Consider the following 52247-nt stretch of genomic DNA (forward strand, 5'->3'; position numbering starts at 1 on the left):
GTTGGGGGCGTCCAGCGGTACGGCCCGGTTGACCGCGACGTGGATGCCCCAGAGCGGGTTGGGGCTGCTCACCGACCAGTCGCTGCCGGCCACCAGCCGGGCTCCGGCCCGCTGCAGGTCCCCGAACGGGTACTGCCAGGCGGCGCGTTCGGAGCCCAGGAACGGGATGGTGAGCTCGTCCATCTGCGGCTCGTGCGCGGCCCACAGCGCCTGGATGTTGGCACCTGCGCCGAGCTCGGCGAACCGGGCCAGGTCGTCGGGGTGGATCACCTGAAGGTGCGCCAGGTGGTGGCGGTTGTCCCCCACGCCGTTGGCCGCCCGGGCGGCCGCCAGCGCGTCCAGGGCCTGGCGGACGGCGCGGTCGCCGAGCGCGTGGAAGTGCACCTGGAACCCGGCGGCGTCCAGTGCGCAGACCGCCTCGGTGAGCAACTCCGGGCCGACGAAGGTGAGTCCGGAGTTCTGGGTGGGGCAGCCGCAGGCGTCCAGGTAGGGCTCCAGCATGCTGGCGGTGAAGTTCTCCGCGATGCCGTCCTGCATGATCTTCACGGTGGTGGCGGCGAACCGCCCGACCTGTCCGCCGCGTCGGCGCTCCTCCAGATCGGGCAGCTGCTCCAGGCCGCGTTCGCGGTCCCACCAGAGCGCGCCCACCACCCGGGCCTTCAGCGAGCCGTCGGCCGCCGCACGCAGGTAGACCTGGTAGTTGTCGGGGTTGCCGGGGAAGGCGCCGATCATGGCGTCCTGCCAGCTGGTCACCCCGAGCGAGAACAGGTGTTCCTGGGCGACCAGCAGACCGGCCTGCGCCTCCTCCGCCGTCGCGACCGGTACGTGGTCGGCGACCAGGTCCATCGCCCCCTCCTGCAGGGTGCCGGCCGGGCTGCCGTCCGCCTCCCGCTCGATCCGGCCGTCCGCCGGGTCGGGGGTGTCGCGGTCGACGCCCGCCAGCCGCAGGGCCGCCGAGTTCACCCAGGCGCCGTGCCCGTCCCGGTTGGTGAGCAGCACCGGCCGGTCCGGCACCACGGCGTCGAGCATCGCCCGGGTCGGGACGCCGCCGGGGAAGACGTCCATCGACCAGCCGCCGCCGCAGATCCACTGCGCCTCGGGGTGGGCCTCGGCGTACTCCGCGACCACTGCCAGGTAGCCGTCCACCGAGCGCTCGGCGGACAGGTCGCAGCGCAGCATCTGAACGCCGGCCACCGCCGGGTGCACGTGGGCGTCCTGGAATCCGGGGACCAGCAGACCGCCCGCGAGGTCGACCACCTCGGTGTCCCGGTCCACCAGCAGCCGGACCGACGTCTCGTCGGCGACCGAGATGATCCGGCCGTTGGCGACCGCCACGGCGGCCTCGACCGGCGCGGGGCCGGTGGCGGTGAAAACCCGGCCACCGACGAAGACGGTGTCTGCCCGCTGCCCTGGTGTGTCCTGTGTGCCCTGTGTCGTCAACGGAACTCCCCCTCGGCGGGCGGGCCCGCACGTCGTGTTGTTGAGGAGGAGTGAACGGCAGCGCAACACTGTTGTCAACGGTGTTGCGCTAACTGGTCGGCAGATCGATACACTGAGGTCACTATGTCGAAGCCACCCGTGACTCCAGCCCGCAGCAAGCGCGTTGGCGCTCAGCTGACACCCGAGGCGATCATCGATGCGAGCCTGCGGATCGCCGCCCGTGGCAGCGCCGACGCCTTCACGGTCCGACGACTCGGCGAAGAGCTGGGCACCGATCCGACCGCGATCTACCGACACTACCGGGACAAGGACGAGCTGCTGCTCTCCGTCGCCGACCGGACCCTGGGCGAGGTGCTCGACAGCATCCCGGCCGGCCTCGACTGGAAGGGGCGGCTACGGGCGCTGGCGGACGGCTCGCTCGCGGTCGCCCTCAAGTACCCGGCCGTTAGCTCAGCGATGGCCAGCAGGACCACCAGACGCACCAACGAGTTCCGGGTCGTCGAGCTGATCCTCGGAGCCGTCCGCGAGGCGGGCCTCGACGGCGTCGAGGCGGCCGTCCACTACCGGATGGTCGGCGACTCGCTGCTGGCCTACGTCGGCCAGCGGGCTGCCTACCTGCTCTTCGACCCGGAGGTCAGGGCCGGTGACGAGTCGTCCTGGAGTCGGGAGTACCGGCTGGTCGACGCCGAGGGATTCCCGAACATCGCCCGACTGGGCCGGGAGTTGGCCGAGGTGACGCACGACCAGATCTTCCATGCCAGGGTCGAGGCCCTGATCACCGCGATCGAGCAGCGGGCCGAGGCCGTTCGCGGGGCGTGACGCCGGGGGTGGGTACGGGTGCCGGTTCTGCACGAGAGCGCGCAACACCGTTGACAACGGTGCTGCGCGAGCGCTTCACTCCCCATCAACTCGAAAAACGCGTCGGGCGCCATGCCGCCGCGCGAGCCTCTCCGAACTGTCTCCGCCTGCGGTCCCCCACTTGATGCCGCAGGGAAGCCACCCTCCCGAGAAGAGGCACCACATGAACCGCGTACCCTCCGGCCTGCCCTCGACCCGCTCCGGATCCCCCGCCGGAGACCGGGCCGGGCTGCCCGATCCGCTGCGGGCGGTCTTCGCCACCCTCGGCGAGGCCCGGCGCCGCCGGATGCCCGTCGCCGAGGTCGCCGGAGAACGAGCCGCGCAGGCCGAGCGTGCCGAGCAGCAGCTGAGCCGTCGTCAGCTCCTGGGCACCGCCGGCGCGCTCGCCGCCGCCTCCGTACCCGCCGGGATGCTCGCCCCCTCCCGGGCCGCCGCTGCCACCGCACCCCGGGTGGTGGTGGTCGGGGCCGGCCTGGCGGGGCTGCGCTGCGCCCATCAGCTGTGGAACCGGGCCAAGCCGGTCGCCGCCACGGTCTACGAGGCCGACACCACCCACCTCGGCGGCCGCTGCTGGTCGCTGCGCGGCTTCTTCGAGGGCGGCCAGGTCAGCGAGCACGGCGGCTCGTTCATCAGCTCCACCGACAAGGCCGTGCTCAACCTGGCCAACAGCCTCGGCCTGCAACGCGAGTACGCGAACGGCGGCGAGCTGGACACCGGCGACTACGCCGGGTGGGTCAACGACTCGCTCTACAACGGCAGCCAGCAGCAGGACGACTGGATCGCGACTGCCTTCGACGCGTTCAGCGCCTCCTACCGGGCCATCGGCACACCGCGCTACGACAACTACACCGCCGAGGCGCGCCGGCTCGACCAACTCTCCTGCCTGGACTACCTCGCCGAGATCGGCCTGCCCGCGAACTCCCGGCTCGGCCAGCTGATCCAGGCCCTCCAGCTGCAGACCGGCGGCGAGCCCGGGCAGTCCTCGGCCCTGAACATGATCGGCTTCCTCGGCGGGTCGAGCATCTTCGCCGGCGGCCGCGGCTTCGACGAGAAGTACCACCTGGTGGGCGGCAACGACCAGTTGGTGACCGGAATGGTCGGCCAGCTGCCGGCTGGGGCGGTCAAGCAGGGGTACGAGCTGATCGCCCTGGCCCGGAACGGCGACGGCAGCTACACCTGCACCTTCGACCACTGCGGCAGCACCGTCTCGGTCCCGGCCGACCACGTGGTGCTGGCGCTGCCGTTCAGCACCCTGCGCAAGGTCGATCTGTCCCGGGCTCAGCTGTCCCCGCTGAAACTGACCGCGATCCGGGAGCAAGGGATGGGCCAGAACGCCAAGTTGGTCACCCAGCTCACCCGGAAGACCTGGCCCGCCCTCGGGTACAACGGCATCTCCAACACCGGCCCGCTCGGCTACCAGACCGCCTGGGACGGCTCGGTGCAGCTCGGCGAGGCGGGCGCACCGGCCCTGCTGGTCAACTTCCCCGGCGGCGACGGTGCCCGCGACCGGCTCACCGGCGCGGCCCACGGCCCGGCGCCGGCCGCCGACGTGAACGCCTTCCTCGCCCAGATCGAACACGTCCACCCCGGCACCACGGCCGCGTACAACGGCCGGGCGTACGAGGACCACTGGTCGCTCGACCCGTGGCACCTTGGCGCGTACCACTACTACAAGGTCGGCCAGTACACCGCGTTCGCGGGTTACGAGGCCGTCCAGGAGGGCCGGATCCACTTCGCCGGCGAACACACCGACGTGGACAACGCCACCCTCAACGCCGCACTGGTCTCCGGCGCCCGGACGGCCGCCGAGATCACCGCGCAGCTCTGACCGTTGGGGGCGCAGGCCGAATTCAGTTGCTCCGGGGGAGAGTGCTCCCCCTACAGTGGCGGCCATGCGCCCTCAACTGAGCGCCGCCGTCAGTGCGGTGTGGTTCCACGTGTCCTCAACCGATCGAAGAACCGTCCGGCAGACAGCCGTTGGGGAGATCCGGTGACCGGGAGCCGACGTCCGTTCCGGGCGCTGCTGACCGCGATCAGCCTCGCCCAGGCCGGCACGGCGGTGTCGGTGATCGCCCTGCCCTGGTTCGTCCTGGTGACCACGGGCAGCGCCACCAGCACCGGCCTCACCGCCTTCTGCGAACTCGTCCCGTACGTTCTCTGCAAGGGCCTCACCGGCCCGGTGGTCGACCGGCTCGGGGCCCGGCTGATCTCCTGGACCGCCGATGCGGTCAGTGCCCTGGCAGTCGGACTGGTCCCGCTGCTGCACGCGCTCGACCTGCTGCCGCTCTGGGCCCTGCTCCTGCTGGTGGCCCTGGTCGGGACGGTGCGCGGCCCCGGCGACCTGTCCAAGGACGTCCTGCTCCCCGAGACCGCCGAGCTCGGCGGGGTGCCGCTGGAGCGGGCGACCGGTCTGCTCGGCGTGGTGAACCGCCTGGCCTCGACGGTCGGCCCGGTCGGCGGCGGCGCGGCGGTCGCCGTGGCCGGGCCGATGACCGCACTGCTGCTCAACGCGGCGGCTTTCCTGGGGGGTTCACTGATCATCGGCGGGCTGCTGCCGACCGGGGTCGGCCGGCCCGCCCCGGGGCGAGCCACTGGTGATCACCGTCACCGCGCTGTTCGCCGCCACCAACCTGCTGGATGCCGCCCTCTCGAGCGTCCTGCTGCCGGTCTGGGCCCGGGAGTCCGGCCACGGGCCGTCCGCGATCGGGTTGGTGGCCGGCGCCATGGGTGTCACGGCGCTGGGCGGCAGCCTGCTGGCGGCCGTGTACGCAGCCCGGCTGCCCCGAAGGCCCGTATTCCTGACGGGCTTTCTGATCGCCGGTGCGCCCCGCTTCCTGGTCCTCGCCCTGGACCTTCCGCTGTGGCTGGTGACCGCCGTGTTCGCGGCATCGGGCTTCGGCGCGGGCTTCGTGAACCCGATCATCGGTGCGGTGCTGCTGGAACGGATACCGCGCCCGCTGCTCGGCCGGGTCCGGGCGATCAGGGACTCCGTGGTCTGGGCGGGCATCCCGGTGGGCGGCCTGCTCGGCGGTCTCGCGGCGAGCGCGGCCGGGCCCACTCTCGTCCTGACCGTCGCCGGCCTCGGCTACCTACTGGTCACCCTCTTCGCCGTACTGCGGCCCGAGTGGCGGCAGTTGGATCGCCCGGGCACCGCGCTGCGCCGCCGAACCAGCCCACTGCTGACCCGTGGCTGCCGTCCGGACCTCCCGTCCGACCGGGGTGCGACGTACGTTCCCCGGCTGCCGTGCTGACATCCGACCGTTGCTACCGAGGGGTAGCCAACGACCGACTCCAGGGCTGACAGTGGGTCACTGAACGCGTACATTCACCTGCTTGCACCGCCTCGTACCCTAACCCTCAAGGGAGAGACCGTGAGAAACGCCAGGTCAGGCACGATCAGAAGGGCCCTCACCCGGACCCTCTGCGTCGCGGCCCTACTGTCCGGGCTGCCCACCGGACTGAACGCGGCGGCCGCCGCCCCGGCCACCGCGACACCTCAGACCGGTGCGCAGCTCGCCGCCTCCTGGACCGGACCGCTCAGCACCCGGGGCCGCTGGATCGTGGACGCGAACGGCAACCGCTTCAAGCTGAAGTCCGGTAACTGGGAGGGCGCCCAGGGCACTTGGCAGGGCAGCGGGGACATCGGTGATCCCGCGAATCACATGCACGGGGAGGACGCGCACAACATGCCGCTGGGGCTGGACCGGGTCCCGATGGCGAAGATCCTGGCCGACTTCCACGGGCTCGGCATCAACAGCATCAGGCTCCCCTTCTCCAACGCCCTCCTCCACGACACCACCCCCGTGCCGGACGCGGCCGTCGCGGCCAACCCCCAGCTGCGCGGGTCCACCGGGCTCCAGGTGTTCGACGCGGTGGTCGCCGCGCTGACCGCCGACGGATTCGCTGTGATCCTCAACAACCACACCACGACGGCCCGTTGGTGCTGCGGTCTGGACGGCAACGAGCGCTGGAACAGCGGGCAGTCCACCGAGCAGTGGATCGCCGACTGGGTCTTCGTGGCCGAGCGCTACCGGGCGAACAAGCGGGTGGTCGGCGCCGACCTCCGTAACGAGATCCGCCGGGACGTCTGGGACGACCCCAACTGGGGCTGGGGCGACTCGCACGACGCGAACGCGGCCTTCGAGGCCGCCGGGAACCGGATCCTGCAGGCCGCACCTGACCTGCTGGTCGTGATGGAGGGCATCAACTGGTACGGCATCCCGCTCGACGGGCTGCCGCACGGCCGGCCGGTGCTCGCCCCCGTCCGCACGCTCTCCAACACCCTGATCAACTCGGGCAAGTTGGTGTACGCGGCGCACTTCTACGCCTACACCGGCCCGGCCAACAGTGGTGCGGGCAGCGGGCTCGGGGCCACCAGCGACCCCCGCTACCAGGACTTCACCGCCGCCGAGCTCGCCCAGGTGGCGGACCGGGAGGCGCTGTTCGTCACCCAGTCCGGGCAGCACTTCACCGCCCCCGTGTGGATCAGCGAGTTCGGCGCCGGCGGGCGTGGCTCGAACGACGCCAAGGAGCAGGCCTGGCTCCGCAACTTCACGGACATCCTGGTGGCCAATGACACCGACTTCGCGATCTGGCCGCTGGTCGGCTGGACCAAGGACGGTGCGCCGCTGGACAGTTGGTCCCTGCTCTCCTACGCCCCTGACGGCTCCCGGCTGAGCATCGACGATCCCGGTGACTGGCGGGTGACGGACTGGCGCAGGCTGGTCGGAGCTCCGGGCCTGACCGGGCCGGTGGCCCGGGTCGACCACTGGAACATGCTCAACCTCGACCACGGCGACTACGTCGTCTCGTCCCGGATGCTCGCCCTGCCCGACTGGGACTCGGGCGCCCGCAAGGGCAACTGCCCGGACGGCCAACGCCTGACCGGCCTCGGCCGCAGCGACAGCCGGGGCCTGTGCACCGACTCGGCCCAGCCCGGGCTCACCAACGCGCCCTACCTGCGCGTCACCGACGAGCGCTATGTGACCGGGGACGACTGGGCATCCGGGTACAACAAACTGCAGTGCCCGGACGGGCAACTTGCGGTCGGCTACAGCGTCCGGGGCAGCGCGATGGCGTCCCTGCTCTGCGCCCAGGCGAACGCTCCGCTGCCCGCATCGGGCCGGAACGTGTGGTTCGACCACGGTGACAACCGTCCGGCCAACGGCGGCTCGACCGCCAGTGACTGGGCCCCCGGCTACTACAAGGGCCAGTGCACCGACCGGGAGTACGTCGCGGGCGTCGCCTTCACCTGGAAGTGGAACCACGGCGGGGTGCCCGACGCCCTGCTCTGCCGACCGCTGAGCTGAACCGTCGGCGCCGGGCCGCAGGTCGGAAGGCCTGCGGCCCGGCGCCGGACGGTACGGGTCAGCGCCCAGCCTCCGCGAGGGCTTCGATGGCGGGGACGAGCGCGGCCGGGGTGGGCAGGGCGTCGTTCTCGGCCCGCAGGCGGACGGCGGCCTCACGGAGCTCCGGGTCGCCGACCAGGCGCGCGAGCAGCGCGGTGTCGACGTCGCCGGAGCTCGAGCGCAGGGCGGCACCGGTCGCGGCGAGGATGTCGGCGACGACGAAGTTGTCGGCGCCCTGGGGAAGCAGCAGTTGGGGAATCCCCGCCTGGAGGCCGGTGAGCGTACTGCCGGAGCCACCGTGGTGGACCACCGCGTCGCAGACCCGCAGCAACTCGGCCAGCGGGACCCACGGCAGCGGGCGGACGTTGGCCGGAAGCGTGCCGAGGTGGGTGAGGTCGGCGCCGCCGACGGCGAGCAGGAACTCGGCGTCCACGGAGGCGGCGGCCTCGATCAGCCGGGTGATGGCGTGCACGCCGTCCACCTCGGTGACCACGGTGCCCAGGGTGACGGCGACTCGCGGCCGGCTGCCGCGGCGCAACAGGTCGGCGGGGACCACGCCGCCGCCGTTGTAGGGGAGATAGCGCATCCGCAGACCGCCCGGGTCGCCGCCGAGCGAGGCCGGGACGACGTTCAGCGGGGTGGTCTCGGCCGGGCCGGCCACGCCGTGTGCCTCGTAGACGTCGGTGAAGTGATCGGCCAGCCGCGCCGCCATCTCGAGGCCGGAGGTGAAGCCGAAGTTCTGCAGCGCCGCCGGGATCTTGAGCTTGGCCGCGACCAACTGGGCCGAGGCCAAGCAGGAGTCATGGATCAGCAGGTCGGCCTCCCACTCCCCGGCGGTCGCCAGCAGCCCGTCCACGGTGGCCCGGGAGGCGTGCGCGAAGGCGGCGGCCGCCACCTCGAGGATCTGGTCCTGGGTCAGATCCGGCCTGGCATACCTCGGTTGCTCACCACTGGCGGCCTCGAACGACTCCCGGAGCGACCGGCCGTCGCCGATCTCGACTATCGGGAAGCCGGCCTCCCGAAGCTGGTCGAGCGGCTTCGGGCTGGCGAACAGGACCTCGTGCCCGGCAGCCCGCAGGGCCTGTGCCGTCGGCACCATCGGGAACAGGTGGCTGGGCGCGGCCGGGCCGGTGAAGAGAATGCGCACGGTTGTCTCCTGGTCGTTGACGGATTGCACGGGCAGGGCCCGTCACTCCGCCAACTGATGGAGAGTCAGTTCGCGTTCCCGGCACGATCGACATTCGGACGTTCTCGCACGGGCCTTGCCAACAAGGGCTCGGTGTGATCCCGGTGCATCGGAACGGCCGTGTGGTCGGTGGGCCCGGCCGGCTTCGTCAGCCCCGGTCGCCCAGGTCCAGGCGGTCGGCCAGGCCGGCCTTGGCGAAGGCGGCTGCCAGTTCGTCACCACCCTCGGTGAAGTGGGCCCAGCTGTCGTAGTGGACCGGAACCACCCGGCGGGCGCCGAGGATCCTGGCGGCCTCGGCGGCCTGGACGCTGTCGAGGACGAGGACCGCGCCGTCGAAGAGCACGGGGAACCGGGGAGCCCCGGCGAAGAGGATCGCGGTGTCCACCGGGCCGAAGCGTTCGGCGATCTGCTCGACCGCGTCGAGCGAGGCGTTGTCACCGCTGACGTAGACCGTGGGCAGGCCCTCCCCGGTCAGGACGAAGCCGACGACCTGGCCGGTGACCGGCTCGACCTCCTCACGTACCCCGGGGCCGTGGATGGCGGGCACGGCCGTCACGGTGACCGTGCCGCCGCCGGGGCGGTCGAGCTCGACCGACTCCCAGTCGGCCAGCCCCCTGGCCGTGCCCCCCAGCCGCTCCCCGCCGCCGGGCGTGGTGAGGGTGAGCGGGACCTCGGCGAGCAGGGCCCGGCCGGAGGTGTCGAGGTTGTCGGGGTGCTCGTCATGGGAGAGCAGGACCACGTCTATGCGGCCGAGACCGGCCGGTCCGGCGGCAGCGGGCGCCGTCTTGGTCAGCAGGGCGCCCGGCCGCTGGTAGTCGCCGGGGGCGTCGAAGGTCGGATCGGTCAGGAACCGCAGGCCGCCGTAGTCGAAGAGGGCGGTCGGGCCGCCGAAGACGCGGACGGGGATCTGCTCAATAGTCGTGCTGGTACTGGTCATTCAGACACCTCACGGATGAGAAGCGGTCTATCCGTGATGAACGTTAGCGGGTTCTCACGGAAGAGCGCAAGACGTACCATGAGAGTCATGAGCGAGACCCAGACCGGCGAATCCGTGTTGCCGCCCGCGCCAGGAGCGGCGGACTACCTCGCCCTCGACTTCGTCAACAGCGCCATCGCGCTGCCCGGCGGGCAGTTCATCGACCTCCTCGGCACCCCCGAGGCCGCGAATCACTGGCTCACCGAACGCGACCTGGCGCCGGCCGACGCCGGGGTACGGGAGATGTGCGCGACGCAACTGCGCTCGATGCGCGAACACATCAGGGCCCTGTTCGCCGCCCGGACGGCCGGGCTGCCCGCCCTGCCCACCGCTCTGTCAGCCGTCAACGCCGCGCTGACCAGGGCCCCCACGGCCGCCCTGCTGTACTGGGACGAGACGAACGGCCCCTACCGGGCGGCACCGTGCCCCACCACCGAGATCCTCGACCACGCCCTCGCGACCCTCGCGGCCAACGCGGCCGACCTCCTCACCAGCCCCGACGCCGACCGCCTCACCGCCTGCGGCTCCACCCCCTGCACCCGCTACCTGCTGCGCCACGGCCGCGGCCACTGGTGCTCCACCCGCTGCGGCGACCGGGTCCGCGCCGCCCGCGCCTACGCCCGCCGCACCCAGCCGCCGAGTTGAGCGATCTGCCGGCCCCCTCTCGACAGCGTCCGTACCTCCGAAGGAGGAGGGTGGATCACCTCAGCGGCTGACTCGGGGTCAGTGGTCCGCTGCCTACGCTGGCGGCGTGTACCGACTCCATGCATGGTTCCTCCACCGTCCCGCCGCCGTCGACGGTGCCTGGGCGATGTGCCTGTTGCTGCTGGGCGGGTGGGCGGCGACCGAACTGCCCGGGCCGTTCGGCCGGCCGCACCTCGGCTGTCTGGCCGTCGGGGTGGTGTTCGCGGCTCTGATGCTGCTGCGCCGCCGGCATCCGGACCTGGTCGTACTGGCCGGGATCGCGGTGGGCATCGGGGAGTTGCTCGCCGGGGCCGAACCTGGCCTGCTGCAGGTCGGCTGTCTGGTACTGGCCCGCTGGGCCGCCTGCTTCGGCTCACCCCAGGTGTCCCGGGCCGCATTGGTGAGTGTGCTGGCGGTCGGGCCGCTGGCCACTGCGCGGGGAGTCGCCGACGGCAGCCTGGGCGACTTCTCGGTCTGGCAGTTGGCGCGCATCTCGGTGGCGTACTCGGTCCCCTTTGTGGCGTGCTGGGTCTGGGGGCTCTGGGCACGAGCCCGGCGTACCGAGCTGGCCGAGCTGGCGGACCGGGCCGCGACGGCCCGCACCGAACTGGTCCGCGAGGCCGTACGCGCCAGGATGGCCCAGGAGTTGCACGACGTGATCACGCACGATCTGACGGCGATGACCGTCCAGGCCGGCGGGGCCGAACACGTGCTGCCGGTGAACCCCCGGCTGGCCGGGGACGCCGTGCGTGGCATCAGCCCCCAGGGGCGCCGACTCCTGGCCGAACTCGCCCGCCTGAAGCGGGTACTGACACCCTGACCGCCGCTTTTACCGCTTCACGATCACGTCGTGTTCGCCGAGGCGGGGCCGGGTGTCTCCGTCCGGAAGGCTCTGGTGCCCTACCCGATCTCCACCACCCGGGCCCAGTCCGGTGGCGTGTCCGGTACGTAGTCGGGGTCGTCCTCGTCCCAGGAGCCGGCCGGCCGCGCGCGCGGGAACAGGCCCACCACCGTGCGACACGGTGGCCGACTGCTCGGCCAGGGTGTCTGACCGTCGGTCAGGACCACGATGACGTCTGGCCGCTGGCCCGTCCGCAGTGCCCTGGTGAAGCCCGCCCGGAGGTCCGTGCCGCCACCGCCCACCAGTGGGATCCCCTCGGCCCGGCACAGCTGGTGCACGATCCCGGACGCCGCGTCGCAGGGCAGCACGCTCACCAGGTCGCGCCGGCCGCAGAGGGCCTGGGAGATCGCGGCCACCTCCCGCAGCGCGCTGCCCAGTTCGGCGTCACTGACCGACCCGGAGGTGTCGATGATCACGGCGACCCGGGGCGGGCGGCGGCGCAGGCTCGGCAGGACCACGCCGGGCACTCCGGCCGAGCGGCGCGACGGGCGGCCGTAGGTGTAGTCCTCGCCCGCACCGGAGCCGGAGGCTGCGGAGCGGACCGCCGCTCCGAGCAACTCCCGCCACGGCTGCGGCGCTTGGAACGCCTCCTCCGCCCAGCGCTGCCACCCCTGCGATGCGCTGCCGGGCCGGCCGGTGATGCCCTGCGCCACCCGGAACCGGACCGCGTCGCGCTCCTGCGGGCTGAGGCCGTGCGCGCCGTCCGGTCCCAGCTCCCAGTCCCGGTCGAGTCCGTCGGCCCCGCTGCCGCAGTCCAGCCAGGCCAGGCTCTGGGTGTGCGGCCCGAGCCGGAACTGCCGCAGGTAGTCCTCCATCAGCTCCCCTGCGGACAGCCCCAAGTCCCTGGGCTGAAGGGCGCCTTCGGGCTGGACAAGACCGTCGCCGAACACGTCGTCGTTGATCTCGCAGTCCGCCGCGATGTTCATCCGCAGCCGCTCCCCCGGGCCGGTCAGCCCACGTTCACGGGCGACCCGGTCGCTGCGCCCGTGATGGTCGCGGAGCAGGTGGGACACCTCGTGCACCCAGACCCCGGCCAGCTCCTCCTCCGGCGTCCGGGCCACGAAGGCCGGGGAGACGTAGCACCGCCAGTACCGGTCCACGGCCATCGTCGGCACCCGGCGCGACTCCACCACGTGCAGCGCGAACAGCGCCGTCGCCAGGTACGGCCGGGCCCGGGCGGCGTGCAGCCGGGCGGCGAACAGCCGGTCCCGGTCCAGTACTTCCGGTGCAGCCGACGCTCCCGGTACGGTCATCGGCCCGCCTTCGCGCCGACCGCGACCCGGGCGGCGACCTGGTCGGCCCGTCGGGACAGCGAGACCACCCCGGCGAGCCGCTCAATGGCCGCCGGTACGTCCCAGTCCTCGCGGCGCAGAGCAGCCAGCGTGTTCGCCGGGACCACCACCAGATCCGGTGCCCCGGTCTCCAACGCCCGTACCAACAGCGCCCAGGCGGCGTCCCAGCGGTCCCGCTCCGGGCGGTTGCGGACCGCCGCCACCACTCCGTCGAGCACCGCCTGCCGCAGGTCCCCCCGCTCGGGCAGCACGGCACCGGCGGGATCGGCGAGCAGCTCTTCGGGGTCGGGGAGGTCCATCCGGTCCAGGCTCGCCAGCAGTTCCAGCCCCGGGCCGTCCCCCACCGTGCCACGGACCAGGAGGGAGAGGACCTCCCTGGACGAGCCGGCCGCCGTCGCGAAGGCGACCAGGGACAGCGCCATGTCCCAGCTTCGGGGCGACGGCCAGGGGCCGCCCCGACGGGTCTCGTTGGACGGCAGCCGGTGCACCAGCCCGGGACGGGCGGCGAGCAGACCGCAGACCGCACGCCGGGCGAACTCCACGGCAGCCGCCAGCCGTTCGGGATCGAGGCGGGGCAGCGTCGCCCGGGGCCAGGTGCCACCCAGGCCACGGACCACGACCTCGTGGTCGTGGGTCCACTGCAGGTGGACGAAGCGGTTGGCCAGCGGCGGGCTCAGCTCCCAGCCGTCGGCCGCCGAGGCACGCGGGTTGGCGGCGGCCACGATCCTCACCCCGGGCGGCAGTTGCAGGGCCCCGATCCGCCGCTCGAGCACCAGGCGGAGCAGGGCCGCCTGGACGGCCGGCGGCGCGGTGGAGAGTTCGTCCAGGAAGAGCAGGCCCCGGCCGGCCCGCACCAACCGGACGGCCCAGTCCGGCGGGGCCATCGGGACGCCCTGTTCGGCCGGGTTGTCGCCGACGATGGGCAGCCCGGAGAAGTCCGACGGTTCGTGGACGCTGGCGATCACCGTGGTCAGCGGCAGGTCCAGGGTCTCCGCCAGTTGGGTGAGAGCCGCGGTCTTGCCGATCCCCGGCTCGCCCCAGAGCAGCACCGGCAGATCGGCGGCCACCGTCAGGGTCAGGGCCTCCAGTTGGACGTCGGGGCGCGGCTCGGTGGTGGAGTCCCGGAGCAGGGCCAACAGCTCTCCGGCGATGTCGAGTTGGGATACCTGGGGATACGAGGGCATGTCTGATCACCTGTTGTCTGTAGAGAAGGAGTGGAGGGGGCGAAGCCCCGAGCGTCAGTGGGTCAGCGCGTGCCGCGAACGCGAGCGGCGCCCGGCGGTGCGGCGACGGTCCGACCGGCCGCGCAGCGGACCGGTGCCGGGCCCGACCAGGCCCGCCCGGAATAGTCCGTAGGTGACCCGGCGCAGCGCGGCGGTCTCCAGTTCGTCCCGCAGGTCGCCGCTGCGCAGCAGTGCCTCGGGGCCGAGCAGCCCTTCGACGACGGCCAGCGCACCGGCGGTGTCGCCGTGGTCCAGCCGCTCGCGGACGCCGACCAGGCAGTCCGGGTGACGGTGCGCCACGTCGATCGCCTGCAGGCAGGGCAGCGGGGTGCCGGACAGCGTGGCCAGCAGTTCCTCACGGCGGATCTCGGCCGGGTCGTGGTCCAGTGCGGCCAGCACTCCGTCGACCAGGCCGATCCGGTGCCGGGCTCCCCGGCACTCCACCAGCTGCGGCTGCCCGGCCCGGTCCGGCCGGTGGGACGGACCGGTCAGCGAGTGGTCGGGGACCAGCGCCGAGGCGACCAGCGGGTGCAGCCGGTCGGCCTCGATCAGCCCGGCGCGCAGCAGGTCGAGGTCGGGCAGCACCCAGGTCGCCGCATCGGGCAGGACGGGCAGCGGGTGGGCGCCGCGATCCGGGGCCGCCGGAGCGATCCGCAGAGCGGGCGGCCCGGGGCCGTCCCGGCCTGCGGCGAGCTCCAGGACCAGCCGATGTCGGGCGCCGAGCCGTACGCCGACGGCACCGGCGGTCCGGCCCTCGGCGCGGAGCAGGATGGCCGCTTCGGCCGCCCACCGGTCGACGGCACACCGGTACTCGGGCGGCACCAGACCCGTGAGATCCAGGACGTCCGCCGGCATTCCGTCGGCCCCGGACCGGACCCGCAGCTCATCGGCCCTGCGCGCGTCCCAGAGGTGACGGTGCAGGTCGAGGCGGAAGCGCCGGTGGGGATGGGGATGCGGCGGACCGCAGGCGGCCGCCTCGGAGTGGGAGCCGTCCCACAGCGCGAGGCTGATCCGCTGTCCCGCGTCCGCCCAGGCAGGCGGTGTCCGGGCGACCAGATGCACCGGGCGGTCCCCGTCGCACCCCTCGGTCTCGTACCGGGCCAGCTCGATGGTCAGGCCCGGGCGCAACAGCCCGTCCGGTGCGATCCTCGGCAGGTGCCACCGCAGTAGGTCGGGCGCCAGATGGCGAAGATCGGCCCGGACTCGGGCCACCAACTCCTGCCCGTGGGTGCGCGACAGGTGGCGCAGGCCGAAGTCGATGTCGACGCCGGCGGCGGCACACGCCCCGGCCCAGTCGCCGGCACGGCGGCGGGCGGTCGCAGTTTCGATCATGGAGGCCGGCACGGCGAACTCGCGCACGCGCAGCCAGCGGGAAAGTCGGGAATCCCCATTCGCGGTCCAAGTGAGCATCAGCACTCACCTTGCGCGGATGGGACCCCCGATCTGTGAACGGAGTGAGTAGTCATCGCCGTTGACCCTAGCGCCCCTCCCGCCGATCTGCCAGGTCCTTTTTCCGGCAGCGCCGGGCGGGCGCCAAAGCGCCACTTCTCGGCCATTCCTGACGATCCATCACGTCGCTACCCCGCCGGGCCGGACCTGTTCACAGGTCCACCACCCCGCGTTGCGGAAACGGCCTCAACAACCATTGTGGCGACACATGTTCGAAGGTAGAGTCCCGGATCGCCGAGCACGAATGAGGGCTCGCGAAGCATTACCTGGGGCGGGCATGTCAAATAATCGCAGCGTCAGCGGGGTCGCTTCCGACCTTTTTGACGCGTTCAGGCAAACTACTCTTCGCTACCCGGATCGTCCGGCGCTCATCCACCATGGAAGCGCCGTGAGTTATCACCGGCTCAACGAGCTGGTGAACACAGTTGCCGCACGCTTGGGAGCCAATCCCGGCGTGGTCGCCGTACTGGCGGCGCACACACCGGAAACGGTCGTCGGGCTGCTCGGCGTGCTGGCGGCCGGGGGCGCCTACTGTCCCGTCGATCCGGCATTCCCACCATCACGCCAGGAGGCGATGCTGTCGGCGGTCGACTGTCGCACCGTGCTCGGCGCCGATCCCGGAATGGCCGACCAACTCGGGTTGAAATACCTGGAGTTAGATCATCTGGGGGCTGATCCGGCAGAGTCGGACCAGTCGGCCGAAATTACCGGCCCCCCGGCCCCCGACACTCCGGCCTACACCCTCTTCACCTCGGGCTCGACCGGGCAGCCGAAGCCCGTCGTCACCCCGCGCCGGGCCATCTCCGCCACCGTCCACTCGCTGCGCGAGCTGTTCGGTCTGACGCCCGAGGACCGGGTCCTGCAGTTCGCCTCACTGAACTGGGACACCTGTTTCGAGGAGATCCTGCCGACCCTCACCGCAGGAGCCACCCTCGTCCTCGACGCCGAAGCGCACTCGGGATCGTTCCCCCGCTTCCTGCGGATGGTCGAACGGGAGCAGATCACCGTCCTCGACCTGCCGACCGCCTTCTGGCACGAGCTGGTGCTCCACCTCGCCGAGGACCGGCTCGCCCTCCCCGCCTGCCTCCGCCTGCTGGTGATCGGCGGCGAGGCCGCGAACCCGGCCCGGCTGGACGACTGGAGCCGCCTGGACACCGGACGGATCCGGCTGCTCAACACCTACGGCTGTACCGAGACCACCCTGATCACTCATGCCGTCGACCTGCACGGCCCCGAGGCACCCTCGCCGGGCTGGGACTGGAGCAGCGGCACCCGGGCGCCGATCGGGCGACCCCTCCCGCACGTCGTCCAACAGATCAGCGAACAGGGTGAGTTGCTGATCGGCGGGCCCGCGCTCGCGCTGGGCTACCTCGGGCTGCCCGAGGCCACCGAAGCCAGGTTCACCGTCCTCGACGGCGAGCGCCGGTTCCGTACCGGCGACCGGGTGAGCAGCTCACCGGACGGCGTGCTCACCCACCAGGGCCGGCTCGACCACGAGATCAAGGTGCGCGGCATCCGGGTCGACCCGGCGGAGGTCGAGGCCCACATCGCGAGCCACCCGGGAGTGCACGCGGTGGCCGTGGTGGGGACCACGCTGGCCGGCCGGTCCGCACTGGTCGCCTACCTGGTGCCACGAACCACCGCGACTGCCGGGACCCTGGACGCCGACGTCCGGTCCTACCTGCACGGGCGGGTGCCCGGCCATCTGGTGCCGAGCCGGATCACCGTGGTCCCCCAACTCGTCTTCACCGCAAGCGGAAAGGTCGACCGCGCAGGCTCGCACCTGCGGCACGCAACTCACTGACACAGCCCACTGACAGGTCAAAGGAGACCTTCGATGAGCGTTGACACCACCACTTCAGCCGACTCCGGCGGCACCCCCGGCAACCCCGGGAGCGACGTCGAGAGCGTGGTGGCGATCTTCCGTCGCGTACTGGAGAGCACCGAGGTCACGCCCGACTCCGACTTCTTCCTGCTCGGCGGCGACTCGCTGATCGCGACCCGGGTGCTGAGCGCGATCGCCCGGAGCCACGGCGTTGAGCTGTCCTTCGACGACTTCGTGCTGGCGCCCACCCCGCAGGGCCTCGCCGAGCAGATCGCGACCGCCCGGTGAGACACGACCGCGCGGGCGCCACCAGCGCCGTCGTGGTCGGGGCCGGGCTGGCCGGGCTGACGGCGGCGACCGGACTCGCGGCCCACGGGATCGAGGTCACCGTGCTGGAGGCCCGCGACCGGGTCGGCGGCCGCACCCACGGCCGCCAGGTCGGGTCGGGCTCCTGGATCGATGCGGGCGCCGCCTATCTCGGCGATCGGCACACCGAACTGAACGCCTTGATCGCGGAGTTGGGCCTCAAGACCACCCCGACCACGATGCAGGGCGCCAGCCGCTTCGCGCTCGGCGCCGAACACGCCACCCGGGACGGGCGGTTCCCGCCGCTCAACGCCGTGGCACTCGGCGACCTGTTCGAGCTGCTGGACGAACTCGCCACCGCCGTACGGCCCGAGGCCCCGTGGCTCACCCCCGACGCTGAGCGGCTGGACGCCCTGACCGCCGCCGAGTGGGCGGAGCAGCACCTGACCCACCCGGACGCCCGGCTGTTCTTCCCACTGTTCCTGGGCGAGATGATGGCCGCCGACCCGGCCGACGTCTCCGTCCTGCACCTGGCGTTCTACCTGCGCTCGGGTGGCGGACTCCGGTACCTCAACGCCTTCGAGGGTGGTGCCCAGCAGGACCGGATCGCCGGTGGCGCCCACCAGGCGTGCGAGCTGCTGGCCGGGCGGCTGGGTGACCGGGTGCGGCTCGGCGAGCCGGTCCTGGCGGTCCGTCAGGACGAGGACGGGGTCACCGTCCGTACGCCGCAGGGCGATCACCGGGCGGATGTGGTGGTGATGGCGCTGCCGCCGCTGCTGGCCGACGCCGTCGACTACCGGCCCGCCCTACCGGTCCGCCGGGCGAGCGAGCGGACCGCCCGTGGCTGCGCGGTCAAGGTGAACCTGGTCTACCCCGGGCCGCTCTGGCGCGAGCACGGGCTCTCCGGCTGGTCGGTGAACGCCGAGGGCCCGCTGCTGTCCACCGTGGACGACTCGCCGCCCGAGGGCGGGGTCGGCGTGCTGACCGGCTTCGTCACAGGGGGCGAGGCGCACCGGTACGCGGCGCTGACCGCGCAGCAGCAGCGGTCGGCGGCGGTCGAGCAGGCCGCCCGGCTGTTCCCGATGCTGCCGGAGCCGATCGGGTTCCACCTCACCGACTGGGTCAACGAGCAGTACAGCCAGGGCTGTTACGCCGCGTTGCTCGGGCCCGGCGACTGGCTCCGGCTCGGCCCGACGCTGACCACGCCGCACCACCGGGTGCACTGGGCCGGCACCGAGACCAGCACCGAGTACTTCGGTCTGATGGAGGGCGCGATCCGCTCCGGCCACCGCGTGGTCGCGGAGATCCTCGCCCGCTGAGAGCCGTCCTCACCCGAACCACCATGTTCCGCTGAGAACCAGACCCCTTCGACCAGTTCACCCGGCAGCCGTTCCACAAGAGCGCGCGCCGGGCGACTCGCACCGGGAGACCGCCATGAGCGATCAGAGTTCCATCGCACCCCTCGCCGCCCGGCAGCAGCTGATGACCGAGCCCACCCTCGGTGCCGGCAACTTCCTGGACCACGCCATCGCGGTCAACCCCAACCGCGCGGTCCCGTTCGCCTACAGCCACCACATCGACCATCGCGGCGCCGTCGTGCTGCGCGGCCACAGCCTGCTCGACCTCGCCGCCCTGCGGGACCGCTACGCCAAGTGGTACTGGGCGAACGGCGTGCGCCCCGGCGAGCCGGTCGGGGTGGTCGTCGGTGAGGGCCTGGAGCCCCTGCTGCACTTCTTCGCGCTGACCGCGCTGGGCGCCGTTCCCGCCCTGATCAACGACGCCATGCGGCACGACGTGATGGTCCGTTACCTCGACCACGTGGGCGTGGTCGGCATCGTCGCGGACGACCCCACCCGGCTCGCCGCCGCCTACCGCGAGGACCCGCGCTCGCGCCCGCGCTTCATCGCCATGGCGGCCGAGATCCAGGCCTTCGACGACGGGTCGGCCCAGCTCCCCGAGGTCTACCCGTACCGGCACGCGGCCGAGGACGTGGTCGCTCTGATCCACTCCTCCGGCACCACCGGCACGCCGAAGTCCACCATGCTGGCGCACCGTCAGTTCTGGGACGGCAAGCAGCCGCGGATGGTGCGCTTCCCCGCCGAGTCGTACGACCGGCTGATGTCGCTGATGCCGCACACCCACGCGGGCGGTCTGAGCTACTTCCTCACCGCCACCCTGCTCGGTCTGCCGACCGTGGTGATGTCCGACTGGCGGCGGGCGGTGGTGGAGCCGGTGATGCGGGCCTTCCAGCCGACCATGGTCGCCTCCTTCCCGCGCACCTTCGTCGAGTTGGCCACCGGCGAGCTGCCGGTCGAGGGCGCGGCCAAGGTGCACTCCTGGTTCAACACCGGGGACAGTGCGCACTACGGGCACATCCGCCGGCTGGTCCGGCTCGGCGAGCGGCCGGCCGGGCTGATCAAGCCCTGGCTGCTGCCGCAGCAGCAGGACGGGCAACCCGCCCTGCCCGGCTCGCAGTTCATCGACGGCCTGGGCTCCTCCGAGATGGGCATGGCACTGTTCGGCCAGGTCACCACACCGGAGAGCACCCGCAACGACCGCTGCGTCGGCAAGCCGCTCGAAGTGGTGCTGAAGGCCGCCGTGCTGAACGAGGACGGCGAGGAGGTCCCGGACGGCACGGTCGGCATGCTCGGCGTGGTCACCCCGTCCAGAACCCCCGGGTACTGGAACAACCCCAAGCTCACCGGCACCTTCGAGCTGGCCGGCTACTGGCTCACCGGCGACCTGGCCCGGCGCGACGCCGAGGGCAGTTTCTACCACCTCGACCGCACGGTGGACGTGATCGACACCGCAGGCGGCCCGGTCTACAGCCTGCCCATCGAGGAGGTGCTGCTGGCCGACTGCGCCGAGCTGGTGCAGGACTGCTCGGTGATCGGTCTGCCGGGCGCAGCCGGCCAGGGCCAACTGCCGTTCGCCGTCGTCCGCTTGCAGGCCGAGGCCGCCCAGTGCACCGCCGAGGAGGTCCAGGACGCGGCCAACAAGGCACTGGCCGGGGCCGGGCTCACCGGACTGGCCGGGGTGAGCATCGCCCGGACGCCGGCCGACTTCCCGCTCGGGCCCACCGGCAAGGTGCTCAAGCGCGAACTGCGGACCCGTTTCGCCACGCTCCTCACCGGCCGGTAGATCCGGATGGGTCTCCAGACGATCCGGCAGCCGTACCAGTACGTACGGACCGCGCTGGCCGAGCCGGACTGGCGCAGGCTGCCGGGCTGGCGCCACGTCACGGCGCAGCAGTGGCGGGACGCCCAGTGGCAGCGGGCGCACTGCGTGAAGAACCCCCGGCAGCTGCGGGCTGTCGTCGGCGAGCTGCTCACCGACCGGTTCTACGAGGAACTGGCCGCCGACCAGGCCGAGTTCGCCATGATGTCGATGCTGCTGCCGCCGCAGATGCTCAACACCATGGCGCCGTACGCGCCGACCGACCCGGTGTCGTTCACCGAGGCGTTCTTCGCCGACCCGGTCCGCCGCTACATGCTGCCCGTGCGCGCGGACCGGCAGGCCCGGTGGCCGAGTCACCCCAAGGCCGAACGGGACTCGCTGCACGAGGCCGAGATGTGGGTGGTGGAAGGCCTGACGCACCGTTACCCCACCAAGGTGCTGGCCGAGTTGGTCTCCACCTGCCCGCAGTACTGCGGGCACTGCACCCGGATGGACCTGGTCGGCAACTCCACGCCCCAGGTCACCAAGACCAGACTGGTGCTCCGGCCGGCCGACCGGCAGGAGCAGATCCTCGACTACCTCAAGCGCACCCCCGTCGTGCGCGACGTGGTGGTCTCCGGCGGCGACCTCGCCAACGTGCCCTGGCCCCAACTCGAGTCGTTCCTCATGCAGTTGCTGGAGCTCGGATCGGTGCGCGACATCCGGCTCGCCAGCAAGGCGGTGGTCGGCCTGCCGCAGCACTGGCTGCAGCCGCAGGTGCTCGACGGGCTGGGCCGGGTGGCGAGGGTCGCGGCCCGGCGGTCGGTCAACCTGGCCGTGCACACCCATGCCAACCACATCCAGTCGGTCACCCCGCTGGTCGCCGAGGCCGCCCGGGCCCTGCTGGACGTTGGCGTCCGGGACGTGCGCAACCAGGGCGTGCTGATGCGCGGCGTCAACGCCACCCCCGAGGACCTGCTCGACCTCTGCTTCGCCCTCCAGGGCGAGGCGAACATCCTGCCCTACTACTTCTACCTGTGCGACATGATCCCCAACTCCGAGCACTGGCGCACCTCGATGCACGAGGCCCAGCGGCTGCAGGAGGCGATCATGGGCTACCTGCCCGGCTACGCCACACCCCGGATCGTCTGCGACGTACCGGACGTCGGAAAGCGCTGGGTGCACCAGGCGGTGGCGTACGACCGGCTCCGCGGTATCTCGTACTGGACGAAGAACTACCGCACCGAACTCGAGGTCCGGCAGGCCGAGGACGCCGGCCTGGACGCACCGCTGGACCGGCGCCACCCCTACTACGACCCGCTGGACACCCTCCCGGAGCCCGGCCGCCGCTGGTGGTCCGAGCAGCCCGGCGGGCCCGTGCTCCCGATTCTCCGGAAGGACCCTCAGTGAACCCCACCCCTGAGCACGACACCTCCGAGCACGACACCGGCCCGCTGCGCCGGATGTGCTGGATCTTCCCCGACCGGGAGTCGACCCGGACGGGCGCCATGTGGAAGCACTACTTCTGGGACCTCTACGAGGAGGTCGCCGAGCAGCAGGGCATGCGCTGGACCAGGCACTCCCCCGACGCGATCACCGTGGACGGCACGGTACGCGGCGCACCCCGGGTCTACGTGGACGACGAACCGGTCAGCCCGCACGACACGTTGTTCGTCACCGCGCTCTACTCGCTGCCCTACCAGTCGATGGACATCTTCAACCAGTACGCGCTGTACGCGGTGCTGGAGGAGGCCGGTTTCTACCTGCCCTTCCCGCCGAAGATGTCGCTGATCGGCAACGACAAACTGGCCACCCTGCTGCACCTGAACGGCTCCCCGGTGCCCCCGATCCCGTCGATCCGGATCGGCACCGGCCGGGACGTCGGCAAGCACCTCTACGAGGTGGCGCTGGCGAACATGACCTACCCGGCCATCGTCAAACCGGCCGGCTGGTGCGGGGGCGGCGGGATCAACCTGGCCCGCAGCTCCGAGGACATCCGGGGCCTGGCCAGCCTGGCCCAGGGCGGCGACACCACGCTGGTGGTGCAGCCCTACCTCGGCGACGGCACGGTGGACTACCGGGTCTACGTCATCGACGGCCGGCCGTACGCCGTGCTGAAGCGGACGCCGGAGGCCGGCTCGCCGGTGGCCAACGCCAGCCGGGGCGGCACCATGGAGTTCGCCGAGATCCCGGCCGAACTGGGCGAGGCCACCGCGTACTTCGCCGAGCGGCTGCCGATGCCGTTCTTCTGCGTCGACTTCCTGTACGACGGTGAGCGGTTCTGGTTCTCCGAGCTCGAACCCGACGGGGTGATCGCCCCGGACCTCGACGATCCGCACCGTACGATCCAACGGGGCATCACCCGTGCCCGGTTCGCCGCCTACCGAGACGCCCACGCGAAGTGGTCGGCCAACCGCACTGCAGAGGACCCGAAATGACCGAGGTGTTCTCACTGATGCCGGAGGCGGCCGAGCCGCAGCTGCGCGTCGCCCGCCAGTCGCTCGAACTGCTCCGGACCGTACCCGAGTTGGCACCGCGCTATGCCGACCTCGGCCGGCTGCGCACGCTCGGCGACCTGGCCGCGCTGCCACCGATGATGAAGGACGACCTGAACGTCGCCCTGGCGCACCTGGAGCCCAAGGCCGAGACCGGCGCCACCTGGCTGTTCCAGAGCGGCGGCAGTACCGGCGCGCCCAAGGTCGGCTACGCCCCGACCGGTTTCTACATGGCCGGGGTGTACGCCCGGTGGCGGCCGCTGGAGCGCGACGACGTCTTCGTCAACGCCTGGGGTGCGGGCCGGATGTGGGGCGCGCACTTCCTCGCCGCCGCGCTGGCCGACCTGTCCGGCTGCCAGGTGCTCGCCGTGGGCTCGGTCACCAAGGACGAGTACGCCGACTGGCTGGCCTTCTTCGCGGCACGCAGGGTGACCGCGATCGGCGGGACGCCGAGCGTGCTGCGCCTGTGGTTCGCCAACGCCCGGGCCGCCGGGGTGAAGCTCCCCGCCCTGCGCAAGGTGCTCTGGCTGGGCGAGGCCTGGCAGCCCCAACTGGACGAGGACATGGCCGCGGTGGCGCCGGACGCGCGCCGCTGGGGCATGTTCGGCAGCACCGAGACCTGGGTGGTCGGCACCAACACCCCGGACTGCCCGGAGGACACCTTCCACACCCTGCCCGAGCAGCTGGTGCACGTCGGCCCGGACGGACTGCTGGACTTCACCACCCTCAACCCGGAGATGCTCAACCCAGTGCTGCGCTACCAGACGGGCGACGCCGGGGAGTTGACGGCCTGCCCGTGCGGCCGTCCGGGCCGGGCGATGCGGGTGCTCGGCCGCCGGGACAGCGTGGTGCAGGTGCGCGGCCTGGGGCTGCACGTGGACGAGATCATCGGGCGGGTGGAACAGGAGCCGGGCGTGACCCGGGCTCAGATCCTGCTCACCCAGCAGCAGGGCCGGGCCACCGGCGTGGATCTCCTGCTGCTGACCGGCGGGGGCGCGGCTCCGGACGTCGAGCGGATCCGCGCCGAGCTGCTCTCCGCGACCTTCACGCTGAGCACCGCCTTCCAGCACGACCCGGAGTCCTTCCGGGTCCGCGCGGTGGACGCGCTGATCAGCAACGACCGGACCGGCAAGACCGCCAACCTCGTTCTCCGGGAGGACTCTTGAAGCCGCACCTGCCGGTCTCGCTGGGACGCGGGTTCAACCTGTACTGGTTCGGACAGACCATCAGCACGGTCGGCGACCGGATCACCGTCTTCGTGGTCCCGACCGTGATGATCTTCGTGCTGCACGCGAGCGCCCTCCAAGTCGGCATCGTGGCGATGGCCCAGTACCTGGGCATCCCGCTGCTCGGGCCCGTCGCCGGTGTCCTGGTGGACCGGTGGGACAAGCGCTGGACGATGCTGGGCTGCGACTTCGTCCGGCTGCTCGCGGTGGCGGTCATCCCGCTGGCGTACTGGCTGGACTGGCTGTCCACGCCGCTGCTGTTCGGCTGCGTCGCGGTGATCAGCGGCGCGACGATCTTCTTCACCGTCGGCTACCTGGTCGCCGTCCCCGCCGTGGTGGAGAAGGAGCACCTGGTCCGCGCCTACTCCCGGCTGGAGGGCAGCCGTTCGGTCTCCGAGGTAGCGGGGCCTTCGATCGCGGCCGGTCTCTACAGTGCGCTCGGCGTGGCCGCCCTGCTGGTCGACGCGGCCAGCTACCTGGTCTCGGCGCTGTGCTTCCGCTCGATGCCGTCCTGGGGCGAGAAGACCGTCGCGTCCGGCTCGGTCTGGCAGCGGCTGACGATCGGCTTCCGGCTGAACTGGTCGGACCCGGTGCTGCGGCGGGTGGTGCTGGCCGCGGTCACGCTGAACTGTGGCGGACCGATCTTCGTCACCGTGCTCCCGGTGCTCGCGTACCGGGGCCTCGGCGCCTCGGTCGCCGTCTTCGGCGCGGCCATGTCGGTCGCGGCGGTGGGCGCGCTGACCGGGGCCGTGGTGGCCCCGAAGATCAGTGAACGGCTGGGCACCGGACGGACCTTGGCCTGGGCACTGCTGCTGCACTGTCTGGTCGGCCTCGGTGTGCTCGCTGCACCAGCATTTTCGACCGGGCCGGTGATCGCCGTGACGATGGGCTGCTACGGCTTCTTCATGTCGTGCATCAACGTCTGCAGCGCGCCGATCCGGCAGTCCCGGATGTCCGCCCAGCACCAGGGCGCGATGCACGCGGCCTTCCGCACCTTCACCTGGGGCGTGATCCCGCTGGCCGCGCTGGTCGGCGGCGTGGCCGTCACGCTGCTCACCGGCCCGCTGGGCATCCTCGACGCGGCCCGGGTCACGATGGCGGGCGGCACCCTGCTGGCGGCCTGCTCGTTCCTGCCCGCGATCAGGGTCCAACCACTGCTCGACGCGGCCGCCCGGGAGCAGGACCAGGCGGCCGAGACCGCCCCGGCCCTGGCGGACAACGCGTCATGACGGCCGAACACGGGATCGTACTGATCACCGGGACCTCCTCGGGCATCGGCCTCGCCACCGCCGTCGCGGCGGCGCGGGCCGGCTTCACCACGGTGGCGACCATGCGTGAACCCGGCCGGGCCCAGGCCCTGTTGGACGCGGCCGGGCGCGCGGGCGTCAGGGTGGACGTCCGTCGCCTGGACGTCACCGACGCCGACTCCGTCGCCGCCTGCATCGACGGCGTGGAGCAGACGTACGGGCGGCTGGATGCGGTGGTCAACAACGCCGGGATCTCCAACTTCGACCCCACCATGGAGATGTCCACCATGGCGGCGCTGCGGGCCAACCTGGACGTGAACTTCTTCGGCGTGGTCGAGGTGAGCCGGGCCGCGATGCCGCTGCTGCGGGTCGGCCACGGGCGGCTGGTGACCATCGGCAGTGTGCACGGGGTCGTCGGCCAGCCGTTCAACGAGGCCTACTGCGCAGCGAAGTTCGCCGTCGAGGGGTTCATGGAGAGTCTGGCGCCGGTCGCCGAGGCGCACGGGGTACGGGTGTCCGTGGTGGTGCCGGGCTTCGTCCGGGACACCTCGTTCGGGATCTTCCCGGACATCAACCGCAAGACCGTGCAGGCCGCTTCGGGGCCGTACGCGTCCACCTTCGCGGACTACGTCGCCTGGATCGGCAGCCAGGGCTGGGCGGCTGCCGGGCAGTTGTCCCAGGAGGTGGCGGATGTGGTCGTGCAGACCCTGCTCGCCGAGCGGCCGCCGTTCCGGGTCCCGGCCAACGAGTGGGCCGCCGAGTACCTGGACCACAAGGTCGCCGACCAGGACGGCTCGACCGTGCAGGCACTGGCCCGCACCTGGATCGGCCGACCCGAAGTCCGTTAGTCACCAAGCCCGTTGGACAGGACAGGAGAGACAGTGCCCGCGAAATCGCTGCAACAACTGGTCGACCACGCCCGGACCCACTCGCCGTTCTACGCGGAGGCGTACCGCGACGTACCGCAGGTGGTCTCGCACATCACCCAGCTCCCCATCATCGACCAGACCGCCTTCTGGGAGGCGAACTGCTGGCCGGAGAACCGCCTGCTGACCGGGCCGCTGACCGACGCGGGGGTCTACAAGAGCGGCGGCACCACCGGTGTCCCGAAGCTCTCGGTCTGGTCCCGCGAGGAGCACGCCGACTCGGTGACCGCGTTCGGCGAAGGCATTGTCCGGGCCGGTCTGAAGCCGGGTCACCGGGTGGCCAACCTGTTCTGGGCCGGTGAACTCTACGGCGGGTTCCTGTACATCGAGAGCTCCCTGCACCACGCGCCGGTGGACAACGTCCGGCTGCCGGTCGGCGCCGCCGCGTCCAGTGAGTACATCGTCGACCTGATCACCGGCTTCGGGGTGAACGTGCTGGCCGGCGTGCCGATGAAGCTGGCCGCCGTGGCCGAGTACCTGATCGAGCGCGGCCAGGTGATCGACTCCGTCGAACTGCTGCTGTTCGGCGGCGACTTGCTCTTCACCGATCTGCGGCCGATGCTGTCCCGGGCGTTCCCCAAGGCGGCCGTCGCCTCGATCGGTTACGCCTCGATCGACGCGGGCCTGGTCGGCCGGCCGGTGCCGGGCGAGGACGTCCGGGTGCACGAGGCGTTCCCCGACCGCACCTTGGTCGAGCTCGTCGACGACGTGACCGGTGAACCGATCACCACCCCGGGCGTGCCGGGGCGGCTGCTGGTCACCAACCTGTTCCGCACCCTGATGCCGGTCCTGCGCTACCCGGCGGGCGACCGCGCCGAGTGGGTCGACCCCGAGCGGCAGCGATTCCGGCTGCTCGGGCGGTCGATGGAGGGCGGCCGGGTCGGGATGGTCGCGATGCCGATCGAGGACGTCCGCACGGTGCTGGTCGACAACGACCCGGAGCACTTCATGGTCGGCATGCAGATGGTGCACCGCCGTTGGGACGGCCGGGACGGTCTGATCCTCCGGCTGGGATACGTCAAAGAGCCGCCCGCCGAGCTGAGTCAGCAGCTGGTCGACGCCGTCTACGCCGCCCGCCCGGTCTTCCCGGCCGAGGTGGCGGCCGGGGCCATCCACCACCTCGGGATCGAGTGGGTGCCGACCTCCGAACTGGTCACCAACCCGCGCACCGGCAAGCTCCAGCAGGTCCTGGACGAGCGCCCGCCCGCGTGACCATTGGCCCCTCGCCCTGCCGGCAGGGCGAGGGGCCCGGTCAGTCGCCGAGCGGCTTGCCGGCCAGGATCACGCTCTGCCCACGGAACTCCGCGACGGCCTTCCCGGCAGTCTTCCCCCCGGCCTGACGGACGGTCACGTCGTAAATGCCGGTGCGCCCGGACCGCACCCGCTCCACCGCCTCCGCCACCAGCTCGTCGCCGACGGCGGCCGGGGCCAGGAAGGTGACCTGCGCCGCCTGCGCCACGGTGACCGGGCCGTAGCTGTTGCAGGCGTACGAGAACGCCGCGTCGGCCAGCAGGAACAGGTAGCCCCCGTGCGCCATCCCATGGCCGTTCACCATGCTCGCGGTCACCCGCATCCGCATCAGCGCCCGGCCGGCGGACACCTCGTCGAGGGCTATCCCCAGCGTCTGGCAGGTCTGGTCGCGCTCGTACAGCGCGGCGATTCTTGGATGGCCCGCAACGGCCGGTCCGACAAGTGCTCCCATGGTGTGCTGCCTTCCCCCTGAACGGCCCGGCAACCGCGACTACGGCTGTTCGACCGCGAGTGCCTTCTTGTGGACGGTGGAGCTGCGGCGGACCGTCATCCCGACCCGCTGGTAGAGCGTCAGGGCGCCGGTGGCGGAGTGCGTCCAGAGTGTGCAGCCGGTCCTGCCCTGCCGGTGGAACTCCCGGAAGGTGTGCTGGAGCAGCAGGCGGGCGATCCCCCGGTTGCGCTGGTCGCTCCGTACCGCGACCCGCTCGATGTACCCTTCGTCGGCATCCGGCACGTCCAAGGCCAGGACCGCGCCCACCAGTTGGCCGTCCGCGAAGGCCAGCGAGGACATCTCCGGCGCGAAGGTGCTGCGTTCGACCGCGAGCAGCGCCCACTCCTCGTACGACCTGCGCCTGGACTGCCACTCGTCGAAGGCGTCCTCGGTCAGCAGGTACGCCGGGTGCTCGTCGCCCGGCCGGAACGGCCGCACCGTGATGCCCGGCGCCGGCTCGGGGAGCACCGGTTCGGTCGGCAGCTCGATCCCCAGCAGCCAGGAGGTGACCATCGGCCGGTACCCGTGTTCCCGTACCAGCGCCACGGCCGCCAGGTCGTCGTCCGGGACGGTCTGCGCCACCCACTCCGTACCCACCTGGCGGGCCCGCGCCTCGACCCAGGCGAGCAGCGAGCCCCCGATGCCCAGGCCCCGGTGGGCGGGGTGCACGTCGACCTCGGAGCGGCGGTCCACCCAGGCCCGGCCGACCAGTTCGCCCGTGGGCGCGTGGACCAGCACGGTGTCCAGCGCCGGGACCAGACCGGGGCGGGCCAGGTCGGCGGCGACCGTGTCGAGGTCGGTCTCGGCCGCTCCGTACAGCGCCTCCTCGCAGACCACCACCAGCTGATGGATCGCCGGGAGATCGGCCGCCGTGGCGGCGCGGGTGCGGTATCCGGCGGGCAGGCCCTGCGGCGAGTGATCTGACATGCAGTGCACCCTCCGCCATCGCGGCCTCCACTGTCCATTCGATTGGCCGGGCCGGTGGCGGCACCCGGCAACCCGCCCCGCACCAGGCGTCCCATTCGCCTGCGACGGCGGGTGCCGGGTGGCAGCATGGGGCGGGTCGCACGTGCACATCTGATCGGGGCCCAGATGTTGACTGAATCGTCCGTGTTGTCGGTGGCGGCGGGGCCGCAGCAGCATGCTGCGCACCCGGCCGGGCCGGATCTCCTGCCGGGCACGAGCACCCTCACCGGCGGGACCGCGTACGGGGTGCTCGGCGCCGATGTCCACGTGTCCGCCGAGGGTGTCCCGCTGTACCTGCCGGCCCACTGGCGCCCGGCGGCCCGGCCCGACGACGCCTGGCTGGGTGGGCAGCCGAGCCGGCTGCTGGACGCCAGGTCCGCCGTGGTCGGATTCACCGGCCGGGAGCGGGAGTTGGCCGAGCTGCGGCAGTGGTGCACGGCCGGGCCCCCGGCGGCGGCCCGCTGGCTGCACGCCCCGGGCGGGCAGGGGAAGACTCGGATCGCGGAGCGACTGGCCGGTGAGCTGGCGGAGTCGGGATGGCGGGTACTGACCGCCGCCGAGGGCCCGGCCGCCGTCCTGCCGCCACCGGGCCGGACGGATCTGCGGCCGGCCGGCGCCGTCGGCCTGCTGCTGCTGGTCGACCGGGCGGACCACTGGGCGCCGAGCCGGCTCGCCCTGCTGCTCGGCAATGCGCTGCTGCACCAGGACGGCCTGCCGGCCAGGGTGCTGCTGCTGGCGCGCGGTGCCGACGCCCCACCCGTGCTCCGGGCCGCCTTCGCGGACAGCTCGCGGCAGACCCTGGCACCGCTCCCGCCTGCGGACCGGGTCACCGTGTTCCGGGCGGCCCGGGCCGCCTTCGCCGAGCGGTACGGCGTCCGGCAGCCCGTCGATCCGATGCAGCTGGACCACCCCGACTTCGGGCTGACCCTGGCCGTCCAGATGGCCGCGCTGGTGGCCGTGGACGCGTACGCCACCGGCCGCCGGGCGCCCGCCGATCCGGCCGGGCTCTCCGTCTACCTGCTCGACCGCGAGCACTTCAACTGGGCCCGGCTGCACCGGGAGCTCAGACCCGGGCGGTTCAGCTCCCCGCCCTGGGTGATGAACCGCACCGTCTTCGCCGCCACCCTGATCGGCCCTCAACCAGCGGACACCGGCGCCGAGTTACTCGAGTCGCTGGGTCTGGAACATCCGACCGCCGCGCTGCTCGCCGACCACGCGGCCTGCTACCCGTCGTCCAGCCCCGGCACCGTCCTGCACGCACTGGCCCCGGACCGTCTCGCCGAGGACTTCCTCGCCCTCACCCTGCCCGGCCACCCGGCCGACCATCCCGCCCAGCCGTGGGCTCCGGCCACCGCGGTGGCGCTGACCCGGGGCGGGTGGCGGCCCGGCCGGTCCGTCACCGTGCTGGCTGCGGCGGCGGCCCGCTGGCCGCATGTCGGCCCGAACTGCCTGTTCCCGCTGCTCACCGCAGACCCCGGTCTGGCGGTCGCGGCGGGCAGCCCCGGCCTCGCCGCGCTGGCCGAACTCCCTGACATCGAGCCGGAGTTACTGGAGCAGATCCTCGCCGAGCTACCGTTCCCGACGCCGGCCGACCTGATCCCGGGCCGGGCCGCCGTGACGGTGCGTCTGCTGGCCCACCGCCTGGCCCGCACCGACGACCTCACCGCGCACGCCCGGCTCCACGCGGAGCACGCCGACCACCTGGGCGAGCTGGGCCGGGACCCGGAGGCGGTGGAGGCCGCGCGGCGGAGCGTGGAACTGCTCGGGCACCTGGTGGCCGCCGCACCGGCCCGGTACGAGTACCGGTTGGCACGGGCGCTCGCCGCGCTGGCGGACCGGCTCGGCCTGGCCGGGCGGGCCGACGAGGCCGTCACCGTCCAGGCCCAGGCGGTCGAACTGCTGCGGCAGCGGGCCGACTTCGAACCCGGACTGGCCGCTGCACTGGCGGCCCACGCCAACCACCTGGAACGGGCCGGACGTTGGGGCGAGGCGCACCGGGCGAACCGGCAGGCGGTCCAGCACTACCGCCGCCTCGCGGAGCAGGACCCCGCGCACCGGGCCGGGCTGGCGGCCGCACTGACCGACGCGGCCGGGCTGTCGCTGCGCGGCATCGGCGAGGCGGACGACCTGGACCCGGCCCGGGAGGCGGTGGCGCACTGGCGGGACCTGGCGGCCGAGGACCCGGCTACTCACCGGGCCGACCTGGCTCGCGCACTGCTCGGCCTGCGCAACGACCTGTCCAGGGCCGGGCGTTGGGGCGAGGCGGTGCGCGCGGGCCAGGAGCTGGTGGCGCTGTACCAGACGGCGGCCGAGCCCGCCCCCGAGGCCCACGCCACGGCCCTTGCCGAACTCCGCAGACTGCTCACCGAGGCCGGCCAAGCCGCCGAGGCTGTGCAGGCCGGGGCGGCGGCGGTGGCACTCTGGCAGCGACTCGCCCAGAACGCGCCGGAGACCCACCGGGCGGCCCTGCTCCGCGCGCTGGACGGGCAGCGGCAGGCGCTCCGGGCAGCCGACCGGACGCCACCGGTCCCGGCCCCCGCCACGGGCGGGCTCTGGACCCCGCCACCCGTGCCGGTCGAGGTCCGCGCCGCCGAGCTCGCCCGGCAGCAGGACTGGCCCGCGTACTGGGAACTCACCTGCGCCGCACCGGTGGTGGACGCCGTCGCGCTGGCGTCCCGGCTGCCGTCGGCCGACTGGAGCCCGCCGGACCCCGCCGACCGGGAGCTGCTGCACCGGCTGACCGCGCTCGACGCCCACCGGGCTGCGGCCGCCGCCGCCCGCGCGGTCGCGCCGGCCACCGTCCGGCTCCCCGCCGGGTTGCAGCTGCTCGACGCCGACCACGTCTCGTTCGCCCACGGGAGCCCCGCGCTCGCGCTGGCCACGCCCGGCCACGGCACCAAGCAGGAGGTGATCGAGACCCTCGACCTGGTCGGCGACGGCCGGGCCGCCCTGCACCACGGCGCGGCCGGGCCGCCGCCCGCCGGGTCGGCGGGGACGACCCGCACTTCGAGCTGGTCCGGCACTCGGCCGCCGGTCCGCAGCTGCTGGCGGCCGGCACGGCGGTGGCCGCCGCCCGGCTGGTGCCCACCCGCACCGGGTACGTGGCGGGGCTCCGCCTCACCCCCGGGGCGCTGGTGGACGACGGTGCACTGGTGGACGGCTGGGCACTGGTGGAGGGTGGGCACTCGCAGCTGCGCCAGGTCGGCCTGGAGCCGTGGGGGCTGGCCAACGCCGAGCTGCTCGCGGTGGCGCCGGACGGCGACCGTCTGGTGCTCTCCGACGGCCGTCGGCTGGTCCTCGCCGACACCGGCCTGCGGACGGTGCTCGGCACGGCCACCGTCCCCGAGGAGCCGGGCCGCCTCCTCGACCTGACCTTCGCCGGTGCCGGCCGCCTGCTCGGCTCGGGCCGCCAAGGCGGCCTGACACTCTGGGAGTTGGACGGTGCCGTACCCCGGCCGACCGTCCGGCGGGACACCCCCCGACTGCGCAACCTGTTCGCCGTACCGGCCTGGCAGGTGGTCGGCGGGCTGGCCCCGAGCGAGGGCCGGGTGCACTTCTACGACCAGCTCAGCCTGGCCCCGGTGCCCGTACCGCCCCATCTGGCCACGGCGGCCGAGTGGCCCCGGGTGCTCCGCTGCTCGCCGGACGGCCGGTTCGTCGCGTACGCCGGCCGGCCGGTGTCGGGCCCCCGGGGCGGCTCCGGCCTGCTGCACGATCTGCACCACCCGGGTGCGCTGCTGCACCGGCCACCGGGCACCCTGTCCCGCACCGAGTCGGCGGTGCTGGCCGGCCACCGCGCCGACGCCACCCTCCCCGACGAGCCAGACGTACGCGAACTGCTGTTTCTGGCACGAATGTTGCTTCTCCGCGCCGCCGAGCGGGCGCACTGACCGGCAGGCCGCACCGGTGCATTCAACAGGTCCACATCTCCACTCTCCCGGCTGGCCATACGAACGCCAACCAACCTGGAGAGACATAGGGCAGCACCGATCGCCACGCTCGACCCAAGCCCTGGGAGAACCCCGTCATGGCCCTTGGTACCGCTCTCAGCTCCCCCACCGTGACCCGACCCACCGTCACCCGACCCGCCTCCCCCCGACCGGCCGGCACCACCGCCGCCCCGGCCTACTCGGTCTCGCTGGCCACCGACGAGGCGGACGTCCGCGCCGCCCAGCGGCTGCGGCACGACGTCTTCGCCGGCGGCATGGGTGCGCTCCTGGACACCCCGGTGCCCGGCCTGGACATCGACCCGTTCGACCAGTTCTGCGACCACCTGCTGGTGCGCGACAACGAGACCGGCGAGGTGGTCGGCACCTACCGGCTGCTCCGCCCGGAGGCGGCGGCCCGGGCCGGGCGGCTCTACTCCGAGACCGAGTTCGACCTGAGCAACCTGGCGGCCGTCCGACCCGGCCTGGTCGAGGTGGGCCGGTCCTGCATCGACATCAGGCACCGGGACAACGGCGCCGTGATCAACCTGATGTGGGGCGGCATCGCCCGCTACCTGGTCGACACCGGCAACACCTGGGTGGCCGGCTGCTGCTCCGTCCCGCTCGCCGACGGCGGTGCCACCGCGGCCGGGGTCTGGGACGCCATGACCGCCCGCTACCTGGCCCCGGCCGAGTACCGGGTCACCCCGCACCGCCCCTGGGACCCGACCGGCGTGGCCCGGCCCCAGCGGACCACCGTCCCGGCGCTGCTCCGCGGCTACCTGCGCCTCGGCGCCTGGGTCTGCGGCGAGCCCGCGTACGACCCGGACTTCGGGGTGGCCGACCTGTACGTGCTGCTCTCGCTGGAGCGGACCGACCCGCGCTACCTGCGGCACTTCCTGTCGGCCGGAACGGGCGCGTGAGCACGCCATGAGCAGCTGGCTCCCCACCGCTCCCTGTACGCCGGAGAGTTGTCTCGCCGATCCCGGGCCGACGGTGCCCGCACCGCTGCGCCTGCTGCGCGGGATCGGCTGTGTCGGTGCCCTGCTGACCGGGATCGCCGTGGTCGTGCTGACCCGGGGCTGGGACCGCGCGCCCCGACTGCGGGACGGCCTGCTCCGGTTCTGGACCAGGTCGGTCCTGGCCGGGATGGGCGTCCGGCTGCGGGTGGTCGGGTCGCCCGCCCCGGGCGCCGTGCTGCGGGTGGCCAACCACATCTCGTGGCTGGACATCGTGCTGTTCACCGCCGTCCGGCCGGGGCCGATGCTGGCCAAGACCGAGGTCAGGTCCTGGCCGGTGCTCGGATCGCTCACCGGGCGCGGCGGGACGGTCTTCATCGACCGCGAGAGCCTGCGCCAACTGCCCGGCACAGTAGGCGAGATGGCCGTCGTATTGCGGTCCGGGCGCCCGGTGACGGCCTTCCCCGAGGGCAGCACCTGGTGCGGTGCGGCGGGCGGTCGGTTCCGCCCAGCGGCGTTCCAGGCGGCGATCGACGCGGCGGTCCCCGTCCAGCCCGTGACGGTCCGCTACCGGCTGGCCGACGGCCGGCTCTGCACCGCCCCTGGCTATGTCGGCGACGACGAACTGCTGCCGTCCATCCGCCGGGTGCTGGGCACCCGGGGCCTGGTCGCCGAACTCACCTTCCACTCCCCGATGCCCACCGACAACGGCACCGACCGCCGCCTACTGGCCCGCCGGGCCCAGGCCGCCATCGGCCCCCACCTCGGCGCCGCCCACCAGGTCGACCGCCCGCACGTCCCCGGCCGGCAGCGCCAGCAGGTCGCCGGCGCGGCCGCCTGGCGCTGATCCGCGGTCGGCTCCGACTCGCCTAGCCGAACCGGCCGTTCACGTAGTCCGCCGTCCGCTGGTCGGCCGGAGCGCCGAACAGCCGGTCGGTGGGGCCCGCCTCGATGATCCGGCCCGGGGTGTCGTGGCTGGCCAGGAAGAACGCGCAGGACTGCGAAACCCGCTGCGCCTGCTGCATGTTGTGCGTGACGATCACGATGGTGAGCCGGCCCCGCAGCTCGGCGATGGTCTCCTCGACCCGCCGGGTCGAGGTCGGGTCCAGCGCGGAGCAGGGCTCGTCCATCAGCAGGACGTCCGGCGAGACGGCCAGCGAGCGGGCGATGCAGAGCCGCTGCTGCTGCCCGCCGGAGAGCGAACCACCGGGCGAGCGCAGTCGGTTGCTGACCTCCTGCCAGAGTCCGGCGGCCTGCAGGCTGCTCTCCACCAGGTGGTCCCGGTGCTCGCGGTCGGTCTTGACCCCGGCCAGCTTGAGCCCGCTGGCGACGTTGTCGTAGATGCTCATCGCCGGGAACGGGTTGGGCCGTTGGAAGACCATGCCGATCCGCCGCCGGACGTCGGCCGGGCGCCGCCCGGCGGCGTAGATGTCGGTGCCCGCGAGCAGCACCTCACCGGCCAGCCCCGAGCCGCGGACCATCTCGTGCATCCGGTTGAGGATCCGCAGGTAGGTGGACTTGCCGCAGCCGGACGGGCCGATCAGGGCAGTCACCTGACCGGCCGTCATGCTCAGCGAGACCCGGTCCAGCACCTTGCGGTCGCCGAACCAGGCCGAGACGCCCCGGGTCTCGATGCCGTACAGCGAGTCTTCGGTCCTGGGCAGTACGGCGGTGTCGACGGCGTCGGTCATCCCGGTGGTCCTTCGGTAGAGGTTCGGCGCTTCAGTACAGGTTGGGCAGCAGGGCGGCGGCGTTCTCGTAGCAGCTCCAGAGCAGCATCCCGAGCACCGGGGCCGCGCACAGGTAGGCCGCCCAGCGGTGCCAGAGCCGGACCGCCAGGGTGGACAGCGTGACGCCCGCGAGCAGGGCCAGCCCCCAGAGCTGGAGCGCGGGCAGGGCGGCCCGGTCGGCGGCCAGCGCCTTGTCGGTGGGCCGGAGCGCCCCCCGGGTACCGGAGTTGGGCTGGGTGTCGCCGAGCAGCCGGGCACCGACCAGCACGGTCGAGGAGGAGATCCAGTCCGAGTCGCCGGTGACCAGCACCAGCCGGTCCTTGGCCTGGTCGGTGAGCGGGTGGCCGGCGTCGCCGTGCTCGTTGACGACGTAACTGGCCCGGCCCTGACCGGTGGTCACCTCGATCCGGTCACCGTCCCGGAGTTCACCGATCCGGGCGAACGGGGCGCCGAAGCTGAACCGGCGGCCGAACAGCACGCTGACGCCGTGCTGTCCCGGCAGGACGGTGTCCCGCCGGTGGCCGGGGCCGCGCATCAGGTCCCGGCCGGTGGTGCCCTCGACCACCACGGTCTCGTACAGACCCAGCGCCGGGATGTCCAGCATCGCCATCGGCGCACCGTCGGTGGTGGGACCGGTGGGCGCGACCGCCTTGGCGAACTGGTCGCGCAGCGTCTTGTACGCGGCGGCCTGCGAGTGCTGCTCCTGCAACCCCGACAGCGCGGGCAGGTAGACGGCGAAGCCCAGCACCAGACCGGCCAGCGAGCTGGTCGCCCAGCCCGCCTGCACCACCCGGCGGCGGGCCGCCGACACGGGCGGGCGGGTGGCACGCGGGGGCGGAGCCGGCTCCGTGGTGCCGACCGGCCGGTCCAGCGTCGGGGCGCTCATCGGGCCACTCCCCGGTTGCGGCGGCGGGCGGCCAGCCGGCCGCCGAGCAGCGGCGGTATCGCGACCACGGCGAGCAGTTCGAGCGCGGTGAGGGTGCTGAGCAGCCACTCGTCCTTGCGGTTGCCGACCTCCACCGTGCTCGCCGTCAGGTTGCCCGAGCCACCGCCCGAGCCACCTGCGCCGACCACCTGTCCGGTCTGCGGGTCGATCACCGGCGGGGCCGCGTCCGGGTCGCCCCCGGTACCGCCGGCGGTGCCACCCGCGGTACCGCCCGTGCCCCCACCGGTGCTCCCGCCACCGGTCGAACCGCCGCTGCTGCCACCGGAGTTGCCGCCGGTCGTACCGACGGTGCCGGAGCTGACCGGCTTGCCGTCCCTGACCACGCAGTCCAGCGGGGCGCCGGCCTTGTCACAGGGGCTCGGCTGCGGCGCGTTCACCAGCACGGTGAGCTGCCCGGAACTGTCGAAGGTCGGGTTGCCGCAGTTGGCCAGCGTCTCCGGGTTCACCGGGCTGGCGCTGCCCGGGATGTGGCCGACCTGGAGCATCCCGCCACGCACCAGGTTGCGCGGGATCGGCGAGTAGCCGAGGCTGTCGGCCTGCCCCTGGCCCGCGCACAGCACGTAGGAGATGAACTTGCTCAGCGCGTTGCCCTTCGCGTCGTTGAACCGGGGCGGCACCGGGTCGGCGACGCCCTGGCGCGGCACGATCAGGTAGCTGTAGCTGGAGACCGGGTAGGCCCGGGGGTCGGCCATGCTGTAGACGCCGTCCAGGTTCTGCTGCAGGAAGTTCGGGTCGCTGGGCGGTGTCGCGTCGTCAACTCCCTTGATCCTGGCGGCGGTCAGCGCGACGGCGACGTTCGATGCGGTCGGCAGCGTGTAGTACCCGGCGGCGTTCAGCACCTTGACGACCGGCCAGTTGCTGCGCTTGGCGAAGGCGTACTCGTCGTAGCCGATGGTGCCCACGTTGCCAGGGGACTTGATGAAGTTGGCCACCGCGTCGGAGCCGTTCTGCGCGGTCATCCCCGGGACGGTCGGGTAGAACTCGGTGTAGTCACCGCAGCTGATGCCGTTGATCGCCTTGCAGTGCCCCTCCCACTCGGCCTGGTGGGTGTGCTGCATCCAGCGGGTGAACTGCGCGGTGGCGCCCGAACCGTCGGAGCGGACCACCGGGCTGACCTCCAGGCGCGGCAGCGCCCGGCCGTAGTCCTTGGTGATGGCCGGATCGTCCCAGTAGGTGATCTTGCCGGTGAAGATCTTCACCAGGGTGTCCGAGGAGAGCCGCAGGTCGGTGACCCGCTTCCCGGCCACCACCAGGTTGTACATGAAGGCGGTGCCGCCCGCGGTGATCGGCACGTACGAGTAGCCGTACACCGCCCGCTCGGCCCCGGCCGCGCCCGATCCGCCGATCGCCCCGCCCGCACCGGTGTCCGGCTTGGAGCGGAACGGGACGTCGGAGGCGACGAAGTCGTTCAGCCCGGCCGCCCAGGTCTTCCGGCCGGCCGCCGACCCCGACGGATTGAAGTTGATCTGGATGCCCTGCGGCACCACGTCCTGGCGCCACTGGTCGATGGCCGGGCCGGCCCAGCTGGAGCCTTCCGCGTTGAGCGAGGTCGCGGCGTACGCCGGGGTCGCCCGGCCGAGCGCCGCCGAGGCGGCGAGCAGCAGCAGGGCGAGCAGCAGAGCGGCTGCCCGGTGCGGCCGGTGAGCGGATGCCCACGGCATGGGGACTCCTCTGGGGTGGTCGGTCGGTACGGGAGCGGAAGGGGTGTCGCTCGGCCGGCTCATCGCACCCGCCCGAGGACCCGGGCGACGACGAACAGCACCAGCACCACGACCATCAGCACGAGCGCGGCCGCGAACGCCCGGGCCTCCATGTCGGGGTAGGGCTGGCGGACGTAGTTCCAGATGTACAGCGGCAGGCTGACCTGCTGCCCGGAGAACGGGTTGTTGTTGAAGTACGCGGTCATGCCGGAGGTGAGCAGCACCGGCGAGGTCTCGCCGACGCCGCGCGCCATGCCGAGCACCACGGCGGTGGCCAGGCCGGGCCTGGCGGTGGGCAGCACCACGTTCCACACCGTGCGCCACTGGCTGGCGCCGAGCGCGTAGGACGCCTCCCGCAGGGTGCCGGGCACCAGCCGGATCACCACCTCGGCGGCCCGGGTGACGATCGGCATCATCATCACGGTGAGCGCCAGCGAGGCGGCGAAGCCGCACCGGTCCACGCCCAGGGTGAGGATCACCACGCCGAGCACGAACAGCCCGGCCACGATCGAGGGCAGTGCGGTCATCGCCTCGACCAGGGTGCGCACCGGCCGGGCGAACCGGCCGCCCACCTCGGACATGTAGACGGCGGCGGCGATGCCCAGCGGGACGGCGAACAGGGTGGACAGGCCGAGCTGTTCGAGCGAGCCGATGATCGCGTGCAGCGCGCCGCCGGAGGTGATCGGGGAGAGCGGGGCGGTGGTGGCCATCGACTCGGTGAAGAAGTTCAGGTGACTGGCCGCGCTCACCCCGCGCAACAGCAGGTAGCCGATCTGCTCCACGATCAGTCCGACCACCAGCAGACCCGAGGTCCAGGCCAGCACCGTGACCAGGCGCTCCCGGACCAGCCGGCCGTCCCACTGCAGGGCGGTGGCCCCGGCGAAGAAGGCCAGGAACAGCAGGTACCAGCAGAGCAGGAAGCCCAACGCTCCGCTGAACGGCAGCAGCCGCTCGTACAACAGCCAGTCCAGGCCCAGCGATCCGCCCAACGCCCCGGCCAGGGTGGTGAGTTCGGCGCGGGTGACGCCACCGGTACGAATCCGGGCCTCCGGTTCGTCCGGGGCGGTCGCGGCGGAGGTCTTCTCAAGGGTGTCGGTCATCGGCCGTGTCCTCGGTGCTCAGTCGGAGGTCGCCGCGCCGGAGCGCGAGCGGTTGATGATGACGCCGGCCGCCAGGTTGACCAGCAGCGTCAGGGCGAAGAGCACCAGTCCGGCCGCCATCAGGGCGGAGAGTGACAGCTCGTCGGACTCGCTGTAGCGCAGGGCGATCAGCGCCGAGATCGAGTTGGCGCCGTTCTCCAGCAGGTGGCCCTTGAAGACGAAGGCGGGCGAGATGATCAGCGCGACCGCGATGGTCTCGCCCATCGCCCGGCCGAAGCCGAGCATCACCGCGCCGATCACCCCGCCCCGGCCGAACGGCAGCACCACCGTGCGCACCATGCCCCAGCGGGTGCTGCCCAGCGCGTAGGCGCCCTCCCGCTCGCCCTGCGGGGCCTGCGAGAACACCTCCCGGCTGAGCGAGGTGACGATCGGGATGATCATCAGCGACACCACCACACCCGCGATGAAGGTCGAGGAGGTGTACGAGACGGTGATGTCCCCGCGCCTGACCTTGAGGAACGGCACCCAGTCGCCCAGGTGGTTGGAGAGCCACCGGGACAGCCCGACGATCCTCGGCTGGAGGAAGACCAGGCCCCAGAGGCCGTAGACGATGCTGGGGATCGCGGCCATCAGGTCGATCAGCGAGATCAGCGCCGCTCGCAGCCGGACCGGCGCGTACTCCGAGATGAAGACCGCCGTGCCGAGCGCCACCGGCACCGAGATCAGCAGTGCGACCAGCGCGATCAGCGCGCCGTTCGGGAGCACGGAGGCGATGCCGAACTGGTGCGCACCGGTGTTCCAGCGCTGCTCCGTCAGGAACGACCAGCCGGTGACCTTCAGCGCCTCCCCGCCGCGCAGCAGCAGGAAGAAGGCGATCAGCCCCATGATCAGGAAGACCGAGAGTCCGGCCGCGGTCAGCCCGGCCCGGAACACCCGGTCGCCCCGGGAGACCGGCGAGCTGATCCGGCGTGGTCGGTCCTGGTCGGGCTCCCGGTAGGGCTCCGGTGGGGCGGGCGTGGTGCTTGTCATGGCAGGGTTCTCCGCTGCGTTCGGCACGGGCAACTGGCGTGCGGGGCTGGCCGGTTCACTTCCGGCCGAACAGCCGACGGAAGCCGGCCGCGACCCGCCCGCCGAGCGCGGTACCGCTCAGCAGCAGCGTGGTCGGACCGCCGACCAGCAGCACCCCGCCGATCACCAGCAGCACCGGCAGCAGCAGCCGGGCCACGCCCGCCCGGTCCTGGCCGGGCCGTCCGGCCGCCACCGGGACGGCGGCGACCGGCGAGTTCGAGGCGGCCGGGGACTTGGCGGCCGGGGCCGCCACCGGGGCTGCTCCCGAACCACCGGTCGTACCAGCCTGGTCGGCGCCACCGGTGGTGCCGCCCGAGGAGCTGCCCCCGGTGCTCTGCCCGCCTCCGGTCGAGCCGCCGACCGTGCCGGCCGGGGTCACCGTGCCCGAGCTGCCGGGCCCCGCCACCGCGACCTGGTTGCCCGGCAGCGCGGAGTCCTGTGCGGCGACATGGCCGGCCGCCGCCTTGGCCTGGGCGGACTGAGCCTCCGTCAGCGCCAGGAAGCCCGGCGCCAGCAGACCGGGGGCGGTGCCGTAGACCTGACCGCTGCCCAGGTCGGTGGCCTGCCGAACGAACCGGGAGATCGCCCCCGCCTTGGCGCTGTCCAGGCCGCTGGTGGGCAGCATCGCGTACTGGACGGTGGTCAGCGGGTAGGCCGCCTTTGCGCTCGCGAAGGCCGATCCGGCGTCCCCGTACGGGAGTTGCTGGGTGCCGGTGACCGGGTCGGCCGTCATCACCGAGGCCGCCGCCTGGAGCGCGCCGAGCGAGGGGGTGACGAACTCCCCAGCCGGGTTGGCCAGCGCCGCCTCGGGCAGCGAGTACGCCTTGGCCTGCCCCGCGTCCATGATGGCGAACAGCGCGCGCTGGCCGACCGGCTGGGCCCCGCACTTGGGGTGGTTGCCGGTGTTGTCGATGTTCGGGTCACTGCAGGTGGCCCGGCCCTCCAGCACGTTGCGGGCGACCTGGCCGAGCCCGCCGATCAGCGGGTTCCACTCGTACTGCTTCCAGTGGTCCGGGCCGCTGAAGTCCTGCGGCTGGAAGGTGTCGGCCGGGTAGCCGGCGAACTTGGAGCGCAGGTAGAAGGAGTTCAGCCGCATGCCCCACGGGTCCTTGGCGCCACCGAGGAACTGGGCGGCCTCCGGGTCCGCGGCGATCCACGCGGTGACCTGGTACACCAGGTCGGAGGTGCCGCCGACCACCACGGGAGTGGTCTCGGCCTTGTTGCCGCCGGAGCCGCAGTCCGGCCAGACCGGGCCGTTCACCACGTCCACCGGGTTGAGCTTGAGGAATTCCGGGTCCAGGAAGACGCACTTCGGGTTGCCGTCCACCGAGGGGATGACGGCGCCGTACTGGAGGTCGTAGGACTGGGTCAGCAGTTTGGCCATCAGCCGGGCGTTCAGCCGCAGTTGTCGGACCTGCCGACGGTTGGTGGCGTCGTCGATCACGTACACCACGGAGACCGCGGTGGTGCCGAGCGGCGCGTAGACGTACGGCCGGGTGGCCGGGCTCCGCTCAGCCCGGGCGGTCAACGCCACGTCGGCGCCCCGGCGTTCGAGGAAGGCGGCCCGGGCCTGCGGCTCGCCACCGCCGAACACGTACTGCAGGTTGAGCGGCTGGTCACCGGCACAGAACCCGGCCCGCCACTGCTGCACCGCACGGTTGGCCATCTCCAGGCCGGCCATCGCGAACTCGGCGTCGGCGGCCTTGCAGTCGCTCGGCGTGGCCGCGAACTGCACTGGCACCACGGCCCGCTGGTTCCAGGCGCAGCTCTCGCCGGTCTGGTAGCGACCGCCCGCGTTCTTCCGGAAGGAGCCGTCCGAGGCGGTGTTGAAGAAGCCGTCGCCGTCCGGCGAGTGGTCCTCGCAGTTCACCGTCCCCACCGGCGTCTGGTAGGCGCCAATCGAGTCGCCGCCGTACTGCGGCTCGACCACGATCGAGCAGGCGTGCGCGGCGTCGCAGCCCAGGGTCTGGCTCTGCTGGGCGGTCCACAGCTCGATCTCGGCCTCGCCGGTGCCGTCCGGCCGGGTGGCCGCGATGACCATGTTGCTGGGGAACTCGGGGGTGGTGGCGCCCTGCGCCATCTCCTGCTCGAAGCCCTTGGCCGGGTCACCGTTGTAGACGGTGCTGCCGTAGCAGTCGGTCGGCCTGGGGTCGGTCCCCCGGCACTGGTAGACCCGGACCGAGTACAGGATGTCGGCCGAGCCGACCACCGCCACGTCCACCGGGCCGCCCCAGGTGAAGACGGTCGGGGTGAAGCCTGACCAGCGCACCCGGACCCGCTCGTTACCGAGGTTGGACGCGCTCTCCAGGGTGACCGACCCGCGCTCCCCGGTGGTCCAGTCCTCGGGGTGCCAGACCGGCGGGCCCGGCACCGTCACGCCGCCCGCCGCGTGCGCCTGGGGCACCGTACCGAGGCCGCTGGGCAGCACGGCCAGGGTGACCGCGGCCGCCCAGGCGATCGTGGCGGCGGCGAACACTTTCGCCCACCGCCGACGCGCGAAACTGCCCGGTCTGCGGAGCCTCATGAGGGTGCCCTTTCGATGTGCCGATCACGGCCGTCCGGAACCGGACCCACCCGGATCGAGACTCCGGTATTTCCCCATGTGGATATGACAGTTGATGGCCATTCAGATGTATGAGACCCCAACTTGCCGGCGCCCCGCCGGACATGTGTCGGCCCGTGGCGCCCTCAGCGCGCCACGGGCCGTCGGTGTGCGGTGGGTCAGGAGCCCTGGGTGTAGCTCAGCGCGAACGAGCCGACCTGGCCGCCCGCGGTGAAGAAGGAGGTGCCCAGCTTGCTGTCCAGGTACTGCGCGCCCTCGGCGTCCACCGCCAGCCCGGTGGAGGTCAGCGAGCTGACCCCGGCGGTGAGCGCGACGGTGCTGTCCGTCGGCTCCAGCAGCGCGACCGGGGCGGTGGCCCCCAGCGGCACGCCGGTCAGCTGCCAGTTGTCGATGTCGAAGGCCAACTGCTGGAACAGCGCGGTCTTCCCGGTCCGGACGTTGACCGCCAGCAGGCTGCCACCGAGCTGGACGTTGCCGTAGTACTCCCGCAGCACGCCGGTCGCACCGGTGACCGGGAAACTGCCGGAGAAGCCCGCCGCGCTGTCGTACGCGGCGGTGCCCGGCGGCAGCGGCACCACGAAGATGCCCGCCTCGGCGCTGCGGTGCAGGAAGTCGCTGTCCTCCCGGACCACCGCGGTGCCGATCGAGGCGACCGGCACGGTGGCCGTCACCGCGTCGGCGGTGGCCGGGGTCTCGGTGGCGGCGGCGGTACCAGTCAGGCCGGTCAGCACGGTCACGGCGGTCAGCGCGGCGGCGCCGGCCAGGGCGAGACGGGTACGGAGGCGGTTCATTTCGGGCTCCTTGAAAGACGAGACGGATCTGCGAGGTGGGCCGGACAGCCCGACGGCCGGGCCCCTGCGGGCGCGGCCGTCGGGTCCTGCACAAGCGGGTGGATCAGATGGTGGTGGTGGTACCGCAGGCCGCACTCGGCAGAGCCAGGAAGCCGTAGTTGGTGATGGTGGCCGGGTGGGTGCAGATCCAGCCGGTGGAGCTGAAGACGCTCTTCAGGGCGGTGGAGTAGGTGCCCGGAGTGTTCCAGGCGGCGGCCCGGACCACGTTGTAGACCACGCGGCCGTAGGCGCTGGCCGCGAACGGGGCGTTGATGGTGTTGGTGGCGTTGACCGGGGCCACACCGTTGACGTTGCGCAGGGTCAGGTTGCCCGGGTTGTCGGTGGGCGTGCCGTGGCCGCCGAAGACCTGGCTGATGTAGTGCGCGACCGAGTAGGGGAAGATCGCGTCGACGTCGTCCAGCGCCGGGGTGGTGCCGGTGTTCTCCTGCGGGCCGCTGGTCACGCAGGCGCCCGGGGTGACCGGGGTGGCGCCGCCGATGGCCTTGAGGAAGAAGGTCCGGGTGCCCGAACCGTTCTGCGGCAGGAAGGGCTTGATGGTGCCGGCGGTACCGCCGACGGTGCTCCAGTTGGTGATGGTGCACTCGTAGATGCCCTTGAGCTGGGCGGTGGTGAGGTTCGCGGGAGCGTGGCCGGCGTTCTTGGCGGACCAGGTCACCGCGTCCTTGGCGAAGGCGACGAACAGGTCGTCGGTGGTGTCACCGGTCTGCGGGCCCCGGGAGGACCGGGCGAAGTCCACGGTGGTGCTGGTGTTGTTGTTCAGCGCGGTGACGCCGGCGCTGGAGCCGTTCGGGCGGGCGATGGTGGCCGCGCCGGTCTTCGGCGTGATGGTCGCGGAACCGGTCGGGTCCCAGCTGTAGAGCCGGGGGGTGCTGGCCGGCGCACCGGCGATCGAGGCGTTGTAGTCGGCCGAGACCTTGGCCAGGTAGGTCGAGGTGGTGTCAGAACCCGTGCCGACGATGTCCACGGCGTTCGGGGTGACGGCGGGGTCGGCCTGGGCGGGGAATGCCGCGAGGGCGACGGTTGCGGCGGTGACCGCGACGGCGGCGACCAACTTGGCGGCGGTGTGACGCATTTGGTGTTCCTCCGGTGGGAGTGAGCATCGGTCCTGCCTGCTCCCGGCCCGGGGCCCGGTCGGGAGCACCGGCGGCGGCCGCACTCGGCGGCCGTCGGTCCGGCGGCTCAGATACTTGCCGGGCGGCACGTGCCGGTGGAAGGTCCACCCGGACCGGTCACCTTCGGGTCACCGATCCGAACCGAGCGCGTCTCGGAGGTTTAGCCCGAGGCCCGGCCGGGTGGCTCCGGGCTCGCCGCGACTCCGTCAACTGCCGTGCTCCAGTGGATCGTTCTTCTCCAGGTGGCGGTTCGGGGAGCGATCGGCAACCTGCCGGTCACCCGGCACCCCGGAGCGCGCGCAGCTGCTGAAGCATCGACTGGAAGCTCGCCATTCCCTGCCGGCACTGGTCCTGCCGCAGATACCCCCGGGCACTGCGGGCCACCGCCTCACCCACCGCCTGCCCGGTGCTGCGTACCGGCAGCAGCGCCGACCAGCCCCAGGACCGGTCGCCGTCCTGCTGCACCAGGTAGCGCAACGCGGCCCGCTCCACCAACAACTGGCGGACCGCCTCGTCGAGTTCCGGCTCGCTCCGGTACGTCACCGCCGACCGGGCCAGTTGCCGGCCGTTCGCGGCCGCCAGCAGCCAGCCGATCCGCCCGCCACCGAGCCGGACGGTGAGCAGTCTCGGGCCTCTCCGGGGGCCCGCCCCGCTGTCAGAACTCATCGCGCGGCACCGAGAGTTCGACCGCCCCCGAGCGCTCCAGCAGCGCCACGAAGCGGCGGAAGGCGTTCTGACAGGTTGCGTACCGCTCGTAGGTCCGGTGCGACCGGGCGTCCGGCACCCCGCGCGGGCCAGGCACCACCCAGATCCAGCCGATCCCGTCCCGGACGTGGGTGATCCGCACGACCAAGCCGGGTGCCGAGCCACGTAAGTTCTCGAACACCTGCCGGGCCTGCTCCGGGGTCTCGTACACCGAGGCGGAGACCGCCACGATCCGGCCGTTCGGGGCCTTCAACGACCAGCGGTACCGTCCGTTCGCGTCCCGTTCGGCATGAACCGAACCCCGGCGTACCGGCTCGGCGACCCCGTCGTCGCGTACCCGCTGCCCTGCCATCCGAGTGCCTCCCCGTTCGCACCGGAGCCGCCCCGGCAGCGCACCTCAACGCTACGTGTGCACACGGGAGTCATTGAAGGAACAATCATCCTTCGGCAGGGCTGTTGGTCCCGATGTTCTCTCTCGTTCACGATCCATGACCTGAACACGGTCAACCGGGTTGCCCGCTCTGCTCTCTGACGCTCCCTCGGACGGCCCGGTCAGGCCTGCAGCGAGGCCAGGGTCAGCACCGTGATGTCCGACGGCGCGCCGACCCGGACCGGCGGCCCCCAGGCCCCGGCGCCCCGGGTGACGTACAGCTGGGTGTCGCCGTACCGCTCCAGCCCGGACACGGTCGGATTGGCCAGCTCGGCCAGGTAGTTGCCCGGCCAGAGCTGCCCGCCGTGGGTGTGCCCGGAGAGCTGCAGGTCGACACCGTGCCGGACGGCGTCGTGCACGGTCACCGGCTGGTGCGAGAGCAGCACCGCTGCCCGCAGCCGGTCCCGGTCGCCGAGTGCCAGCTCGAAGTCCGGCCCCTGGCCCTCGGCGGTGCCCGCGATGTCGTTCACCCCGGCCAGGTCGAACCAGGGCAGCTCGATCCGGTCGTTCTCCAGCGGGAACACCCCGAGCGAGCGGACGAACTCCACCCACAGCTGCGCACCCGAGAAGTACTCGTGGTTCCCGGTCACGAAGAACGCCCCGTCCCGGGCCCGCAGGTCGGCCAACGGGACGGCGGCCGGGCCGAGTTCGGGCACGCTGCCGTCCACCAGGTCGCCGACGATCGCGATCAGGTCGGGCTGGGTGCTGTTGATGGTGTCGACGATCCGCCGGGTGTGCGAGCGGCCGAGGATCGGCCCGAGATGGATGTCACTGACCACCGCGATCCGGTAGCCGTGCGCGCGCCGGGGCAGCTTGGCCAGCGGCACGGTCACCCGCTTGAGGCCCGGCCCGCGCAGCACCCCGTACGCACCGTTGCCCACCACCGCGACCGCCGCCCCGGCGGCGCCGATCGCCACCGTCCGGGCGACGAACAGCCGTCGTGACGGGTCGTCGGGAGCCTCCTGGCGGTCCGTCCCGGTGGCCGGTTTGGGCGCCCTGGATCCGGCGATCCGCAGCCAGACCACCCGGACCGGTTCGCCCACCAGCACGGCCATGGTCAGGTACAGCAGGACCGCCAGCCACAGGTAGCCGGGCCAGGCCAGCCAGCGTTCGGCGGCCAGCGGCAGCACCCGGCCGCCGACCACGGCGCCGACCGAGAGCAGCGGCAGCAGGACCGCCAGCACCGTCCCAACCTGCCGGTACCGCCCACCGGGCGCGGAGACGTCGCGGACCAACCGACGCCAGAGGTACCAGTGCACCAGGGCGAGCAGGGCGAGAACCGTCAGCAGGATCGGCACGATGATCACCGCCCCAGTATCGGAGATCGGCGGACCGCCGAACGCACCAGGGTGAGCAGTTCACATATCTGAATGTGCGTCAGCATCACCGAAAGCGCCGTTGACGGCCTTCAGCCCCAGCCTTACCGTCCTGGGCTACGGATGAGACCACCATTCATACTTGTGAACGAGGAATGCCCATGTCCCGGCTGGCCACCACCGCCGCGCTCGCCCTCTCCACCGCCCTCGCCCTGACGACGACCGCACCGGCCCTCGCGGCCGACCACCAGCACCCCGCCCACGGCCCCGGCCGGGTCGTCCTCGGCGCCGCCGACGGCTGGGGCTCGGCCACCACCGGCACCACCGGCGGCGCGGCCGCCACCCCGGAGCGCAGCCAAGTGGTCTACACCCGGGCCGAGTTGGTTGCCGCCCTGGGTGGCGCCACTGATGCCACCCCGAAGATCGTCTACCTGGTGGGCACCATCGACCTGAACACCGACGACACCGGCCGCCACCTCTCCTGCGCGGACTACGCCGCCGGTACGGGCTACACCCAGGCCGCCTACCTGGCCGCTTACGATCCGGCCGTCTGGGGCCGGACCGCCAAGCCCAGCGGCCCGCTCGAACTGGCCCGGGTCGCCGCCCAGCAGACCCAGGCCCGCCAGGTGCAGATCCCGGTCGGCTCCAACACCACCGTGGTCGGCCTCGGCCCCCGGGCCCGGCTGCTCGGCGGCGGGCTGCTGGTGAAGAACGTGGACAACGTCGTCGTCCGCAACCTCACCTTCGAGGACGCCGCCGACTGCTTCCCGCAGTGGGACCCGACCGACGGCTCCACCGGCAACTGGAACTCGGAGTACGACAGCCTCGCCCTGTACAACGCCACCCACGTCTGGGCGGACCACAACACCTTCACCGACGGCGCCAACCCCGATGCCGGCCAGCCGAGTTACTACGACCGCCCGTACCAGGTGCACGACGGCCAGCTCGACATCACCAACGGCTCGGACTACGTCACCGCCTCCTGGAACATCTTCAAGGACCACGACAAGACCAACCTGGTCGGCAACAGCAACAGCTCGAAGACCGACCCCGGCAAGCTCCGGGTCACCTTCCACCACAACCTCTGGCAGAACACCGGCCAGCGCGCGCCCCGGGTCCGGTTCGGCCAGGTGGACGTCTACAACAACCTGTACGCACCCGGCACGACCGGCTTCGAGTACGCCGTCGGTGTCGGCGTCAAGTCCCAACTCGTGCTCCAGGACAACTACTTCAAGCTCCCGGCCGGCCTGACCGCCGACCGGATGCTGCACAACTGGGGCGGCACCGCCCTGGCCGCGAGCGGCAACCTGGTGAACGGCGCCGAGACCGACCTGACCGCCGCCTACAACGCCGCCAACCCGGCCACTCCCCTGGCCGCCACCACCACCTGGACACCCACCCTGCGGGCCCGGGTCTCGCCCGTCGCCACACTGCCGCAGCTGATCACCTGCCAGGCGGGCGCGGGCCGGATCTGACCCGAGCCCCACCACGGCGTGGCCGTGGCCGCCGCCCAGCCCAGGCGGACCGTCAGCTAGTCGCCACTGGCGTCACCCTGGTCCAGGCTGCGGCGGCGGTCCCGCTGGGCGCGCCGCACCAGCTTGCCCGCCCCGAGCGTCGCCCGCGCCACCAGCTGCACCCAGCGGGGACCGCCACGGTCCGCCCACACCACACAGACGCATCCCCCGACGGCGAGCACCAAGGCTCCGATCAGCAGCACGGTCATCTTCCCCACCCGGATTCGTTCGTACGAGTCCCGGTGATCCTAGGCCCGCGCGTTCAGCATCCACTCCAGGCTCTCCCGGACCCGCCGCGTCAACACCGCGCCGGCCAACAGTGCCCGCAGCTCGGCCCGCTCCCGCTCCGTCAACTGCCGGTCCCGCCCGCGCCAGTGGGCGATGCCCGCCGCGTCGGCGGCGCCCCGGGCCGCCAGCTGCCGGTCCGGGTCGGCGCTCAGCACCAGGGCCGACCGCAGCCGCAGCGCCAGACCGTCCCCAGGCAGCAGCCGGTAACCCGCCCGCCGGACCTCGGCCCGGCCGGAGTCCGCGAGCAGCTCCAGCGCCAGCCCTGCGGGCAGCGAATCCCGGCCCGGGCGCAGCGTGCGGGTGGCCTCCCGGATCACCCCCGCGTGCTCGTCCCGGAGCAGGGGTACCAGCTCGGCCGACGACGTGAATCCGCGCAGCCGCAGACCCCGGACCGCCCGGGCCCGGACCGGTCCGCTCGGGTGGGCGAGCAGGCCCGTCAGCAGGGGCAGGTCGGCCGGGCTGTTGGTCTCGGCCAGGCCGTCGATCGCCCCGGCTGACGGGGCGTCACCCGAGACCAGGGCGCGGTAGTGCGCGGCCGGGTCGGTGCCCAGCCGGCGGGCGGCCTCCCGGGCCAGGGCCCGGATCAGGGCGGAGGGGTCCGCCAGCCGTTCGGCGACGCGCTGGGTCTGCCCGATCCGGAGCATCCCGGTGAGCGCGAGCACCCGCACGCCCGCCTGCTTGGCGGTCGCCAGCCGTTCCAGCAGTTCCACCTGCCCGGTCCAGACCGCCTCCCGGGCGACCGCCTCGGCGGCCCTGGTCCGGACGGCCGGAGCCGGGTCGGTCCCGGCCAGCACGACCAGGTCCCTGGCCCGCAGCCGTCCGGTCTCGATCCCCGCCCGCAGTGCGAGCACCCGGACGCCGCCGAACGGCGAAGCCAGCAGCTCCGCGAGCAGGGCCCCGGTCGCATCCACCCGGGGCTCGGCGCGGCGGCCGTCGGACCGTACGGGCTCGAAGGCTGAACGCGGCTCGCTCAACAGCGCGGCGAACAGCTGAGCGCGGGCGAACTCCCCCCGGCTGCGGCGGGCCAGCAGCAGCGCGGTCGGGGCGACGGCGGCCGCGTACTTCCGCGGGTCCTCGGTCAGCAGTCGGACCAGCCCGGCCCGGGCCCGCTCGCGGACGGGGGCGGCCCAGTCGGCCGTGCGCAGGACCAGAAAGGGCATCAGCTCGGGCAGGCCCCAGTCCACGATCCGACGGACCGCCGCCTCGCGCTGCCGCCCGTCGCGGTCGAGCGAGAGCACCGCCACCCCGCCGATCCGGTCCGGCGAGCCGCCGTCACGCCGGTTCAGCCGACCGACGGTGTCCAGGGTGAGCAGCAGGGCCGGGCGCTCGGCCAGCGGTCCCAGCTCGGCCGCCCGGGAGACACCGGCCAGCCGGTCGAGCAGGGCGGCAACGGCGTCGGGGTGGCCGGCCCGGGCCAGGCGGGCGTCGGCTTCCAAGCGAGCGGTGATCATCTCCCTATCCTCTCCGGGGCGGCAAAGCCTTTTCCGGTGACGGCCCGGTCGCGCTCCGCAGACCTCACCGCCCCGGTTCCTGTGAGCCCGCCCACAGGGGTTCCGGCACCTACTGCCGCCGATAGTTGATAAGCGTGGGGTAAAGGTGCTCGCCCTGGTCCGACCGACCGTCCAGGTGTCGGACCGGGCCGGATCACCGCTGGTCAGGGCCGGAATGGCCGCCGAGGGGTTTCGCTGGGATAAAGACGGGGTAGGGCCTTTTGAAGCGTCCGGCCGAGGCCGGGCGCGCTGCCGTGTCTACTACCGGCAGTCGTATCAGGGCTCATTGCCTCCGCCGGAGCCGTCTGCCAAGAATGTCGAGTCCCAAGGCAGCAACCGGTCCTGCAGAGCCGGCCCGCCCTCCCCCGCCAGCCCCGTCTCACCACGGGGCGTCCCGGCCGTCCGAGTCCACGGCACCCGGGCCTGTTCACTCCGAACACGCTTCGCGGTACCCGTGTGCCTCGCCCCGGCCCCGCCCGACGGAAGAGGTTGTCCCCTCCATGCAGTTCCAGCAGCTGAAGAACCGCCGTAACGCCCTCATCACCGGTGTCGCCACCCTGGCCGTGGCGGGCTCCGCCACCCTCGCCCTGGCACTGCCGCAGGACACCTCCACCGCTCAGGCCGCACCGCAGACCGTGGCGGCCTCCTCCGCCGCCAGCGCCGCCGCCGAGGCCCAGCAGGCCGGCGAGGCGCAGGCCAAGGCCCTGGCCGACGCCGCACAGGCGCAGGCCGCTGCGGACGCCGCCGCAAAGGCGCAGGCGGACGCCGATGCCAAGACCGCCGCCGACGCCCAGGCCGCTGCGGACGCGAAGGCCGCCGCCGACGCCAAGGCGAAGGCCGACGCGGATGCCGCTGCCGCCAAGGCCAAGGCCGCCGCCGACGCGAAGGCCAAGGCGGACGCCAAGGCGAAGTCCGACGCCGAGGCCGCCTCCCGTAGCCAGCAGCGTCAGGCGCTGGCCGCGCCGACCGGCTCGCCGAAGGAGATCGCCGCGCAGCTCGTCCCGGCCGGCCAGCTGCAGTGCTTCAGCAACATCGTCGAGCACGAGAGCACCTGGAACGTCACCGCGACCAACCCGTCCTCGGGCGCGTACGGCCTGGTCCAGGCCCTGCCGGGCTCCAAGATGGCCTCGGCCGGCGCCGACTGGCGGACCAACCCCGCCACCCAGATCAAGTGGGGCCTGAGCTACATGAACGAGCGCTACGGCAGCCCGTGCGCCGCCTGGAGCTTCTGGCAGTCCCACAACTGGTACTGAGCCTCCCAGAAGAGATCCTCACGCCGAAGGGCGGTCACCCCAACCGGGTGT

The 52247-nt window shown here is 72.6% G+C and carries 43 protein-coding genes and 1 pseudogene; 23 read left to right on the forward strand and 21 right to left on the reverse strand.

All coding sequences use genetic code 11. The features are described 5' to 3' along the window. A partial coding sequence (locus tag ASC99_RS30275; protein ID WP_157531860.1) for an amidohydrolase occupies positions 1-1440 on the reverse strand: 1440 nt, incomplete at its 3' end. A gap of 123 nt (positions 1441-1563) precedes the next feature. Between ASC99_RS30275 and ASC99_RS30280 the strand changes: the two genes are divergently transcribed. From ASC99_RS30280 to ASC99_RS30295, 5 genes and pseudogenes are all read left to right on the forward strand, one after another. Continuing rightward, the gene (locus ASC99_RS30280; RefSeq protein WP_057241038.1) at positions 1564-2259 is read left to right on the forward strand and encodes a TetR/AcrR family transcriptional regulator; all 696 of its coding nucleotides are present in this window, start codon (positions 1564-1566) and stop codon (positions 2257-2259) included. Between the two features lie 202 nt (positions 2260-2461). Next, positions 2462-4126: an NAD(P)/FAD-dependent oxidoreductase gene (locus ASC99_RS30285; protein WP_057238036.1), complete on the forward strand. Its 1665-nt coding sequence runs from the start codon at positions 2462-2464 to the stop codon at positions 4124-4126. 237 nt (positions 4127-4363) lie between these two features. Next, positions 4364-4837, forward strand: a pseudogene (locus ASC99_RS42405) (MFS transporter); the annotation flags it as partial. A gap of 55 nt (positions 4838-4892) precedes the next feature. Then, positions 4893-5549: an MFS transporter gene (locus ASC99_RS42410; protein WP_063857237.1), complete on the forward strand. Its 657-nt coding sequence runs from the start codon at positions 4893-4895 to the stop codon at positions 5547-5549. 120 nt (positions 5550-5669) lie between these two features. After that, positions 5670-7607 (forward strand): cellulase family glycosylhydrolase, encoded by a 1938-nt coding sequence (locus ASC99_RS30295; RefSeq protein WP_082598766.1) that lies wholly within the window; start codon positions 5670-5672, stop codon positions 7605-7607. A gap of 58 nt (positions 7608-7665) precedes the next feature. Here ASC99_RS30295 and ASC99_RS30300 read toward each other — a convergent pair whose 3' ends face one another. Further along, positions 7666-8793, reverse strand: a complete 1128-nt coding sequence (locus ASC99_RS30300) for a nucleotide disphospho-sugar-binding domain-containing protein (protein ID WP_057238053.1) — start codon at positions 8791-8793, stop codon at positions 7666-7668. Between the two features lie 187 nt (positions 8794-8980). Next, on the reverse strand, positions 8981-9769 hold the full coding sequence (locus ASC99_RS30305; protein ID WP_057238064.1) for an MBL fold metallo-hydrolase: 789 nt from the start codon (positions 9767-9769) through the stop codon (positions 8981-8983). Positions 9770-9856: 87 nt separating this feature from the next. Here ASC99_RS30305 and ASC99_RS30310 point away from each other — a divergent pair, with 87 nt between their 5' ends. Together ASC99_RS30310 and ASC99_RS30315 are read left to right on the forward strand one after the other, a co-directional pair. Further along, a complete protein-coding gene (locus tag ASC99_RS30310; RefSeq protein ID WP_057238071.1) occupies positions 9857-10453 on the forward strand; it encodes an ABATE domain-containing protein in 597 nt (198 codons plus the stop codon). Between the two features lie 106 nt (positions 10454-10559). Next, on the forward strand, positions 10560-11312 hold the full coding sequence (locus ASC99_RS30315) for a histidine kinase (RefSeq protein WP_157531862.1): 753 nt from the start codon (positions 10560-10562) through the stop codon (positions 11310-11312). 80 nt (positions 11313-11392) lie between these two features. Here the strand turns inward: ASC99_RS30315 and ASC99_RS30320 are convergent, their stop codons facing one another. From ASC99_RS30320 to ASC99_RS30330, 3 genes are read right to left on the reverse strand one after another with little or no spacing between them, the layout of a single operon-like run. Then, positions 11393-12646 carry a VWA-like domain-containing protein gene (locus tag ASC99_RS30320; protein WP_057238076.1) on the reverse strand — a complete coding sequence of 418 codons (1254 nt, stop codon included), beginning with the start codon at positions 12644-12646 and terminating at the stop codon, positions 11393-11395. Then, a complete protein-coding gene (locus ASC99_RS30325; RefSeq protein WP_057238078.1) occupies positions 12643-13869 on the reverse strand; it encodes an AAA family ATPase in 1227 nt (408 codons plus the stop codon). Before ASC99_RS30325 ends, ASC99_RS30320 begins: the two co-directional genes overlap by 4 nt. A gap of 54 nt (positions 13870-13923) precedes the next feature. Beyond that, the gene (locus ASC99_RS30330) at positions 13924-15318 is read right to left on the reverse strand and encodes a hypothetical protein (protein ID WP_057238080.1); all 1395 of its coding nucleotides are present in this window, start codon (positions 15316-15318) and stop codon (positions 13924-13926) included. Between the two features lie 316 nt (positions 15319-15634). On the opposite strand from ASC99_RS30330, the gene ASC99_RS30335 reads away from it, so the two are divergent. The 10 genes from ASC99_RS30335 to ASC99_RS30380 all read left to right on the forward strand — a co-directional run bounded on the left by ASC99_RS30335 (position 15635) and on the right by ASC99_RS30380 (position 27750). Then, a complete protein-coding gene (locus tag ASC99_RS30335) occupies positions 15635-17161 on the forward strand; it encodes an amino acid adenylation domain-containing protein (RefSeq protein ID WP_057238083.1) in 1527 nt (508 codons plus the stop codon). A gap of 33 nt (positions 17162-17194) precedes the next feature. Beyond that, positions 17195-17470, forward strand: coding sequence for a phosphopantetheine-binding protein (locus ASC99_RS30340; protein ID WP_082598768.1), 276 nt, complete (start codon positions 17195-17197; stop codon positions 17468-17470). Continuing rightward, positions 17467-18807, forward strand: a complete 1341-nt coding sequence (locus ASC99_RS30345; protein WP_057238085.1) for a flavin monoamine oxidase family protein — start codon at positions 17467-17469, stop codon at positions 18805-18807. Before ASC99_RS30340 ends, ASC99_RS30345 begins: the two co-directional genes overlap by 4 nt. A 115-nt stretch (positions 18808-18922) precedes the next feature. Next, positions 18923-20629, forward strand: coding sequence for a class I adenylate-forming enzyme family protein (locus ASC99_RS30350; protein WP_057238086.1), 1707 nt, complete (start codon positions 18923-18925; stop codon positions 20627-20629). 6 nt (positions 20630-20635) lie between these two features. Continuing rightward, complete coding sequence (locus ASC99_RS30355; protein WP_057238088.1) at positions 20636-22054, forward strand: KamA family radical SAM protein; 1419 nt, start codon at positions 20636-20638, stop codon at positions 22052-22054. After that, positions 22051-23082 (forward strand): RimK family alpha-L-glutamate ligase, encoded by a 1032-nt coding sequence (locus ASC99_RS30360; RefSeq protein ID WP_057238090.1) that lies wholly within the window; start codon positions 22051-22053, stop codon positions 23080-23082. The genes ASC99_RS30355 and ASC99_RS30360 overlap by 4 nt, the downstream gene beginning before the upstream one ends. Next, positions 23079-24305, forward strand: coding sequence for an AMP-binding protein (locus ASC99_RS30365; protein ID WP_057238092.1), 1227 nt, complete (start codon positions 23079-23081; stop codon positions 24303-24305). Before ASC99_RS30360 ends, ASC99_RS30365 begins: the two co-directional genes overlap by 4 nt. Further along, positions 24302-25594, forward strand: coding sequence for an MFS transporter (locus ASC99_RS30370; RefSeq protein WP_057238095.1), 1293 nt, complete (start codon positions 24302-24304; stop codon positions 25592-25594). The genes ASC99_RS30365 and ASC99_RS30370 overlap by 4 nt, the downstream gene beginning before the upstream one ends. After that, positions 25591-26460 carry an SDR family NAD(P)-dependent oxidoreductase gene (locus ASC99_RS30375; RefSeq protein WP_057238097.1) on the forward strand — a complete coding sequence of 290 codons (870 nt, stop codon included), beginning with the start codon at positions 25591-25593 and terminating at the stop codon, positions 26458-26460. Before ASC99_RS30370 ends, ASC99_RS30375 begins: the two co-directional genes overlap by 4 nt. Positions 26461-26493: 33 nt before the next feature. After that, positions 26494-27750, forward strand: coding sequence for an AMP-dependent synthetase (locus ASC99_RS30380; RefSeq protein ID WP_057238099.1), 1257 nt, complete (start codon positions 26494-26496; stop codon positions 27748-27750). 40 nt (positions 27751-27790) lie between these two features. On the opposite strand, the gene paaI is transcribed toward ASC99_RS30380, so the two are convergent. Together paaI and ASC99_RS30390 are read right to left on the reverse strand one after the other, a co-directional pair. Continuing rightward, on the reverse strand, positions 27791-28240 hold the full coding sequence (gene paaI / locus ASC99_RS30385) for a hydroxyphenylacetyl-CoA thioesterase PaaI (RefSeq protein WP_063857238.1): 450 nt from the start codon (positions 28238-28240) through the stop codon (positions 27791-27793). 39 nt (positions 28241-28279) lie between these two features. Beyond that, positions 28280-29206: a GNAT family N-acetyltransferase gene (locus ASC99_RS30390; protein ID WP_057238102.1), complete on the reverse strand. Its 927-nt coding sequence runs from the start codon at positions 29204-29206 to the stop codon at positions 28280-28282. A gap of 165 nt (positions 29207-29371) precedes the next feature. Here ASC99_RS30390 and ASC99_RS42000 point away from each other — a divergent pair, with 165 nt between their 5' ends. The 4 genes from ASC99_RS42000 to ASC99_RS30405 all read left to right on the forward strand — a co-directional run bounded on the left by ASC99_RS42000 (position 29372) and on the right by ASC99_RS30405 (position 34977). Then, positions 29372-32617 carry a hypothetical protein gene (locus ASC99_RS42000; protein WP_157531864.1) on the forward strand — a complete coding sequence of 1082 codons (3246 nt, stop codon included), beginning with the start codon at positions 29372-29374 and terminating at the stop codon, positions 32615-32617. After that, positions 32515-33135: a hypothetical protein gene (locus tag ASC99_RS39125; RefSeq protein ID WP_157531865.1), complete on the forward strand. Its 621-nt coding sequence runs from the start codon at positions 32515-32517 to the stop codon at positions 33133-33135. The genes ASC99_RS42000 and ASC99_RS39125 overlap by 103 nt, the downstream gene beginning before the upstream one ends. A gap of 137 nt (positions 33136-33272) precedes the next feature. Further along, complete coding sequence (locus ASC99_RS30400) at positions 33273-34094, forward strand: GNAT family N-acetyltransferase (protein WP_057238112.1); 822 nt, start codon at positions 33273-33275, stop codon at positions 34092-34094. Positions 34095-34101: 7 nt separating this feature from the next. Beyond that, positions 34102-34977 (forward strand): 1-acyl-sn-glycerol-3-phosphate acyltransferase, encoded by an 876-nt coding sequence (locus tag ASC99_RS30405; protein ID WP_157531866.1) that lies wholly within the window; start codon positions 34102-34104, stop codon positions 34975-34977. A 22-nt stretch (positions 34978-34999) separates the two neighbouring features. On the opposite strand, the gene ASC99_RS30410 is transcribed toward ASC99_RS30405, so the two are convergent. The 11 genes from ASC99_RS30410 to ASC99_RS30460 all read right to left on the reverse strand — a co-directional run bounded on the left by ASC99_RS30410 (position 35000) and on the right by ASC99_RS30460 (position 47642). Continuing rightward, on the reverse strand, positions 35000-35821 hold the full coding sequence (locus tag ASC99_RS30410) for a phosphate ABC transporter ATP-binding protein (protein ID WP_057238114.1): 822 nt from the start codon (positions 35819-35821) through the stop codon (positions 35000-35002). Between the two features lie 31 nt (positions 35822-35852). After that, a complete protein-coding gene (locus tag ASC99_RS30415; RefSeq protein ID WP_063857240.1) occupies positions 35853-36746 on the reverse strand; it encodes a sortase in 894 nt (297 codons plus the stop codon). Continuing rightward, complete coding sequence (locus tag ASC99_RS30420) at positions 36743-38467, reverse strand: substrate-binding domain-containing protein (protein ID WP_057238116.1); 1725 nt, start codon at positions 38465-38467, stop codon at positions 36743-36745. The genes ASC99_RS30415 and ASC99_RS30420 overlap by 4 nt, the downstream gene beginning before the upstream one ends. Positions 38468-38526: 59 nt before the next feature. Next, positions 38527-39606, reverse strand: coding sequence for a phosphate ABC transporter permease PstA (pstA, locus tag ASC99_RS30425; protein ID WP_082598769.1), 1080 nt, complete (start codon positions 39604-39606; stop codon positions 38527-38529). Between the two features lie 18 nt (positions 39607-39624). After that, the gene (gene pstC / locus ASC99_RS30430; RefSeq protein ID WP_057238119.1) at positions 39625-40635 is read right to left on the reverse strand and encodes a phosphate ABC transporter permease subunit PstC; all 1011 of its coding nucleotides are present in this window, start codon (positions 40633-40635) and stop codon (positions 39625-39627) included. 55 nt (positions 40636-40690) lie between these two features. Beyond that, positions 40691-43150: a hypothetical protein gene (locus ASC99_RS30435; RefSeq protein WP_057238121.1), complete on the reverse strand. Its 2460-nt coding sequence runs from the start codon at positions 43148-43150 to the stop codon at positions 40691-40693. A 245-nt stretch (positions 43151-43395) separates the two neighbouring features. Continuing rightward, positions 43396-44028 carry a hypothetical protein gene (locus ASC99_RS30440; protein WP_057238124.1) on the reverse strand — a complete coding sequence of 211 codons (633 nt, stop codon included), beginning with the start codon at positions 44026-44028 and terminating at the stop codon, positions 43396-43398. Between the two features lie 103 nt (positions 44029-44131). Beyond that, a complete protein-coding gene (locus ASC99_RS30445; RefSeq protein WP_057238126.1) occupies positions 44132-45160 on the reverse strand; it encodes a substrate-binding domain-containing protein in 1029 nt (342 codons plus the stop codon). Between the two features lie 316 nt (positions 45161-45476). Next, positions 45477-45866 carry a hypothetical protein gene (locus tag ASC99_RS30450; RefSeq protein WP_057238129.1) on the reverse strand — a complete coding sequence of 130 codons (390 nt, stop codon included), beginning with the start codon at positions 45864-45866 and terminating at the stop codon, positions 45477-45479. After that, entirely contained in the window at positions 45856-46257 is a 402-nt protein-coding gene (locus tag ASC99_RS30455) for a YegP family protein (RefSeq protein ID WP_057238131.1), read from the reverse strand. Before ASC99_RS30455 ends, ASC99_RS30450 begins: the two co-directional genes overlap by 11 nt. A gap of 200 nt (positions 46258-46457) precedes the next feature. After that, positions 46458-47642 carry a metallophosphoesterase gene (locus ASC99_RS30460; RefSeq protein ID WP_082598770.1) on the reverse strand — a complete coding sequence of 395 codons (1185 nt, stop codon included), beginning with the start codon at positions 47640-47642 and terminating at the stop codon, positions 46458-46460. A 170-nt stretch (positions 47643-47812) separates the two neighbouring features. Here ASC99_RS30460 and ASC99_RS30465 point away from each other — a divergent pair, with 170 nt between their 5' ends. Then, positions 47813-49126: a polysaccharide lyase family 1 protein gene (locus ASC99_RS30465; protein WP_057238135.1), complete on the forward strand. Its 1314-nt coding sequence runs from the start codon at positions 47813-47815 to the stop codon at positions 49124-49126. A gap of 56 nt (positions 49127-49182) precedes the next feature. Here the strand turns inward: ASC99_RS30465 and ASC99_RS30470 are convergent, their stop codons facing one another. Together ASC99_RS30470 and ASC99_RS30475 are read right to left on the reverse strand one after the other, a co-directional pair. Continuing rightward, on the reverse strand, positions 49183-49374 hold the full coding sequence (locus tag ASC99_RS30470; RefSeq protein ID WP_057238345.1) for a hypothetical protein: 192 nt from the start codon (positions 49372-49374) through the stop codon (positions 49183-49185). 39 nt (positions 49375-49413) lie between these two features. Then, positions 49414-50904, reverse strand: a complete 1491-nt coding sequence (locus ASC99_RS30475; RefSeq protein WP_057238137.1) for a hypothetical protein — start codon at positions 50902-50904, stop codon at positions 49414-49416. 539 nt (positions 50905-51443) lie between these two features. Between ASC99_RS30475 and ASC99_RS30480 the strand changes: the two genes are divergently transcribed. Next, positions 51444-52196 carry a lytic transglycosylase domain-containing protein gene (locus ASC99_RS30480; RefSeq protein ID WP_057238139.1) on the forward strand — a complete coding sequence of 251 codons (753 nt, stop codon included), beginning with the start codon at positions 51444-51446 and terminating at the stop codon, positions 52194-52196. The last annotated feature ends 51 nt before the right edge of the window (positions 52197-52247 follow it).

Origin of the sequence: Kitasatospora sp. Root107 (assembly GCF_001424875.1) — a bacterium.
GTDB lineage: Bacteria > Actinomycetota > Actinomycetes > Streptomycetales > Streptomycetaceae > Kitasatospora.

Coding starts and splice junctions, on each gene's coding strand:
- ASC99_RS30280 (WP_057241038.1), top strand. CDS start 1,564: ATGTCGAAGCCACCCGTGACTCCAGCCCGCAGCAAGCGCGTTGGCGCT.
- ASC99_RS30285 (WP_057238036.1), top strand. CDS start 2,462: ATGAACCGCGTACCCTCCGGCCTGCCCTCGACCCGCTCCGGATCCCCC.
- ASC99_RS30305 (WP_057238064.1), bottom strand. CDS start 9,769: ATGACCAGTACCAGCACGACTATTGAGCAGATCCCCGTCCGCGTCTTC.
- ASC99_RS30310 (WP_057238071.1), top strand. CDS start 9,857: ATGAGCGAGACCCAGACCGGCGAATCCGTGTTGCCGCCCGCGCCAGGA.
- ASC99_RS30320 (WP_057238076.1), bottom strand. CDS start 12,646: ATGACCGTACCGGGAGCGTCGGCTGCACCGGAAGTACTGGACCGGGAC.
- ASC99_RS30325 (WP_057238078.1), bottom strand. CDS start 13,869: ATGCCCTCGTATCCCCAGGTATCCCAACTCGACATCGCCGGAGAGCTG.
- ASC99_RS30330 (WP_057238080.1), bottom strand. CDS start 15,318: ATGCTCACTTGGACCGCGAATGGGGATTCCCGACTTTCCCGCTGGCTG.
- ASC99_RS30335 (WP_057238083.1), top strand. CDS start 15,635: ATGTCAAATAATCGCAGCGTCAGCGGGGTCGCTTCCGACCTTTTTGAC.
- ASC99_RS30340 (WP_082598768.1), top strand. CDS start 17,195: ATGAGCGTTGACACCACCACTTCAGCCGACTCCGGCGGCACCCCCGGC.
- ASC99_RS30350 (WP_057238086.1), top strand. CDS start 18,923: ATGAGCGATCAGAGTTCCATCGCACCCCTCGCCGCCCGGCAGCAGCTG.
- ASC99_RS30355 (WP_057238088.1), top strand. CDS start 20,636: ATGGGTCTCCAGACGATCCGGCAGCCGTACCAGTACGTACGGACCGCG.
- ASC99_RS30365 (WP_057238092.1), top strand. CDS start 23,079: ATGACCGAGGTGTTCTCACTGATGCCGGAGGCGGCCGAGCCGCAGCTG.
- ASC99_RS30375 (WP_057238097.1), top strand. CDS start 25,591: ATGACGGCCGAACACGGGATCGTACTGATCACCGGGACCTCCTCGGGC.
- paaI (WP_063857238.1), bottom strand. CDS start 28,240: ATGGGAGCACTTGTCGGACCGGCCGTTGCGGGCCATCCAAGAATCGCC.
- ASC99_RS30390 (WP_057238102.1), bottom strand. CDS start 29,206: ATGTCAGATCACTCGCCGCAGGGCCTGCCCGCCGGATACCGCACCCGC.
- ASC99_RS42000 (WP_157531864.1), top strand. CDS start 29,372: ATGTTGACTGAATCGTCCGTGTTGTCGGTGGCGGCGGGGCCGCAGCAG.
- ASC99_RS30400 (WP_057238112.1), top strand. CDS start 33,273: ATGGCCCTTGGTACCGCTCTCAGCTCCCCCACCGTGACCCGACCCACC.
- ASC99_RS30405 (WP_157531866.1), top strand. CDS start 34,102: ATGAGCAGCTGGCTCCCCACCGCTCCCTGTACGCCGGAGAGTTGTCTC.
- ASC99_RS30410 (WP_057238114.1), bottom strand. CDS start 35,821: ATGACCGACGCCGTCGACACCGCCGTACTGCCCAGGACCGAAGACTCG.
- ASC99_RS30415 (WP_063857240.1), bottom strand. CDS start 36,746: ATGAGCGCCCCGACGCTGGACCGGCCGGTCGGCACCACGGAGCCGGCT.
- ASC99_RS30420 (WP_057238116.1), bottom strand. CDS start 38,467: ATGCCGTGGGCATCCGCTCACCGGCCGCACCGGGCAGCCGCTCTGCTG.
- pstA (WP_082598769.1), bottom strand. CDS start 39,606: ATGACCGACACCCTTGAGAAGACCTCCGCCGCGACCGCCCCGGACGAA.
- pstC (WP_057238119.1), bottom strand. CDS start 40,635: ATGACAAGCACCACGCCCGCCCCACCGGAGCCCTACCGGGAGCCCGAC.
- ASC99_RS30440 (WP_057238124.1), bottom strand. CDS start 44,028: ATGAACCGCCTCCGTACCCGTCTCGCCCTGGCCGGCGCCGCCGCGCTG.
- ASC99_RS30445 (WP_057238126.1), bottom strand. CDS start 45,160: ATGCGTCACACCGCCGCCAAGTTGGTCGCCGCCGTCGCGGTCACCGCC.
- ASC99_RS30450 (WP_057238129.1), bottom strand. CDS start 45,866: ATGAGTTCTGACAGCGGGGCGGGCCCCCGGAGAGGCCCGAGACTGCTC.
- ASC99_RS30455 (WP_057238131.1), bottom strand. CDS start 46,257: ATGGCAGGGCAGCGGGTACGCGACGACGGGGTCGCCGAGCCGGTACGC.
- ASC99_RS30465 (WP_057238135.1), top strand. CDS start 47,813: ATGTCCCGGCTGGCCACCACCGCCGCGCTCGCCCTCTCCACCGCCCTC.
- ASC99_RS30470 (WP_057238345.1), bottom strand. CDS start 49,374: ATGACCGTGCTGCTGATCGGAGCCTTGGTGCTCGCCGTCGGGGGATGC.
- ASC99_RS30475 (WP_057238137.1), bottom strand. CDS start 50,904: ATGATCACCGCTCGCTTGGAAGCCGACGCCCGCCTGGCCCGGGCCGGC.
- ASC99_RS30480 (WP_057238139.1), top strand. CDS start 51,444: ATGCAGTTCCAGCAGCTGAAGAACCGCCGTAACGCCCTCATCACCGGT.